48 protein-coding genes and 1 tRNA gene (1 of these 49 cut by a window edge) are annotated in these 57,671 nt (G+C 59.6%); 32 read left to right on the top strand and 17 right to left on the bottom strand.

From position 1 onward, the window contains the following. The 4 genes in view from trpB to pyk are tightly spaced (at most 33 nt apart) and all read left to right on the top strand, a layout consistent with a single transcriptional unit that may run on beyond the window. Positions 1 to 300 carry the end of a tryptophan synthase subunit beta gene (trpB, locus tag QP982_RS06420; RefSeq protein ID WP_016422941.1) on the top strand. Its footprint begins 990 nt before the window's first position, so 300 of the gene's 1,290 nt are visible here — the last part of the coding sequence; the start codon falls outside the window, past its left edge; its stop codon occupies positions 298 to 300. Further along, on the top strand, positions 301 to 1,080 hold the full coding sequence (trpA, locus tag QP982_RS06415) for a tryptophan synthase subunit alpha (protein ID WP_016422940.1): 780 nt from the start codon (positions 301 to 303) through the stop codon (positions 1,078 to 1,080). It begins immediately after the preceding gene. A 7-nt stretch (positions 1,081 to 1,087) separates the two neighbouring features. After that, a complete protein-coding gene (lgt, locus tag QP982_RS06410; RefSeq protein ID WP_284870323.1) occupies positions 1,088 to 2,011 on the top strand; it encodes a prolipoprotein diacylglyceryl transferase in 924 nt (307 codons plus the stop codon). Positions 2,012 to 2,044: 33 nt separating this feature from the next. Next, the gene (gene pyk / locus QP982_RS06405; protein WP_016422938.1) at positions 2,045 to 3,460 is read left to right on the top strand and encodes a pyruvate kinase; all 1,416 of its coding nucleotides are present in this window, start codon (positions 2,045 to 2,047) and stop codon (positions 3,458 to 3,460) included. Between the two features lie 140 nt (positions 3,461 to 3,600). On the opposite strand, the gene QP982_RS06400 is transcribed toward pyk, so the two are convergent. Continuing rightward, the gene (locus QP982_RS06400) at positions 3,601 to 4,878 is read right to left on the bottom strand and encodes an amidohydrolase (protein WP_284870322.1); all 1,278 of its coding nucleotides are present in this window, start codon (positions 4,876 to 4,878) and stop codon (positions 3,601 to 3,603) included. 43 nt (positions 4,879 to 4,921) lie between these two features. Further along, positions 4,922 to 6,271, bottom strand: a complete 1,350-nt coding sequence (locus QP982_RS06395) for a DUF4921 family protein (protein ID WP_284870321.1) — start codon at positions 6,269 to 6,271, stop codon at positions 4,922 to 4,924. Positions 6,272 to 6,381: 110 nt separating this feature from the next. On the opposite strand from QP982_RS06395, the gene QP982_RS06390 reads away from it, so the two are divergent. The 3 genes from QP982_RS06390 (at position 6,382) to QP982_RS06380 (ending at position 9,211) form a co-directional block, all read left to right on the top strand. Next, positions 6,382 to 6,765, top strand: coding sequence for a hypothetical protein (locus QP982_RS06390; protein WP_042388759.1), 384 nt, complete (start codon positions 6,382 to 6,384; stop codon positions 6,763 to 6,765). A gap of 255 nt (positions 6,766 to 7,020) precedes the next feature. Beyond that, complete coding sequence (gene gdhA / locus QP982_RS06385) at positions 7,021 to 8,364, top strand: NADP-specific glutamate dehydrogenase (protein ID WP_016422934.1); 1,344 nt, start codon at positions 7,021 to 7,023, stop codon at positions 8,362 to 8,364. Positions 8,365 to 8,449: 85 nt separating this feature from the next. Next, the gene (locus tag QP982_RS06380; RefSeq protein ID WP_049170334.1) at positions 8,450 to 9,211 is read left to right on the top strand and encodes a sulfite exporter TauE/SafE family protein; all 762 of its coding nucleotides are present in this window, start codon (positions 8,450 to 8,452) and stop codon (positions 9,209 to 9,211) included. A gap of 8 nt (positions 9,212 to 9,219) precedes the next feature. Here QP982_RS06380 and ehuA read toward each other — a convergent pair whose 3' ends face one another. From ehuA to QP982_RS06360, 4 genes are all read right to left on the bottom strand, one after another. After that, positions 9,220 to 9,993, bottom strand: a complete 774-nt coding sequence (ehuA, locus tag QP982_RS06375) for an ectoine/hydroxyectoine ABC transporter ATP-binding protein EhuA (protein WP_016422932.1) — start codon at positions 9,991 to 9,993, stop codon at positions 9,220 to 9,222. Further along, positions 9,994 to 10,911 (bottom strand): amino acid ABC transporter permease, encoded by a 918-nt coding sequence (locus QP982_RS06370; protein WP_369707174.1) that lies wholly within the window; start codon positions 10,909 to 10,911, stop codon positions 9,994 to 9,996. Between the two features lie 63 nt (positions 10,912 to 10,974). Continuing rightward, positions 10,975 to 11,868 carry an ABC transporter substrate-binding protein gene (locus tag QP982_RS06365; protein ID WP_016422930.1) on the bottom strand — a complete coding sequence of 298 codons (894 nt, stop codon included), beginning with the start codon at positions 11,866 to 11,868 and terminating at the stop codon, positions 10,975 to 10,977. Between the two features lie 126 nt (positions 11,869 to 11,994). After that, positions 11,995 to 13,314, bottom strand: a complete 1,320-nt coding sequence (locus tag QP982_RS06360; protein ID WP_187401585.1) for an NAD(P)-dependent malic enzyme — start codon at positions 13,312 to 13,314, stop codon at positions 11,995 to 11,997. A gap of 757 nt (positions 13,315 to 14,071) precedes the next feature. Here QP982_RS06360 and QP982_RS06355 point away from each other — a divergent pair. Both QP982_RS06355 and QP982_RS06350 read left to right on the top strand, forming a co-directional pair. Continuing rightward, on the top strand, positions 14,072 to 14,830 hold the full coding sequence (locus QP982_RS06355; protein WP_080969583.1) for an Ltp family lipoprotein: 759 nt from the start codon (positions 14,072 to 14,074) through the stop codon (positions 14,828 to 14,830). 149 nt (positions 14,831 to 14,979) lie between these two features. After that, complete coding sequence (locus QP982_RS06350) at positions 14,980 to 15,282, top strand: hypothetical protein (protein ID WP_053087298.1); 303 nt, start codon at positions 14,980 to 14,982, stop codon at positions 15,280 to 15,282. Between the two features lie 275 nt (positions 15,283 to 15,557). Here QP982_RS06350 and QP982_RS06345 read toward each other — a convergent pair. The 3 genes from QP982_RS06345 to QP982_RS06335 form a co-directional block, all read right to left on the bottom strand. Further along, a tRNA-Leu gene (locus QP982_RS06345) sits at positions 15,558 to 15,631 on the bottom strand. 50 nt (positions 15,632 to 15,681) lie between these two features. Beyond that, positions 15,682 to 16,659 carry a DUF368 domain-containing protein gene (locus QP982_RS06340; RefSeq protein ID WP_069359773.1) on the bottom strand — a complete coding sequence of 326 codons (978 nt, stop codon included), beginning with the start codon at positions 16,657 to 16,659 and terminating at the stop codon, positions 15,682 to 15,684. A 207-nt stretch (positions 16,660 to 16,866) separates the two neighbouring features. Continuing rightward, on the bottom strand, positions 16,867 to 17,457 hold the full coding sequence (locus QP982_RS06335) for a TetR/AcrR family transcriptional regulator (protein WP_049190009.1): 591 nt from the start codon (positions 17,455 to 17,457) through the stop codon (positions 16,867 to 16,869). 459 nt (positions 17,458 to 17,916) lie between these two features. On the opposite strand from QP982_RS06335, the gene polA reads away from it, so the two are divergent. From polA to coaE, 5 genes are all read left to right on the top strand, one after another. Further along, positions 17,917 to 20,547 carry a DNA polymerase I gene (gene polA, locus QP982_RS06330; RefSeq protein ID WP_069359791.1) on the top strand — a complete coding sequence of 877 codons (2,631 nt, stop codon included), beginning with the start codon at positions 17,917 to 17,919 and terminating at the stop codon, positions 20,545 to 20,547. A 282-nt stretch (positions 20,548 to 20,829) separates the two neighbouring features. Then, positions 20,830 to 22,293, top strand: a complete 1,464-nt coding sequence (gene rpsA / locus QP982_RS06325; RefSeq protein ID WP_005510285.1) for a 30S ribosomal protein S1 — start codon at positions 20,830 to 20,832, stop codon at positions 22,291 to 22,293. Between the two features lie 73 nt (positions 22,294 to 22,366). Next, positions 22,367 to 22,576 (top strand): hypothetical protein, encoded by a 210-nt coding sequence (locus QP982_RS06320; RefSeq protein WP_070429619.1) that lies wholly within the window; start codon positions 22,367 to 22,369, stop codon positions 22,574 to 22,576. Positions 22,577 to 22,671: 95 nt separating this feature from the next. Continuing rightward, the gene (locus QP982_RS06315; RefSeq protein ID WP_502870635.1) at positions 22,672 to 23,781 is read left to right on the top strand and encodes a glutathione S-transferase family protein; all 1,110 of its coding nucleotides are present in this window, start codon (positions 22,672 to 22,674) and stop codon (positions 23,779 to 23,781) included. A 33-nt stretch (positions 23,782 to 23,814) separates the two neighbouring features. Continuing rightward, positions 23,815 to 24,456: a dephospho-CoA kinase gene (gene coaE / locus QP982_RS06310; RefSeq protein WP_049190004.1), complete on the top strand. Its 642-nt coding sequence runs from the start codon at positions 23,815 to 23,817 to the stop codon at positions 24,454 to 24,456. Here coaE and QP982_RS06305 read toward each other — a convergent pair. From QP982_RS06305 to QP982_RS06295, 3 genes are all read right to left on the bottom strand, one after another. Further along, positions 24,389 to 25,603: an aminotransferase class I/II-fold pyridoxal phosphate-dependent enzyme gene (locus QP982_RS06305; protein WP_284870319.1), complete on the bottom strand. Its 1,215-nt coding sequence runs from the start codon at positions 25,601 to 25,603 to the stop codon at positions 24,389 to 24,391. The two genes, coaE and QP982_RS06305, sit on opposite strands and share 68 nt — an antisense overlap. A 104-nt stretch (positions 25,604 to 25,707) precedes the next feature. Continuing rightward, positions 25,708 to 26,397: a hypothetical protein gene (locus tag QP982_RS06300; RefSeq protein WP_240593373.1), complete on the bottom strand. Its 690-nt coding sequence runs from the start codon at positions 26,395 to 26,397 to the stop codon at positions 25,708 to 25,710. A gap of 94 nt (positions 26,398 to 26,491) precedes the next feature. Further along, positions 26,492 to 27,376 (bottom strand): DUF559 domain-containing protein, encoded by an 885-nt coding sequence (locus QP982_RS06295; RefSeq protein WP_284870318.1) that lies wholly within the window; start codon positions 27,374 to 27,376, stop codon positions 26,492 to 26,494. Between the two features lie 398 nt (positions 27,377 to 27,774). Between QP982_RS06295 and uvrB the strand changes: the two genes are divergently transcribed. Continuing rightward, a complete protein-coding gene (gene uvrB, locus QP982_RS06290; protein WP_016422912.1) occupies positions 27,775 to 29,907 on the top strand; it encodes an excinuclease ABC subunit UvrB in 2,133 nt (710 codons plus the stop codon). Positions 29,908 to 30,039: 132 nt separating this feature from the next. Then, a complete protein-coding gene (locus tag QP982_RS06285; protein ID WP_005511992.1) occupies positions 30,040 to 30,480 on the top strand; it encodes a universal stress protein in 441 nt (146 codons plus the stop codon). 84 nt (positions 30,481 to 30,564) lie between these two features. Here the strand turns inward: QP982_RS06285 and QP982_RS06280 are convergent, their stop codons facing one another. The 4 genes from QP982_RS06280 to QP982_RS06265 form a co-directional block, all read right to left on the bottom strand. Continuing rightward, positions 30,565 to 31,659 (bottom strand): DNA glycosylase AlkZ-like family protein, encoded by a 1,095-nt coding sequence (locus QP982_RS06280; RefSeq protein WP_147721753.1) that lies wholly within the window; start codon positions 31,657 to 31,659, stop codon positions 30,565 to 30,567. Positions 31,660 to 31,693: 34 nt separating this feature from the next. Beyond that, a complete protein-coding gene (locus QP982_RS06275) occupies positions 31,694 to 34,195 on the bottom strand; it encodes a HelD family protein (protein WP_284870317.1) in 2,502 nt (833 codons plus the stop codon). Between the two features lie 133 nt (positions 34,196 to 34,328). Then, positions 34,329 to 35,198, bottom strand: a complete 870-nt coding sequence (locus tag QP982_RS06270; RefSeq protein WP_016422909.1) for a DoxX family protein — start codon at positions 35,196 to 35,198, stop codon at positions 34,329 to 34,331. A 166-nt stretch (positions 35,199 to 35,364) separates the two neighbouring features. Next, a complete protein-coding gene (locus QP982_RS06265; RefSeq protein WP_070437629.1) occupies positions 35,365 to 36,072 on the bottom strand; it encodes an MBL fold metallo-hydrolase in 708 nt (235 codons plus the stop codon). A 139-nt stretch (positions 36,073 to 36,211) separates the two neighbouring features. Between QP982_RS06265 and uvrA the strand changes: the two genes are divergently transcribed. Beyond that, positions 36,212 to 39,064, top strand: a complete 2,853-nt coding sequence (uvrA, locus tag QP982_RS06260) for an excinuclease ABC subunit UvrA (RefSeq protein ID WP_284870316.1) — start codon at positions 36,212 to 36,214, stop codon at positions 39,062 to 39,064. 1 nt (position 39,065) lies between these two features. On the opposite strand, the gene QP982_RS06255 is transcribed toward uvrA, so the two are convergent. Beyond that, positions 39,066 to 41,537: a DUF2339 domain-containing protein gene (locus QP982_RS06255; protein WP_284870315.1), complete on the bottom strand. Its 2,472-nt coding sequence runs from the start codon at positions 41,535 to 41,537 to the stop codon at positions 39,066 to 39,068. Between the two features lie 411 nt (positions 41,538 to 41,948). On the opposite strand from QP982_RS06255, the gene infC reads away from it, so the two are divergent. The 15 genes from infC (at position 41,949) to argH (ending at position 57,558) form a co-directional block, all read left to right on the top strand. Further along, complete coding sequence (gene infC / locus QP982_RS06250; protein ID WP_172954614.1) at positions 41,949 to 42,500, top strand: translation initiation factor IF-3; 552 nt, start codon at positions 41,949 to 41,951, stop codon at positions 42,498 to 42,500. 76 nt (positions 42,501 to 42,576) lie between these two features. After that, complete coding sequence (rpmI, locus tag QP982_RS06245; RefSeq protein ID WP_005511726.1) at positions 42,577 to 42,771, top strand: 50S ribosomal protein L35; 195 nt, start codon at positions 42,577 to 42,579, stop codon at positions 42,769 to 42,771. A 77-nt stretch (positions 42,772 to 42,848) separates the two neighbouring features. Further along, on the top strand, positions 42,849 to 43,232 hold the full coding sequence (gene rplT, locus QP982_RS06240; RefSeq protein WP_016422904.1) for a 50S ribosomal protein L20: 384 nt from the start codon (positions 42,849 to 42,851) through the stop codon (positions 43,230 to 43,232). A gap of 184 nt (positions 43,233 to 43,416) precedes the next feature. Further along, positions 43,417 to 44,247: a TrmH family RNA methyltransferase gene (locus QP982_RS06235; RefSeq protein WP_070546574.1), complete on the top strand. Its 831-nt coding sequence runs from the start codon at positions 43,417 to 43,419 to the stop codon at positions 44,245 to 44,247. Positions 44,248 to 44,345: 98 nt separating this feature from the next. Beyond that, the gene (pheS, locus tag QP982_RS06230) at positions 44,346 to 45,395 is read left to right on the top strand and encodes a phenylalanine--tRNA ligase subunit alpha (RefSeq protein WP_070429629.1); all 1,050 of its coding nucleotides are present in this window, start codon (positions 44,346 to 44,348) and stop codon (positions 45,393 to 45,395) included. Positions 45,396 to 45,427: 32 nt separating this feature from the next. Beyond that, complete coding sequence (gene pheT, locus QP982_RS06225; protein ID WP_284837467.1) at positions 45,428 to 47,920, top strand: phenylalanine--tRNA ligase subunit beta; 2,493 nt, start codon at positions 45,428 to 45,430, stop codon at positions 47,918 to 47,920. Between the two features lie 27 nt (positions 47,921 to 47,947). Beyond that, positions 47,948 to 48,784: a trypsin-like serine protease gene (locus QP982_RS06220; protein WP_016422900.1), complete on the top strand. Its 837-nt coding sequence runs from the start codon at positions 47,948 to 47,950 to the stop codon at positions 48,782 to 48,784. Positions 48,785 to 48,964: 180 nt separating this feature from the next. Beyond that, positions 48,965 to 50,005, top strand: coding sequence for an N-acetyl-gamma-glutamyl-phosphate reductase (argC, locus tag QP982_RS06215; protein WP_284870314.1), 1,041 nt, complete (start codon positions 48,965 to 48,967; stop codon positions 50,003 to 50,005). Continuing rightward, on the top strand, positions 50,002 to 51,210 hold the full coding sequence (gene argJ, locus QP982_RS06210; RefSeq protein ID WP_016422898.1) for a bifunctional glutamate N-acetyltransferase/amino-acid acetyltransferase ArgJ: 1,209 nt from the start codon (positions 50,002 to 50,004) through the stop codon (positions 51,208 to 51,210). Before argC ends, argJ begins: the two co-directional genes overlap by 4 nt. A 21-nt stretch (positions 51,211 to 51,231) precedes the next feature. Further along, positions 51,232 to 52,125, top strand: coding sequence for an acetylglutamate kinase (argB, locus tag QP982_RS06205; RefSeq protein ID WP_016422897.1), 894 nt, complete (start codon positions 51,232 to 51,234; stop codon positions 52,123 to 52,125). Between the two features lie 58 nt (positions 52,126 to 52,183). Beyond that, a complete protein-coding gene (locus tag QP982_RS06200) occupies positions 52,184 to 53,389 on the top strand; it encodes an acetylornithine transaminase (RefSeq protein ID WP_049170375.1) in 1,206 nt (401 codons plus the stop codon). A gap of 6 nt (positions 53,390 to 53,395) precedes the next feature. Continuing rightward, the gene (gene argF / locus QP982_RS06195) at positions 53,396 to 54,337 is read left to right on the top strand and encodes an ornithine carbamoyltransferase (protein ID WP_239271840.1); all 942 of its coding nucleotides are present in this window, start codon (positions 53,396 to 53,398) and stop codon (positions 54,335 to 54,337) included. Positions 54,338 to 54,341: 4 nt separating this feature from the next. Further along, positions 54,342 to 54,824, top strand: coding sequence for an arginine repressor (locus tag QP982_RS06190; RefSeq protein WP_005511719.1), 483 nt, complete (start codon positions 54,342 to 54,344; stop codon positions 54,822 to 54,824). 49 nt (positions 54,825 to 54,873) lie between these two features. Then, on the top strand, positions 54,874 to 56,073 hold the full coding sequence (locus QP982_RS06185) for an argininosuccinate synthase (protein ID WP_016422894.1): 1,200 nt from the start codon (positions 54,874 to 54,876) through the stop codon (positions 56,071 to 56,073). A gap of 45 nt (positions 56,074 to 56,118) precedes the next feature. Continuing rightward, positions 56,119 to 57,558, top strand: a complete 1,440-nt coding sequence (gene argH / locus QP982_RS06180) for an argininosuccinate lyase (protein WP_049170381.1) — start codon at positions 56,119 to 56,121, stop codon at positions 57,556 to 57,558. Positions 57,559 to 57,671: the final 113 nt, after the last annotated feature.

Below are 57,671 nucleotides of genomic sequence, written 5' to 3'. Positions count from 1 at the left end.
GCGGGTCTGGATTACCCGGGCGTGGGCCCGGAGCACTCTTACCTGGCTGATATTGATCGCGCGTCCTACCTGCCGGTGACCGATACCCAGGCGATGCAGGCATTCCAGGATCTGACTCGGATGGAGGGCATCCTGCCCGCTATCGAGTCCGCACACGCGGTAGCTGCCGCCCGACTCATCAGCGATGATCTGAATGAAGAGCTGGGCCGTAAGCCGCTGATTATCGTCAATGTTTCCGGTCGCGGTGACAAGGATGTCGACACCGCTGCTAAGTGGTTTGATCTGATGGAGGAGTCCTAAATGAGTCTGAGTGACGTCTTTGACAAGGTCCGTGAGGAAAACCGCGCAGCATTTATCGGCTACTACCCAGCGGGTTTCCCGACCACCGATAAGTCGATTGAGAACATCAAGGCGATTGTCGACGCTGGCGCCGACATCATCGAGGTTGGTCTGCCTTTCTCCGACCCGATGATGGATGGCCCAACTATTCAGGATGCCGCCAACGTGGCTCTGGATGCGGGCTTCCGTACCCGTGAGATTATGCGGGTGGTTCGCGAAGTCACCGAGCACGGCGGTACCTGTGTGGTCATGAGCTACTGGAATCCGATTCTCCAGTATGGTCCGGAGCGTTTCGCCGAGGACTTGGCCGCCGCTGGTGGTCGGGGCACCATTATCCCGGATCTCATCCCCGAGGAGGCCGGCCAATGGCAGCGTGCAGCTGAGGCCAATGGTCTGTCCAACATCATGTTGGTGGCCCCGTCATCGACCAACGAGCGTCTGCAGCTAACTGCCACCGCGTCGACCGGCTTCGTCTACGCCACCAGCCACATGGGTGTCACAGGTGCCCAGGCTAGCGTCGACTCGGCCGCCGGCAAGTTGGTTGCCCGCACGCGCGAGGTCACCGATACACCGGTGTGCGTCGGTTTGGGTGTCTCCAATGGGGCACAGGCCGCGGAGATTGCCGAGTTTGCAGATGGCGTAATCGTTGGCTCGGCACTGATCAAGGCCGCGATGAAGAGCACCGATGACCTGGTAACGCTCGCCCGCGAACTCGCCGCGGGCGTACGAGGAGAGAGCTAGCGCATTTATGAGTTCCACCCTTGTTCTCGCTGAAACTGCAACGACGTATCTGGCCAACATTCCCTCTCCGCCGCAGGGGGTGTGGCAGTTAGGACCGCTACCACTGCGCGGTTACGCGATTTCCATCTTGGTTGGCGTACTCGTCGGCATTTACTGGATGCAGCGCCGCTACGCGGCCAGGGGTGGAGACCCGGAGTTAGTCCTCGACATTGCCATTGCGGTTATTCCTGCGGGCATTATCGGCGGCCGTCTCTACCACGTCGCCACCGACTGGGAGAAGTACTTCGGCCCCGGCGCCAATCCCGCCGATGCACTGAAAATCACCAATGGTGGTCTCGGCATCTGGGGCGCGGTGGCGCTGGGAGTGCTAGCCGCGTGGGCGGTTGCTAAGTGGCGGAAGGTGCCGTTTGCGCCAGTTCTTGACGCGGTCGCACCCGCAATCATCCTTGGACAGGCCATTGGGCGTCTGGGCAATTGGTTCAACCAGGAACTCTACGGTGGCCCAACGTCACTTCCGTGGGGTCTGGAAATTTACCAACGAGTTGATGAGTTTGGTCGGGTTACCCCTGTCACCGGAACGTCGACAGGCGAAGTGCTGGCCGTGGTGCATCCAACGTTTCTCTACGAGATGGTGTGGAACGTCCTCGCCTGTCTGGTCATTGTGTGGGCGGACCGAAAGTTCAAGATGGGCGGCGGGCGCGTCTTTGCGCTCTATGTCGCGGCCTACACTTTGGGGCGTTTCTTCATTGAACTCATGCGCGTCGATGACGCAACGCTGATATTCGGTGTGCGTATTAATAACATCACGTCGCTCGTGGTCTTTTTCTGCGCTGTCATTGCTTTGTGGATTCTGCGGGCCAAGAGCCGCGAAACCGCAGCTGAAGTCAGGGGAGAGCGCGAGGCTGCTGAAGCTCACAGTGCTTCCAACTGACGCATAGCCCGTTAAGGGACTAGGCTGGAGGCCGTGCTTAGACGAACGAAGATTGTATGTACCCTCGGTCCAGCAGTTGCTTCGCTGGAGGGGATTACCGGGCTGGTCAACGCCGGCATGGATGTTGCCCGCCTGAATTTCTCTCACGGTGAGCATGAGGACCACGCTCAGAACTACCACTGGGTGCGTGAAGCATCCGACGCTACGGGACATGCCGTCGGTATTCTCGCCGACTTGCAGGGACCAAAGATTCGCCTCGGTCGTTTTAAGGAAGGCTCGACGTATTGGGCTGACGGCGAGATTGTCCGCATCACCGTCGACGATGTCGAAGGCACGCACGACCGCGTCTCCACCACGTACAAGAATCTCGCTGACGATGCCCGTCCGGGCGATCGCCTGCTTGTCGACGATGGCAAGGTGGGCCTGGAGTGCATCGAGGTAGATGGCAACGATGTGGTGTGCCGTGTCATCGAGGGCGGTCCGGTCTCGAACAACAAGGGTGTTTCCCTGCCGGGGATGAACATCTCGGTGCCGGCTCTGTCGGAGAAGGATATCGCCGACCTGCGCTTCGCTCTGAAGCTGGGAGTCGACTTCATCGCGCTGTCCTTCGTCCGTTCGCCTTCCGACGTCGAACTGGTCCATGCGGTCATGGATGAGGTTGGCCGTCGTGTCCCGATTATCGCCAAGCTGGAGAAGCCAGAGGCAGTCGAGTCTCTCGAGGCCATCATCCTGGCTTTCGATGCCGTGATGGTCGCCCGTGGTGACCTTGGTGTTGAGGTGCCGTTGGAAGATGTTCCGCTGGTTCAGAAGCGCGCTATTCAGATTGCCCGCGAGAACGCCAAGCCGGTCATCGTCGCCACCCAGATGCTCGACTCCATGATTTCGAACTCGCGCCCGACTCGTGCGGAGGCCTCCGACGTGGCCAACGCTGTGCTCGATGGCGCAGATGCCGTGATGCTCTCGGGTGAGACCTCGGTTGGTAAGTACCCGCAGTCCACGGTTAAGACCATGGCTCGCATCGTCACCGCCGCTGAGCGCGAGGGGGAAGTTCCTGCGCTGACCCACATGCCTCGCACGAAGCGTGGTGTGATTTCCTACGCAGCTCGCGATATCGGTGAGCGCTTGAATGCCCGCGCTATGGTTGCTTTCACCACCTCGGGTGATACCGCTCGCCGTGTGGCACGCTTGCACTCTCGCCTGCCGCTGCTGGTATTCACTCCGAATCAGCAGGTTCGTTCGCAGCTTGCGCTGACGTGGGGTGCGGAGACCTTCTTGGTGCGCGAGGTTAACAGCACGGATGAGATTATGCAGGTCATCGATGAGCAGCTCTTGACCATGGAAAACTACAACGCTGGCGACACGCTGGTCGTTGTTGCTGGTACCCCTCCAGGAAATGAGGGCAATACCAACATGATTCACGTCCACGTTATTGGCGAGGACGCTCGCTAGCTCTCTGGCGCGTTGGGAAAAGCCGGTAAGCCCTTTTGGGGCTTACCGGCTTTTTGCTTGGAGCCTTTCGACCTGGGCTGTCGGGCTGTTTGGTGGGATCTTTGCGCTGTGCGCGGTGGCAAGCGGCCGGCACGCAGCTCTTACTTTGCCAAGTAGGACAGTACGGCGGCAGCGGCGGCAGAAGTCGCGGAGGTAGCCGTCGGCTCGAAGTCCGGCAGGAATGTCGGCATGTGATTCGACGGTACGTCTTCGACCACGCGGTCGGCAGCAACGGCGGCTTCCCACGTATCCCGAGGTGTGGCGCCAACGGTCCAGTAGACATATGGGCAGTTCAGTCCACGCGGCAGGTCTGAGAAGTCCTCCGATGCGGTCCACGGCACAGCATCGGTGGAATCGTCGCCGAGCACAGCGTCCATGACCGGGCGAATCGTGGCAAACGCCTCCGGATCATTGTCAGTGACTTCGCCGTGATCGGAGTACTCAATCACAGGTTCAACCTCAGTGCCGGAAGCCAGGCACCCGCCACGAACAACGCGCTCAATGCCCGCAATGAGCTTCGCGCGCACATCGTTGGAGTAGTAGCGAATGTTCAGCACAATCTTGGCTTGGCCAGGGATTGTGTTATTCGAATTGCCGGACTGCAGCGTGCCGACGGACAAAACACCAAACTCGTGGGGAGGAATCTCGCGCCCCACAATTCCTTGCAAGCGCAGAACGACTGCGGCAGCCAAGTATGTCGGGTCAATGGCGTTGTGTGGCATAGATCCATGTGCGGAGCGACCTGTCAGCGTGATGCTAATGGTGTCACAGCCAGCAAGTGCCGGGCCGGGCATGGTCATTACCTGACCTGCGGGGCCGGGAACAATGTGCTGGCCGAAGCACACATCTGGGGTCGGGATGAGGTCTGCCAGGCCGTCGTCAATCATGGCCTGTGCACCGCAGGCCAGTTCCTCGGCGGGCTGGAACAGGGCAATGAAAGTACCCGACCACTCAGACTTAGTTGCTGCCATCAGGCTAGCCAGCCCAAGACCGGCCGTCATGTGCATGTCATGGCCACAGGCGTGCATGACGGCGGTGGCAGAACCATCGCGGGCGGTACCGGTGGCAGAGGAAGCGAAGTCCACACCTGTTTCCTCGAAAACGGGAAGCGCATCGATATCAGCGCGGAACAGCACGGTAGGGCCGGGGCCATTTTCCATGACACCAACGAGGCCGTGACCGCCGATTCCCTCATGCACTGTGTAAGTGCCCATGTCGCGAAGAGCACCGGCCAGATACGCGGCAGTTTTCTCCTCCGCCTGAGATAGCTCCGGGTGCTGGTGCAGGTAGCGGTAGATTTCCCACTGCCGGTCCAATGGCACTCGATGGGTGGCGATGAGGTCGCGAATGCGGCTCAGTCGTGCTTCATTGTTGCTCACCTGGTTTAAGACTCCTAACTTCTCTCTACTCTGTGCCAGAGACCTACAGTCGCGACCCGTCTTCGACGAGCGGGTTGTATTTCAGTGAGTTTGGCTGGCACTGGCACTCGGTCGCAATGTGAATGCTGTCCGAGATTTTTCCGGTCTCCCGTAAACGGTACATCTCCGGGACAACGCGGTCGCGCAGATCCCATGGGGAGATGGTGTTCAGATAAATCTTGGTGCCACCTTCAAAGCCGGCCAAGTTCGAGGTGCGCCACTTAATCATTACGCGCCACGGCATGCGGGCATCCAAATCGACAGGGCGGTGGTGCCATTCCTCGTTACACGGAATGGTGGGGCCGGCAGCGGCATGACATGCGTGAATCAGGTCCGACATTGCGTCGATCTCAGCCCGGGTTTGCAGCCACGGTTCGCAGACATCTGACTTCGAGAAAATCTCCAGCGTCGGGTAGCGGTGTCCGAATCCTGCGAAAGCCACCGCGTGCTCGTTTTCCGCGATAACCAGGTTGTGGCGGGCCGCATAGTCCACTGCGTATTCGTTGTAGATATTCGGGTTCTTGCGCACCGCCTGCACTTCGCGCTTGAGCTGCTCGCCGTGCTCATCGATGGCCACAAGCTGCTTGTGCAAGTGATCGAAGCTGGCGCCTGCCGGCTTCAGCCAGTTTTGGAACGCGGCCACATAACGCACGTAGTGGTTACGTCGATACAGGTCAGCAATCGACTCGACGGTAAACGCGATAAGTGCACGGTGCTCGGCAACACTCAATGTGCCAGAAGAAGCCAGCTGGTTATCGTGGGTAGCGCCGTCGACAAAGTGACGACGGGCAACAATCACATCGTGGCCGCCGGCGAAATAGCTTGGGGCGCGGCGCAGCAATTCCTCGTCGGAAAGCGCGCTGATTTCCTCTTCGCTGCGTCCAGCGGCGCGGTAGCGCGTGCGAATGATGTTGAGCACGTGCTCGCGGCCCTTCGGGTCATCGAGGTAGGCCTCCATGCGTTGCTGAGTTTCGCGGTCGGGCTCGAAGCCGTAGTTTTCCGACCAATAGTCATAGGAGACGATCTCGAACAGGTTGGGCACGCGGCGGAACTCCGCAGTGGTGTCGAAGAGCTGGTCGGGCAGTACTCCGGTCACCGTGCTGTAGCCGCCGAATACCGATTCGTCGAGGACAACGCGGGCCTTCTCCGGCGGGGTTTGCAGCAGGTTGTTCCAGCCAAAGGAGTCGCGGGATCCAAAATCCTCCTCGCTCAATGGCTGCGGATCCGTGTGCTTAATTCCCAACGGCCGATTGCCACGACCTGGGACTGTCCACACCTGGGTACCGGAAAAAGGATTGACTTGCTTCACCGTGCCGTCGGCAAGCGTGATGAGGGGATTGCTGAAAGCCTGCATAAGTCCAACACTACGTCTTTGCTGGCGGTCGGCGCGCCAATGTAGGGGGACAGGGCTTGACGACGGTTAGCTATTGTCTGGCCGTCTCGCGTGGCTTAGCCTGTGAAGTTATGTCGAAGATTGTTTTTCACTGCCTGGTGAAGCCGACCGAATCGGAGGCGCTGGCCGAGGCATTTCGTACCAAGTTGAGTGAGTTTGACCGCGCCGGGCGAATTAGTGACGTGGATGTTTCGGTGGCGTCGGCGGACACTGACGCGCAGTTGGTGGAGCAGTGGGAGCGTGAGAACCCGAAGGAGCCGTTGGGGGATAGGAAGGTATTCCGTTATCTCTTGAGCTTCGATCAGCACGGCGGTTCTCTCAATGAACTCGCTATGGACCTCTCTGAGCTACTGACTCCGCGTGCAGAATTGCCCCCGGACCCAGTGCTGCGTGAGTTCGACGAAATGCTCGAATCTGTTGCGACGTATCCCTGGAATGTTGCCGTATTTAGGTAATTTCCTACCTAATTCGTGAAAAGTGTAAGCCTCCACAGAGTCAGTGATTGGCTTGGCCAACGGGTGTAGCGCAAATCGCTACGAGTTTTCCCAGCAATATGCCGTTGTATAATTATGTCCGCTTCAATATCTACAGTTGCCCAGTCCTTGTGCACACAACCTGTGCCACCGAGTTACGGCAACCGGGAAGTGGTTTACAACCGCTGACGGTTTGTTCTTCGTGGGCGCCATAATGGTTTCGCAGAGAGGTTTATTTTGAATATCGAGCAGAAGGTTTCGGGACTCTATGACCAGATTCTCACCCGAAACGCCGGTGAGCCGGAGTTCCACCAGGCAGTGGCAGAAGTTCTGGAGTCGCTGAAGGTCGTCCTGGAAAAGGACCCACACTACGGTGACTACGGCTTGGTTCAGCGTCTGTGTGAGCCGGAGCGTCAGATCATTTTCCGCGTGCCGTGGGTCGATGACCAGGGGAAGGTCCAGGTCAACCGTGGCTTCCGTGTTCAATTCAACTCTGTGCTGGGCCCGTACAAGGGTGGTCTGCGCTTCCACCCGAGCGTGAACCTCGGCATCATTAAGTTCCTGGGCTTCGAGCAGATCTTCAAGAACTCCCTGACCGGCCTGCCGATCGGTGGCGGCAAGGGTGGCTCCGACTTTGATCCGAAGGGCAAGTCCGAGCTAGAAATCATGCGCTTCTGCCAGTCGTTCATGACTGAGCTGCACCGCCACATCGGTGAGTACCGTGACGTCCCGGCCGGTGACATCGGCGTCGGCGGCCGCGAGATTGGCTACCTGTTCGGTCAGTACCGCCGTATGGCCAACCAGCACGAGTCCGGCGTTCTCACCGGTAAGGGCCTGACCTGGGGCGGTTCCCTGGTTCGTACCGAGGCCACCGGTTACGGCTGTGTCTACTTCACTGAAGAGATGATGAAGGCCAACGGTGCTGACATCAACGGTGCCAAGGTCATCGTTTCCGGTTCCGGTAACGTCGCCATCTACGCCATTAAGAAGGCTCAGGAGCTCGGCGCTACCGTCGTCGGTTTCTCTGACTCTTCCGGTTACGTCTCCACCCCGAACGGTGTCGACGTCGAGCTGCTGAAGGAAATCAAGGAAGTTCGTCGTGCTCGCGTCTCCGAGTACGTCGCTGAGGCTGAGGGCGCTGAGTTCCACGAGGGTGGCAACATCTGGGAGCTCAAGGCTGATGTCGCACTGCCGTGTGCAACTCAGAATGAGCTCAATGGCGAGTCCGCCAAGCTGCTGGTCGACAACGGCTGCCGCTTCGTTGCTGAGGGCGCAAACATGCCGTCCACCCCGGAGGCTATCGAGGTCTTCAAGGCCAACGGTGTCCACTTTGCGCCGGGCAAGGCTGCCAACGCTGGCGGTGTTGCAACCTCCGCTCTGGAGATGCAGCAGAACGCTACCCGCGATTCCTGGTCCTTCTCCTACACCGATGAGCGCCTGAAGCGCATCATGACCAACATCTTCAAGAACTGCGAAACCACCGCCGCTGAGTACGATCACGAGGGTAACTACGTGCTCGGTGCCAACATCGCAGGCTTCAAGAAGGTCGCTAACGCAATGCTGGCTCAGGGCGTCATCTAGTCTGCTAACGTTTCCGCTTTACGACGGATCCTCGGCGACCCCGCCCGTCGAATAGCCGAAAAGCCCACGCTGTAAACTCCCTCCCATGGAGTTATCAGTGTGGGCTTTTGTCTTTATCGTGGCAACGATTTTTGTCGGGGCCCTGATGCAGCGAATAGCCGGTATGGGGCTCGGACTGTTGGGAGGTCCGGTCCTCTCACTGGTTGCAGGTCCCGTAGCAGGAATTTTGATTATTAACGTGCTCGCATCGGTCAATGCGATCATGCAGACCATCTCGGTGCGAGAAAACGTCGATTGGAAGAAGTTCTGGCTGATTGGCCCGGTGATGGCTCTCGGCGCGCTCCCCGGCGCTTGGGTGGTTCACAACACGCCCAGCGGTCCACTCCAGGTGCTGGTCGGCGGGCTCGTGCTACTCGCGCTGCTAGTGACATCCGTTATGCCTCAGCGCATGCGTGTCGACGGCCCACAATACGCCGTTGCCTCAGGCGTGGCCGGCGGTTTTATGAATACCCTGGCCGGCATTGCGGGCCCAGCCATTACCGTTTACGCACAGGCTTCCCGTTGGCCAGCGCAGACATTTGCAGCCACCCTGCAACCGCTCTTCTTTGTTTCCGGCGCGTTGTCCTTGCTGTTCAAGGAAATCAGCGGTGACGTATCTGTCTTCGCCACCACACCGGTTATCCTCTGGCCGCTGTGTTTGGTTGCCATGATTGTGGGTATATTTTTGGGCACTCGCGTTTCCCGACGAGTGCCCATTGTGCAAGCCCGAAAGCTCGCGGTCATTCTGGCGACTACCGGCGCGGCAGTCACTATGTTTCGCGGAATCTCCGCAACTTTTGGCGCTTAGGCTTGCTGTTACTTCAACAGCGAAGACAGGAAGTTGCGGGTGCGCTCGTGCTGCGGATTACCCAGCACCTCATCCGGGGTGCCTTTCTCCACGACCACGCCGTCAGCCATAAACACGACCTGGTCGGCGACTTCGCGGGCAAAGCCCATCTCGTGCGTCACGACGACCATGGTCATGCCCTTATCGGCCAGACCACGCATGACGTTGAGAACCTCACCGACGAGCTCGGGGTCAAGAGCGGAAGTCGGCTCATCGAAGAGCATTAGCTTCGGCTCCATGGCCAGGGCTCGAGCAATGGCAACACGCTGCTGCTGACCGCCCGAGAGCTGAACAGGGTAGGCATCGGCCTTGTGAGCCAGACCAACAGTCTCCAGCAGCTCCATGGCACGCTTTTCAGCCTGCTCCTGAGAGACGCCCTTTACCAGCACTGGTGCCTCGGTGATATTTCCCAGCACCGTGCGGTGCGGGAACAGGTTGAAGTTCTGGAACACCATGCCGATATCGCGACGCTGACGGGCAGCTTCTGCGGCGGAAATTTCGTAGAGGCTGCCGTTCTTTTCGCGGTAGCCAATCAGGGAACCGTCGACGTAGAGACGGCCGGCATTGACCTTCTCCAGGTGGTTGATGCAGCGCAGCAGTGTGGACTTACCGGAGCCCGAAGGCCCAATGAGGCAGGTAACCGTACCGCGTGGAACTTCCAGGTCGATGCCCTTGAGGACCTCGAGACGGCCGAAGTTCTTCCGAACCTTTTGCGCCTCAACCATCAAATCTTTGGTAGTCATTTACTGCGGATCCTCTCGGTAGAAGTGCTCTTCGTCCTTATCGACAACGCGAGCATTTGCAAGCGGCACACCTTCGGCGTCGGCAAGCGCGGCCAGCTGGCGGGCGGTGAGCTGACGGGTAGCGCCGCGGGCGAAGTAGCGCTCAAGGTAGAACTGTCCGACCATCAGAATTGATGTGATGACCAAGTACCAGGTGGCGGCGACAAGCAGCATCGGCACCGGCAGGAACAGCGCATTGGCGATGTCCGTGGAGCGGCCGTAGAGTTCCAGCGAGAACGGCACTGCGATGACCAGCGAAGTGGTCTTCAGCAGGGAGATGAACTCGTTGCCCGTCGGCGGGATGATGATGCGCATAGCCTGTGGCAAGATGGTGCGGCGGACAGTCTGCCACCAGCTCATACCCAGTGCCTTCGATGCTTCGGTCTGGCCCTCCGGGACAGCCTGGATGCCGGCACGGACAATTTCAGCCATGTATGCGGACTCATTCAAGCCGAGACCGACGAACGCTAACACAAAGGTATTGGACAGGACAGTGCTGAGATCAACCTCGGCAACGCCCAGGTCAATCGTCGAGTAGATAGTGCCGAGGAGGCCCCAAAAGACCAGCTGCACGTAGACCGGAGTTCCTCGGAAAACCCACAGGTAGAACCAAGCAACAGTGGACAGCACGGGGTTGTCCGACATTCGGAGTACGGCGACGATGGCACCGCCGACGATACCGATGAGCATGGCCAGGACCGTTAGTGCAATGGTCCAGCCAGCGGCAGCGGCGATTCGTGTGTCGAACAGGTACTGGAAGTAAACATCCCAGTGGTAGGCCTCGTTGCGGGCGGCACCGATGATGAACCACAGGAAGAGCACAAGCAGCACTGCTGCGGTGATCCAGCGACCCGGGTGCGGCAGCGGTTTGGCCTTAATTTCTTCGTTGAGTTCCGCCTGTGTGGCCTCGTAGCGGGCGCCAGACGCAGATGAGTCGCTCACTTAAAGTTCCTCTCCGTTAATAGTGGCGCGTTCCAAAGCACCGTCTTCCAAACCCCATGTGGTCAGGATTTGCTTGTACTGGCCGTTGTCGATGAGGTACTGCAGCGCCTGCTGGAGTACTGGGCCGAGTTCTGAATCCTTCGGAATAGCGAAGCCGAACGGGGCACCATCGTAGATATCTCCGGCAAGTTCGAGTTTGCCCTCAGAACGATTGACCGCGTAGGCACTGACTGGTGAGTCAGCTGCCAGCGCGTCAGCACGCCCCAGCACCACGGTGGTAGCTGCGGTACCAGCATCCTGGTAGGCCAATTTGTTAATTGGTGGCAAACCGCGATCCAGACAATCCTGATTCTTTACCGGCAGGTCCTCCATGTCAGCGACGGTATTGCGCTGAACAGCGACAGTTTTGCCACAGTAGTTGTCGGAGCTGGCGTCGCTGCCCGGGCGACGTGCCCACTGCAGGCCGGTATCCAGGTAGTCGACGAAGTCGTAGGTCTTGCGGCGCTCCTCGTTTGAGGTGAAGCCGGAGGCACCAACATCAACTGCGCCGGCCGACAGGGCCGGCAGAATCAGTGCGAAATCCTGTTCTTGGATTTCCAGCCGCAGATCCAGGACGCTGGCCATGGCCCGCATGAGGTCAATGTCGAATCCGATGATGGAACCGGCGGAATCCTTAAACTCTGCCGGGGCGAATGTTGGGTTGGTGCCGATGCGCAATACTTCGCGCTTACGAAGATCTGCTGGGACCTGTTTCGCCAGTTCGGGGACCGCTGCCGGTTTGATCTCTGACCAGCCCTCGGGGTTACCGCTTTCGTCATTGGTGACGCAGCCTGTAAGCCCTAAGAACAAGGTCGCAGTCAGCGTGGCAGCCGCCAATGCGATGGGTCTTTTCATATCTGAATATGTTACCTAGGCACAGGAATACCTTAAATTCGGTACCCCTATTCAGCTGCGTCTTAGGCTGGTGCAGGAAAACCGCACACTTTTCAGACTTCCCGGGGAATAGTCAGCGCCGGTTTTCTAGTTCGCTTCAGCTGCAGCAAAGCCATTGCCAGTGACGTCGAGCGGGCCGACCGCGCCGGAGGCCGGGTCGCTCAGCGCAGCATCGCGGACAGCCTTCGCCACGGCCGGCATGACGCGCGAATCCAGCGCCGACGGGATAATGCGGTCGGCACTCAGGTCTTCTACGCCAACATTTGCAATGGCCTGAGTAGCAGCCAGCTTCATGGCCTCGGTGATCCGTTTGGCACCCGCCTCCAGTGCGCCACGGAACAGACCCGGGAAGGCCAGCACATTATTAATCTGGTTCGGATGATCCGAGCGGCCAGTGGCCACGACGGCTCCGTACTTGCGGGCGACTTCCATCGGAATCTCCGGAATCGGGTTGGCCAGCGAGAACAGAATCGGGTCAGCGGCCATTTGGCTAATCGCATCCTCGCCGATACGGCCGGCAGAGACGCCGATGAACACGTTAGCGTCGACAAGCGCATCGTTGATCGCGCCGGTGATACCGCGCGGGTTAGTCATGCCGGCGACCCACTGCTTGATGTCGCTCAGTGGCTCGCGGTCTGGGTGGATGATGCCGCGCGAATCGACGACGACGATGTCGGACATGCCAGCGGACAGCAGCATCTTCGTCGCAGCGACACCAGCGGCACCAGCGCCGGAGATGACCACGCGGAGATCCTGGAAGCTGCGACCTGTCAGCTTGCAGGCGTTGATCAGGCCGGCGGCGATGACGATGGCGGTGCCGTGCTGGTCGTCGTGGAAGATGGGGATGTCGAGCTCTTGGTCGAGACGCTGCTCGATCTCGAAGCAGCGAGGCGCGGAGATGTCTTCGAGGTTCACTCCGCCAAACGACGGCGCCAGCGCCTTGACCGTCTGGATGATTTCCTCTGTATTGAGGGTATCCAGGACGATTGGCACAGCGGAGATGCCGGCGAACTGCTCGAAGAGCTGGGCTTTTCCTTCCATCACCGGTAGCGCGGCCTTGGGCCCGATGTCGCCAAGGCCAAGCACGGCGGTGCCGTCGGAAACCACTGCGACGTTCTGGCCGGTCCAGGTGTAGGTGCGGGCCAGAGCCGGATCTTCGTGGATGGCCTCACAGACGCGAGCGACACCTGGGGTGTAGCCGATGGAGAGGTCGCGAATTGTCTCGAGCTTCATGGTGGAGTGGGAGCGGAGCTTGCCGCCTCGGTGTGCCTCAAAGATTTCCGCATCGGTGATGGTCGACGGATCTGTGGGGGCGGTGTCCTCCGGTACTGCGTGAAGTGGCGTCTTAGCGGAGTTCGCGTTCGCAGTGTGGGCGGAGGAGCTAGAGGGGGAATTCGCAGCAGGCATGATGACAGTCCAAAACGTGTTGAGTACTGAGTACTTTGTACTTTGAGAAAACTCGACCGCGGCGTGAGCTGCTGGTGGGCAGTGCGTAAAGCCGGGAGCAAAGCTTGGCAGGTGATACGTAGTGGTGTGCGTAAAAACTAAACCAGTCTTGCTATACGGGATTGGTATCTCATTATATGGACAGTGGGGTGGAAAATAAAATCTTTGCGGTTGGGGGAGCGGGGATTTGGGAAGTGTCGTGGGGCTGGCGGCCGCGGGCGTGATGCCGGAACCCCGGCTTTTGCCGAGTTCGACGAGTCCTGCCATGGCATCGTTTGTGTTAAGGGCTACTCAGCTGCGTCGTTTGTGATGAAGGTGTGCATCGAGCTTGCTCGGAAGCATCTTTGTTAGGAAGTGCCTTCGGTGGGGTGTCTATGTGCTGTCGGGTTCCATATGGGCGGCTGTCGTTGGAGGGGCTCCATGCCTTGGCCGCTTTTGGCCTTCTATTGGTTTGGAAAATGTTGGCGATATTATTTGCCGATATTGAGTAAGCGCTGGCCGGGGTTGAAGGTTAGTTTTTAAAGAGATTAACCAGTTCCAAGCCCTGTTCTATGGGGTAGAGGCCTGGTTTTTTCTTACCTTCAGTGGTGCCTTATGGTTCGCGAATCGAAAATATTTGTGTAGTGCGGAAAGTTGAATCCGGAGTTCCTGGGATAGTTCCAACTGACGACAGAGAGCTGTTCGTTTATTGCAACTTCTACGCAGGAGGCTTCTTACGATGTCCGATTCCACTTTCCCCCAGAACCCGCAGAGTCCACAGAACCCGTATGGCTCCCAGAATCCGTACGGCTCCCAGAATCCGCAGGATTCGCTGGGGCAGCAGTCCTACCAGCACAGCCCGCAGGATCCGCTCGGCCAGCAGCCCTACCCGCAGGGTCCGTCGGCAGCGGGGCAGATGCCTCCGGCTCCGAAAGAAAAGAAGAAGGGTGGCTGCTTCAAATGGGGTGGTATTGCCGCGGGCGCTGTCGTGGTCCTCGCTGTGGCGGCCAGCTTGACTGGTGGCGGTGACACTGAGTCGGGTTCCGATTCTGAAGCTGCATCTCTCTTTGGTTCGGAGACTGCCGTTGCGGCTGATTCTGGGACTGTTGAGAATGCCGATTTCGCTGAGTCTTCCGAGGCAGGTGTAGATGAGCAGCAAGGTCAGACGGGGGAGCAGCAAAAGCAGGATGAGAAGGTCCCGACCGAATACAAGAATGCTCTCCGCAAGGCAGAGATTTACGCGAATCGCATGCACATGTCGAAGGCCGGTATTTATGATCAGCTGACCTCGGAGTACGGCGAGAAGTTCTCACCGGAGGCAGCCCAGTATGCAATGGACAATCTCGATGCGGACTGGAATAAGAACGCACTGGAAAAGGCGAGAATCTACCAGGATTCGATGGCGATGTCCCCGGATGCGGTTTACGAGCAGCTGACGTCGGAATACGGCGAGCAGTTTACTCCGGAGGAAGCTCAGTACGCGGTGGATAACCTGTAGCAGCGGGCTTCGTTTGTTGATGACGCCAATTGGCCAGAGTCCAGTTGGATGCCTGCTGCAAAAGAACGGCTTCCGCTTCACCAGAATGCATTTGCTGCACACTGAACGGCTGTTGGTGAAGCGGAAACCGTCTCGGCAGTTTTTAATGCGTGACCGGGCAGTTGAGCGAGTGTCTGCAGCACAACTTCGGCGCGGTACAATTCGTGCCGTTTATCAACCGCGCCCGCATCGGCGACCGCGGCGGCAAATCAGAAGTAACCGCGGCACTGCGCCGCTACGCAGTCGCAGCCACCTATCTTGCAGAAGACATCGCTGAGTTTCGAGTCTCCATCATAGAAGAGCAGCGGCAAGCTTTGTTGAGTGGGATGTCCGAGTACGTCGATGGCGATGAAGAAGTTTTCAGAGCGTATGCTCGCCTGTTGAAATCAACGGACTCAAAAGCCATGGAGTAGCCACATTCGCGGGGTGCGAGTCCCCGCCATGGCACTGCCCCGTTCACTCAATCGGTAGTGGCGGGGTTTTCTTATGCCCAAAAACAGATTCACCCAGGAGTTAACGCAGGATTCAGCAGGCAATACGTGGCTCTTTTTTGGCTCATTTTTGGTGCAAAATACCCGTGAAAGTACGTGAAAGTGCGTGAAAAAGAGTGAAAGATAGTGAATACTAACCCAACCAAAAACCCGCCCCCACCAGGCTAAAAGTCAGGTGAAGGCGGGTTTTAAAATCGTGCCCCCGGTGAGACTCGAACTCACACTGGACGGGTTTTGAATCCGTTGCCTCTGCCAATTGGGCTACAGGGGCGCAAAGCCGTCGATAAGCGAAAATGCTCTATCGAAGCGACTTTGACTAGTTTAGTCCATCGACCCCGAATTAGAAAAACGGCGCTGCGCATAAGCGACGACGCTGACGATTGCGGCGCCGAGAATGAACAGTCCGAGGGCGAGTCCCCAGTCGGAGCCGATGCCCTGGAGCTCGTTGTTTTCGGTCTGCCACGGCCAGAGAGCGCGCAGTGAACCGAGCATGAGGCCGGACATGGCGACCAACGTGAGCGCCTGGTGCGTACTCAGCAGCCATTCGAGGAGGCGGATGAACAGGACGATGCCGATCAGCGCGCCGACGAAGAACGTGCCGATGTAGGCGAAGTCACGGTCGTGAATTGCGCCCATGGTCGGTGCGTAGAGTCCGATGACCAGTAGGAAGAAAGAGCCCGAAACGCCCGGCAGAACCAGTGCGCACACGGCAATCGAGGCGGCGATGAGTACGAGCCAGAGAGGCGGCTGCGTCGGTGCGGCCTGGGGGAGGGAGGTCAGCGCGAACAGGGCGATGCTGAAGAACAGGAAGACGGCGATGGCCTTGCCGCGCATGCCCGGCTGACGCAGAGCGCCTGGCGGTAGCTCGTTCAGCGGCATGGTGATCGAGGCGGCGATCATGCCCATGAACAGTGCTCGGGAAGCGACTGGTTGGTTGGTGACGAAGTTCTCCATGACGCCTGCCATGGAGAAGACCATGGCAACCATGCCGATAGCCACCGGGATGAGCAGCCACCAGTCGATTCTGCGAAGGTCCTCCTTGAAGGTGCCCTTCGAAGTTGCCCGCGGCAGGTCGGTGATGCGCTTTGCCGATTCAATCAGGCGTCCGTAGATGCCCGTGATCAGCGCAAGGGTGCCGCCGGAGACCCCCGGAATCGTCTCGGCGAGACCAATGAGGCCACCGCGAACTGCGTTGGCGATGACACCCAGCGGGGTCGGCTTCGGGATTTCAGAGTAGGGGCTCGTGGTCGGCAGCGTGGTCGACTCTGCGCCAGGAGCGCTCGTATTTTCAGTAGACATCGCAGGCCATTGTATGTCTTCCACCTGAGAAGAAGCGTATTTCCGTGTGTGTATTAGTAGCTTCGGGGTGCGATTAAAGACACAAAACAAAAAAGCAGCGCCTGGGGTGGCGCTGCTGATTCAGTGAGTTACGAAGGAGTAGTCGGTGGCAGTGGGGGGGCAGTAGGCGGTGGGCAGTGGAGCTGCTTTCTTAGCCGTGCTCGGTTCTTAGCCGTGTTCGATGATTTGCTGCAGGCAGCTGCCCAGGGCCTCAACCGAAATCCTCGGCGCGTTGGCCTCATCGATTAGGCCGGTGTCGGAAAGAACTAGGTATCCGACGCAGAGGGAAATAGCCATCTGGCTGCGGTGCACAGCAGTGTCGTAGCTAACGTCTTCCGGTCCGTCCGCTTCGACGCGGCGAATTAGGTCATCTGCAACAGCTTCATTGAACCGCTCGGCAATGACTTTTGCGGTTTCCTCGGAGTCGAGGGATCCGACAATCAGTGGAATCATGGACTGTCCGGCCATTCCTTGACCAGTCAAAATAGCGCTGGCCATCCGCTGGCCAAGTTCATTGAAGGGAGCTCGGCTGAGTGTGCCTTTGAACTGGCTGAAGTCAATCAGTTCGGCCATGAGACCTTCTTTGGAGCCGAAGTACTTGATGATGAGCGGCGCGCTAACGCCCGCATCGCTGGCAATTTCCTTCAGCGGCACGCTTCGCAAAGGCTTGCGCGCGAAGTGCCGAGCTGCAGCCGCGATGATGCGCTCGCGGGTGGACTGGGCGCTCCGTTGGAAATCGGTCGAATCGAACTCACTCATGCTGAAGAGTCTAAAGCCATGAAAGCGTAACTACGCCAATTGATTTCAGAGGCATGCGCAGGACGTGGTGATATGTTTTCGCGGCCACCTCAAAGAGGGGGTAATTTCTAGGTGCCTCATTTGGGGCAGGTTCCGTGCATGCTGTTGAACAATCGCTGGAAAATATGGAAAAACTCCAGGAAAATAAGGCGAATATTAAAGTTGGATTACAGCATTTCGGAAACTGAAACCAGGTGCCAAGCGACGCTCGAGAGGCTCACTCTTGCGAATCACTGTTCAGGTGGACTAAGGGGCTGCTGAATCCGTTTCAAAATGCAGCCTGATTACCGTAATTATTGTTCACTGAAGCTGACTGGCCAACAGCTCATCCTCCGCAGCTCGCGATTCCTCAGCGCGTATCTCAGTTTTCCTACGCTGTTCAATATTTTCCTACACTGGGATGTCATGAAGAAGACCCTCATGCTTATCGACGGTCATTCCATGGCCTTCCGCGCGTTCTTTGCCCTTCCGGTGGATAATTTCTCAACCACCGGTGGTCAGACAACGAACGCGGTGTACGGCTTCCTTTCTATGCTGTCCAATATCCTCAGCGAGGAAAAGCCCACGCACGTGGCGGTCGCCTTCGACGTCGCCCGCGAGACGTTCCGCAACGAGATTTTCCCGGAGTATAAGGCCCAGCGTGAGAAGACTCCTGAGGAATTCCGTGGTCAGGTGCCGCTTATTCAGCAGGTGCTGAAAGAGATGGGCATCGTCACGCTGGAGAAGGACAACTACGAGGCCGACGACATTATCGCGACGTTGGCTACCCAGGCCAAGCCCGAGGGTTTCGAAACGCTCATCGTCACCGGTGACCGTGACTCGTTCCAGTTGGTCAACGACACCACCACGGTGCTTTATCCAATGCGCGGCGTCACCACGCTGCATCGCTTCACGCCTGCTGCTATCGAGAAGAAGTACGGTCTGACGCCGACTCAGTACCCGGATTTCGCGGCTCTCCGCGGCGACCCCTCCGACAATCTCCCGGGCATTCCGGGGGTCGGCGAGAAGACCGCGACGAAGTGGATCGTTCAGTACGGCACGCTGGCAAACCTCATCGACCACGCTGACGAAATCCGCGGCAAAGTCGGCGATAACTTCCGCGAGCGCGTCGCAAACGTCCAGCTGAACCGCGACATCACCGAAATGGTCAAGGACCTGCCCTTGCCGTATGGTCCGAACGAGCTCGAGCTCCGTCCCGCCGACGCCCAGGGCATCATCGACTTCTTCGACCGCCTTGAATTCGGCGACAACCTTCGCGAACGCGTCTTCCGCACCCTTTCCATCGAAGGCGCGGGCGTCACCGCCTCCACCAGCGACAGCGCGACAAAGCTCGAGGCTGTTTCGCTTGACGACGGCGCCCTGGCTGCCTGGCTCGATAATCTGCACGAGCCGGCCGCGTTGCAGGTCGGGGAGCACACCCTGATGATTGGCTCCGCAGATGAGAAGGGCAAGACCTCCGGCCAGGCTGTTTCTCTCGACTTGGGTGATCTTTCCGCCGAAGATGCCGACGCACTGCGCGAGTGGCTCGCTGGCGACCATCCGAAGCTGGTGCATGACTCTAAAACGGCCATGCATGCACTCTGGAACTACGACTTCGAGCTGGCCGGGGTCATCCACGACACCTTCCTGGCTGCGTATCTGCTGCGCCCAAGCCAGCGCAGCTACAGCTTGGACAACGTCGTCCAGCGTCACCTGGGCCAGACTCTTTCGCAGGCCGATGGCCAAATGACCCTGCTCGATGGCCCGGCCGAAGACGCTTCCTATGTCGCCGCCGTCATCGACCTGGCTGAGCGATTGGCTGTCGAACTCGACGAGGCCGGGCTCTACAGCGTGTACGCCGACCTGGAAGTCCCGCTCGCCCCAGTGCTGGGTCGGATGGAGCGTGCCGGTATCGCTGTCGATGTTGATGCGCTCGAGGAGCTCCGAAAGCAGGCGCAGGCGGCTACCGATGAAGCGGAGAGTGAGGCTCGCAACCTCGTCGATAAGCCTGAGTTGAATCTCGGATCGCCGAAGCAGTTGCAAGAGGTCCTGTTTGACCAGCTGGGGATGCCCAGGACAAAGAAGACGAAGACTGGCTATTCCACGGCGGCGAAGGAGATTGAGGGGCTGGCGAAGGTCAACCCGCATCCGTTCCTGGATTACCTGCTGAAGTTTCGCGAGTCGCAGAAGATGAAGTCGACCGTGGAGGGGCTGATTAAGGCTGTCGCTGATGATGGCCGTATTCATACGACTTTTAATCAGACGGTCGCGGCGACGGGGCGTCTGTCGTCGACGGAGCCGAATCTGCAGAACATCCCGGTGCGCACGGAGTTCGGGCGACGGATTCGTGAGGCGTTCGTGGTCGGCGATGGCTATGAGCAGCTGATCACCGCGGACTACTCGCAGATTGAGATGCGCGTGATGGCGCACCTGTCGCAGGATCCGGGGCTGATTGAGGCCTACCGACAGGGCGAGGACCTGCACAACTACGTTGGTTCGAAGGTTTTCGGTGTCGGCATCGATGAGGTTACGCCCGAGCTGCGTCGTCGTGTGAAGGCGATGAGTTACGGTCTGGCTTATGGTCTGAGTGCTTTTGGTCTGGCGCAGCAGCTCGACATTCCGCAGCGCGAGGCGAAGAAGCTCATGGAGGACTACTTCGAGCGCTTCGGCGGCGTGCGCGATTACCTGCACAAGGTTGTTGAGCGGGCGCGCAAGGACGGCTTTACGGCCACGATGTTCGATCGTCGTCGCTACCTGCCGGAACTCAACGCCGACAACCGCATCGCTCGCGATAACGCGGAACGTGCGGCATTGAACTCGCCGATTCAGGGGTCGGCGGCAGACATTATTAAGATTGCGATGCTCCGGGTCGACGATGCTTTACGACGGGGCGGGTTGCGCTCACGTGTCCTCCTGCAGGTTCATGACGAACTGGTTGTTGAAGTTGCAGATGGGGAAGAGGGAGCCATCAAGGAGCTGTTGCATCGCGAGATGGACTCGGCGGCTGAATTGCTGGTGCCGTTGGATGTTTCCATCGGTGCTGGTGTGAACTGGGATACTGCTGCGCATTAGTGGTGCGAAGGTCGGGCCGTAGTGCTGGTCGGCGGACTTGATGCGGGCTTGCCGCGGATGTGTTGCGGACTTGAATGTCGCAGCTCAAATCGGTATTGTTCGCTAGGTATGCATTAGCGTGCCGACTTTGCAGCCTCGAGCTTCATGGACATCGGGTTAACTAATTGCCAATGGTGAGATTCGCCGAAAGCGGATTTGGCCCGGTTGTCCAGGGGTTTCTTTGAGGGGCAAGGCCGAAATTGTCCGTTTTTCGATTTCTATCCGCTTCGGAGCACATCTTATATGTCCACTTCTAACGTCCCTCAGGTTGCCATCAACGACATTGGCACCGCTGAGGATTTCCTGGCCGCTGTCGACTCGACGATGAAGTACTTCAACGATGGTGACATCGTTGAAGGCACCGTCGTTAAGGTTGACCGCGACGAGGTTCTTCTCGACATCGGCTACAAGACTGAAGGTGTCATTCCTTCCCGCGAACTGTCCATCAAGCACGATGTCGACCCTGACGAAGTGGTCGAAGTTGGCGATGAGATCGACGCGCTGGTCCTGACCAAGGAAGACAAGGAAGGCCGCCTCATCCTGTCCAAGAAGCGCGCTCAGTACGAGCGTGCTTGGGGCACCATCGAGCAGCTCAAGGAGAACGACGAACCGGTTACCGGTACCGTCATCGAGGTCGTCAAGGGCGGCCTGATCCTCGACATCGGCCTGCGCGGCTTCCTGCCGGCTTCCCTCGTCGAGATGCGTCGTGTCCGCGACCTCCAGCCGTACATCGGCCAGGAGATCGAGGCCAAGATCATCGAGCTCGACAAGAACCGCAACAACGTCGTTCTGTCCCGCCGTGCATGGCTCGAGCAGACCCAGTCTGAGGTCCGCTCTGAGTTCCTGCACCAGCTGCAGAAGGGCCAGGTCCGCAAGGGTGTCGTTTCCTCCATCGTCAACTTCGGCGCATTCGTCGATCTCGGCGGTGTTGACGGCCTGGTTCACGTTTCCGAGCTGTCCTGGAAGCACATCGACCACCCGTCCGAGGTTGTCCAGGTTGGCGACGAGGTCACCGTCGAGGTTCTCGAGGTCGACCTGAACCGCGAGCGCGTTTCCCTGTCCCTGAAGGCTACTCAGGAAGATCCGTGGCGCGTCTTCGCCCGCACTCACGCAATCGGCCAGATTGTTCCGGGCAAGGTCACCAAGCTGGTTCCGTTCGGTGCGTTCGTCCGCGTCGAGGAGGGCATCGAGGGCCTGGTTCACATCTCCGAGCTGGCTTCCCGCCACATCGACGTTCCGGACCAGATTGTCTCCGTCGACGAGCAGGTCATGGTCAAGGTCATCGACATCGACCTCGAGCGTCGTCGTATCTCCCTGTCCCTCAAGCAGGCTGACGAGGACTTCACCGAAGAGTTCGACCCGACCAAGTACGGCATGGGCGACTCCTACGACGAGCAGGGCAACTACATCTTCCCGGAGGGCTTCGACCCGGAGACCAACGAGTGGATGGAGGGCTTCGAGACCCAGCGCGCAGAGTGGGAGGCTCGCTACGCAGAGGCAGAGCGTCACCACCAGCTGCACGCTGCCCAGATCGAGCGTCACCGCGCTGCAGCTGCCGAGGCTGCAGAGACCGCTTCGAACTACTCCTCCGAGTCCGGCGAGGCAGCTCCGGCTGCTCCGGCCGCACCGGCTGCAGACAATGCAGGCGGCACCCTGGCTTCCGACGAGCAGCTCGCTGCTCTGCGCGAGAAGCTGGCTGGCAACTAAGCTAGACCGCTAAGGGCTTACACGTCCCTTTGAGAAATTGCCCCGGCGAGGTTTTCCTCGCTGGGGCTTTTTCGTGCCTTCTTTGCTTTACGACGGGCACCTGCTCGGCCTTGTTCTTATAGCGGCGGCTTGGGGGCTTGCTGCATTTTTGGTCCTGGTGTTGGGGCTTTGGGCCATAAAGGTGGCGCCGCTGTTGCCTAAAGCGGGCTTGCGCTTCACCAGAAGTGGCTTGCTGCACAGTAACGGGCTGCTGGCGAAGCGCAAGCCGTCCTATTGGCCCTAAGGGCCCTAATGTCCTGGTGGCCTTGTCGATTTTGGTGGCTCTGGCTGCCCTTACTGCCGTTGACAGCCTATCTTTCTGCCCATATGATTGATGACATGACAACAAAGGACGAAGCCAAACAGGTAGATAACGCTAATCACGTAGAGGATTCCTCCCATTCTACCGGTGGTGTGTACTCGCAGGAGGGTAAGGACTTTAACCGCGACACCCGCTATATCAACGACCGCATTGTTAAGAACGGTCGCGAGGTAGGCGACGGAATTAAGACGTGGCCCGTTGAAGCCGGTCACTACCGCCTCATCGCGGCTCGCGCGTGCCCATGGGCACACCGCACGCTTATTGTTCGCAGGTTGCTCGGCTTGGAAGATGCAATTTCAGTCGGAATTCCAGGGCCAGTGCACGATGCCCGCTCCTGGACATTCGACAAAGGCCCAGGTGGCCGCGATGAAGTACTCGGCTACGAGCGCCTGCAGGAGGCATTCCTCAAGCGTTTCCCGGACTACCAGCGTGGCATTACTGTTCCGGCCATCGTCGAGATCGAGTCGGGCGAGGTCGTGACCAATGACTTTCCCTGGATCACCTTGGACTTCATTACCGAGTGGACCGAGTTCCACCGCGAAGGCGCCCCGGATCTTTACCCGGTGGAGATGCGCGAGGAAATGGATGAGCTTATGCAGTTCATCTACACCGAGATCAACAACGGCGTCTACCGCTGTGGTTTCGCAGGCTCGCAGGACTCCTACGACAAGGCTTACGACCGGCTGTTCGATGCCCTAGACAAGGTTTCTGAGCGCTTAGAGACCCGCCGTTACCTCATGGGCGACCACATCACTGAGGCCGACATTCGCCTTTACACAACCCTCATCCGCTTCGATGCCGTCTACCACGGCCACTTCAAGTGCAACCGGAGCAAGATCTCCGAGATGCCGGTTCTATACAACTACCTGCGTGATCTCTTTCAGACTCCGGGCTTCGGCGACACCACTGACTTCGTCGATATCAAGCGCCACTACTACGAAGTCCATCGCGACCTCAATCCTTTAGGGATTGTCCCGAAGGGGCCGGAGCTCTCTGACCTGCTCCAGCCGCACGGCCGTGAGGCCCTTGGTAGCAGCCCATTCGGTAACGGCACCGCCCCGGTCCCAGTCAACCCAGATCCCGTTGAAGAGGGTCACCGCATCGAGGATCTCGTCGTAAAGCACTAACGTGCGGGGGCGTGTCCACGTACCCTTAGAGACATGCTCAAAGTAGGATTAACCGGCGGCATGGGCAGTGGGAAATCTACGGTCGCCCGTAGGTTTGCCGAGCTCGGTGCCGTCATCATCGACGCTGATCAGATCGCTCGCGACGTCGTCGAACCCGGGGAACCGACGCTTGCCGAACTCGCCGAAGCTTTCGGCGAGGGCATTTTGCTTGACGACGGCTCCCTCAACCGCGGCGAGCTTGCGAAGCGCGCCTTCGTATCCGCGGAGAAGACGGAGCTGCTGAACTCCATCACCCATCCGCGTATTGAGCAGCGCACCGAAGAGCAGTTCAACGCGGCAGGTGACGCCATCATTGTTTTTGACTCTCCGCTGTTGATTGAAATGGGGCAGTCGGAAGCACAGGACCTCGTCGTAGTTGTGCATACCCCGGTGGAGGTCCGTCTCGACCGTCTGGTGGAAAGCCGTGGTGTAGACCGAGAGGATGCGAAGCAGCGCATCGCTAAGCAAATCAGCGATGATAAGCGCCTGCAGTTCGCCGACGTAGTTCTGGAAAACTCAGGCACCGAGGAGGACCTCGTGCGCCAGGTCGACCGGATTTGGGAGCGGATTATTCAGCCGCTGAATCAGATTCGCCAGCTGCAGGCCGGGCAGCAAGATAATCCCGCAGCCGGGTGATAGCCTTCTCAATCACCTCGGCGCGCTTGCAGAAAGCGAACCGCACCAGGTAGCGGTACTTTTCTGACTCTGGGTCATCCACAAAAGCGGTGACGGGGATGGCTGCGACGCGGCATTCCTTGACCAGGCGGGTGCAGGTCTCCAGGGCGTCGCCAAGCCCCCAGCTCGAGACATCGGCGACGACAAAATACCCTGCCTGCGGCGTGAAGACGTCGGCGCCAAGGCCCTCCAACCCATCGGCGAGGAGCCGCATGTTGCCCTCGAGCTGACCCGCCAGCTCGTCCACCCATGGGGCACATTCCTGCAGGCCACGGGCGACTGCGGGCTGAAGGGGAGTGGCGCCGACATAGCTCAAGAACTGCTTGGCCTTGACGACGCCATCGAGTAGTTCGGTCGGGGCCAGCGCCCAGCCGATCTTCCATCCGGTGACGTTGAAGGTTTTTGCGGCGCTGGACACGACAATGGTGCGCTCACGCATGCACGGCAGAGTGCTGATGGAAGAGTGTGACAATCCGTTGAAGTACAGGCGTTCGTAGACTTCGTCGGCAAGCACGAGTAGATTGTTTGCGATGGCGACATCGGCGATGGCCTGCAAGTCCTCCTCCGTGAGGACGGTGCCGGTGGGGTTGTGCGGCGAATTGATGATAATCATGGCCGTTTTAGCGGTGACGGCATCGGCAAGCGCGCTGCGGTCGAGCGACCAGGAGCGTGCCGTGCCGGAAGCTGCGGGGATGAGCGGCACCGCGGTATATGTGCAGTTAGCCAGTGCGATGACGGCTTTGTACGAGTCGTAGTACGGCTCGATGACGATGACGTGGCTGCCGGGTTCGAGATGCCCCAAGGCGGTGGCGGCAATCGCCTCCGTGGCGCCGACCGTGACGAGGCATTCGGTGTCGGCGTCGTAGACCTGCCCCGTGCGGCGGGCGCGATCGGCGACGATGGCATCACGGAGCACCTTCATACCGCGGCCGGGGCCGTACTGGTTGTTTCCTCCAGCTATCTGATGTCGCGCCTCCGCGAGCACCTCGTCCGGCCCATCCCAATCCGGGAAGCCCTGCCCAAGATTGATTGCCTCGTGCTCGGTAGCGAGGCGGGACATGGTGGCGAAGATGGTCTCGCCGAAGGGGCGCAAGCGGGAAACAGTCATGGTTTCACTGTAGGCGGGAGTTTGCGGGCTTGTTGCGATTCCCCATCGGCGAATCGCGGCTGGCGGCCAGCAGTTGCACCGACTGCCGACCGCCACCTGGTGCGCTAGTACATGTAAATCTTCGCGTTGTTGCCGCCGGTGCACACGACAACGTCGTCTTGTGTGCTGCAGCTGAGGTCGTAGGTCTTCCCGGTCGCGGGACTCTTGGCCTTGATGTTTGGCTGCAGGTGGTCGCGGATATTGTCCTCCGAGGCGTTAAGCCCCTCGGTCTGCTGGTTGAAAACGGCCTTCGCAAAGTCGCAGCTGGTATTCGGGCCCGCCGCGATGAGGTTGAGGCCGTACCCATCGCCGTAGATGCAGGTGGTTGCCTGTTCGCCGGCCGCCATGAAGGTAGATCCCGGCGAGGGGTTGTTGTAGATTTCAGCGGTCATGTCCTGACGAAGCCGGCTCCCGTCGCCGTTGTCGCCTCTTTCGCTTGACGACGTCGACGCGCCACCAGTCTCCGCCGTCGATGTATCGCCTCCCTGGTCCGGTGCAGAACCGGTTGGGTTTGGCGTGTTGCCCGAACTCTTGTCAGACACGCCATCCTCGGTCTGAGTAACGGTAGTGGTTTCAACCGGAGCAGCAGATTCGGGCGCTGCTTCAGTTTCCTGTGTTGAGCAGGCGGTGAAAGCCAATGCGGTGGTAGCGAGGATGCCGGCCACAAGGGCTCGGTGTGAGGTTGCTTTTCGAGTGGTGGAACCTGGGCGAGTCGTAGCGGGCGTGTGGACTGGTGTGCGGCGCGAAGTGTTCATAGGCGCCAGGCTAGTTGCTGTTCGGTCAGTTTTCATTACAAAATAAATAACAATTTGGCAAGTGGATGGCTGTTTATCTCGCGATATCGGCTGTTTATCGCTGCTTATTGGCGTAGCCAACCGTTGGATTCCACTCCCAAACTTTCTGGCAGGCAGGCCATCCTGGTTTATAGTCCACGCGGGGACGGCGCTTTTGTACCCATCGGATTGCCTGCTCGATCTCGTCGAGGACGCTGTCGAGATTCCAATTGATGCATGAGTCTGTGAACCTTAGGATTATCCAGCCGTGCAGCGTGCCGGAGTTGGCCTTCCAGCGATCTGTGATGAACGAGTCTTCGTTAGCGTGGTACGTCTCTGAGTCGACTTCGATAGCTATTTTCCACTGGTCAAGCAGGATGTCGAAGCAGTAGGGGCCGATGTACTGGTTCATTCGGATGCGGTACCCGCGCTTGATTAGTGGACGGGCCAGCTTGCGCTCGAGTTCGCTGCATGAGCCAATCGGCGTGGTAGCGATGGTTTCACGCAGCCATGCGGGGACTTTCCGCATCCGGCGGAGGTCGTGGTTGAGTCGCTTCTCGCCGTCCCGGCCGGCGTAGTGTGTTTCCAGGATTCTGTGTGCATAGTCTTTTGAAGCGCGTGCTGCCCAGAGGGCTTCGACAACTGGTATGCCATCGATTCTGGTGCAGGCCGGCAGGCGGCTGTGCCTAATGGAGAAGGTCTCGGCCTGAACTGATCCCGCGCCCTCTGCCTGGATAGGAAGTGTCAGGGGAAGTCTCAAGTGGATTTGAGCTGCGCTTTTACCGGTTAGCGCAATGCTTTTGTAATGCCCCGTGATTGCTCGGGCGACTGAGGCGGGAGAGTGGTCGTCAATGTAGAGGCCACGTACCAATTTAATTAGCCTGCCTTGTTGTAGGAGGGCTCTGGTCTTTTTCTCTCCGATGCCGAGTGCACGCAACTCGGCCGTGGTGAAACTTCCCATGGTCGGGACTCTAAGCTTTTTCGGCCCAGGGGATTTTCTGTGAGAGAGGCTCCACGTCCAATCTGTGGACAACTTTCAGGGTGTGGATAACCCAGGCCTCCCGCAGCCTTGCAGCCTTGCAGCCTCGCAGCCGCAGCCGCGGACCATCGATAAGACGGCTTGCGCTTCACCAGGAGTCAGTCCATGCGCACTAAGGGCCAGCTGGTGAAGCGGAACCCGCCTTTGCTGGCCTGGCAGCGACTTTATGCCAGCCTTGTCCAAATCTGTGCCGATTTTAATGTTGGTCCGGAACTCGACAGCCGCTCCTAAGCCCCTGGGCCCCAGCCCTGGACAGCCCAAAGCCCCAGGAAGTAACGTAACCAGCCGCTTTCAAGACAGCCTTCGCTACGCTGGGAACTATGGCATTTGCAGCAGAGCAACCCGTCCTCGCGCACTCGGAGTTCCGTCCCGTCGGTGAAGTCGAGCGCGCTGAGGGAAACTTCGAGGTCATCAGCGAGTTCGAGCCCTCGGGCGACCAGCCGCAGGCAATCGCGGAACTGTCGGAGCGCCTAGATAGAGGCGAGCGCGAGGTAGTCCTGATGGGTGCCACGGGCACCGGTAAGTCAGCCACCGCAGCGTGGTTGATCGAAAAGGTGCAGCGGCCAACCCTCGTCATGGCACCGAACAAGACGCTTGCGGCCCAGCTGGCCAATGAGCTCCGCAGCCTGCTGCCAAACAACGCGGTCGAGTACTTCGTTTCGTACTACGACTACTACCAACCCGAGGCCTACATCGCGCAGACCGATACCTATATTGAAAAGGATTCCTCCATCAACGAGGACGTGGAGCGCCTGCGCCACTCGGCTACTTCAGCGCTGCTGTCGCGTCGCGACGTAGTCGTCGTCAGCTCTGTTTCTTGCATCTATGGCCTGGGTACCCCGCAGTCATACCTCGACCGTTCGGTGTGGCTGAAGGAGGGCGAGGAAGTCGACCGCGACCAGTTCCTGCGCCTTTTGGTGGACATTCAGTACGCCCGCAATGACATTGCCTTTACCCGCGGCACCTTCCGAGTAAAAGGTGACGTGGTCGATATCATCCCGGCCTACGAAGAAAAGGCCGTGCGGGTGGAGTTCTTCGGCGACGAGATTGATTCGCTGTACTACCTCAATCCAGTCACAGGCGACGTCATCGACCAAGTCCCTGAGCTGCGCATCTTCCCAGCTACGCACTACGTCGCAGGCCCGGAGCGGATGGAACGGGCCGTCGCGGACATCAAGGCCGAACTCGCCGAACGCCTGGCGGATCTGGAAAACCGGGGCAAGTTGCTGGAAGCACAGCGTCTGCGCATGCGCACGGAGTACGACCTCGAAATGATTGAACAGGTCGGCTTCTGCTCCGGCATTGAGAACTACTCGCGCCACATCGATGGTCGCGCGCCGGGCTCGGCCCCCGCGACGCTCATTGACTATTTCCCGGAGGACTTCCTCACCATCATCGATGAGTCGCACGTCACCGTGCCGCAGATTGGCGGCATGTTCGAGGGCGATGCCTCCCGTAAGCGCAACCTCGTCGACTTCGGTTTCCGCCTCCCATCGGCGTTGGATAACCGCCCGCTGACGTTCGACGAATTCGATGCCCGCGTGGGCCAGGTCGTGTTCATGTCCGCAACGCCGGGTGACTATGAGCTCGAAAAGACCGGTGGCGAGTATGTGGAGCAGGTTATTCGTCCGACTGGGCTGGTGGACCCCAAGATCGTCGTTAAGCCTACTGAGGGGCAGATTGATGATTTGATCGGCGAGATCCGAAAGCGCACCGAGCGTGACGAACGCGTTCTCGTCACCACCCTGACGAAGAAGATGGCGGAGGATCTGACCGACTACCTGCTCGAAAATGGTGTGCAGGTGCGGTACATGCACTCGGATGTTGATACGCTCAAGCGCGTTGAGTTGCTGCGGCAGTTGCGTCTCGGCGAGTACGACGTGCTGGTCGGTATTAACCTGCTGCGCGAGGGGCTGGACTTGCCCGAGGTTTCGCTGGTGGCAATCCTCGACGCCGACAAGGAGGGGTTCCTGCGTTCGGAGCGCTCGTTGATTCAGACGATTGGTCGTGCCGCGCGAAACGTCTCCGGCGAGGTGCACATGTACGCCGACAAGATCACCGATTCCATGCGGTTCGCCATCGACGAGACGGAGCGCCGCCGCGAAAAGCAGATTGCTTACAACACTGAGCATGGCATCGATCCGCAGCCGCTGCGCAAGAAGATCGCGGACATTCTGGATCAGGTCTACGACAACGCTGACACCGATTACGAAGGCAAGACCGGTGCGGCCGCTGATGCGCTGCTCTCGCGTGCCGACGGCTCGGGCGCGGCCGATGGTGCTAGCGGTAAGCAGATGCCGAGGGCGGAGCTCGAGGCGCTTATCGCGGACCTGTCGGAGCAGATGGCCGCGGCTGCGCGAGAGTTGAAGTTCGAGCTCGCGGGGCGCTTGCGCGATGAGATTTTCGACCTCAAGAAGGAACTTAAGGGGATGATTGAGGCCGGTGTCGAGTAGTTTTTTGCTACTGTTGTGGGAAGTAAAACAGTGTATTCGCGAAAGTGGCTCTGGCCAGTGGGTTCGGGGCAACGACGGCGTTACGCACGATGAACTGTTTTAATGCAACTTCCACAGTGAGGGATAGTTTTCATGAGTGATTACAAGACCATTGTTGTCGGCACGGATGGTTCTAAGTCGTCGCTGCTCGCAGTAGAGCGCGCTGCCTCGATTGCCGCGGCTTTCGATGCCACCCTGGTTATCGGCTGCGCTTACTACGAGACTGCAGAGGATGCGTCCAAGACCCTGCGCCAGGATTCGGTTCAGGTCCTCGGTGATGACCCGGCTCAGAAGAACCTGGCTGCTGCTAAGGAGGCCGCAGAGGCCGTCGGCGCTACCAAGGTTGAGACCGAGGTTCGTTCCGGCTCCCCGGTTGAGGCTCTGATGTCTCTGGTCACTGACCGTCGCGCTGACCTGCTGGTGGTTGGCAACCGCGGTATTAACTCGCTGACTGGTCGTCTGCTGGGCTCCGTGCCGGCTGATGTTGCTCGTCAGTCGGACTGTGACGTCATGATTGTTCACACTGTGAGCTAACAAAACGGTGAGCTAGTAAGACCGTCAGCTAACAATTTAGCTTTCGTTTTAAACCGGCATCTCTTAGTTGAGGTGCCGGTTTTTCTATTGTCGGCCGGTGATAACCCCTTCTTCAACTACAAAAGGCCAGCTAATTCCGTTTCTGGTTAAGACCTGGTTGCGAAGGGATTCAGGAAGAACTTCGGTACGGCTGCCATAGCCCATGAGGTACTCGTCAAAAGCGGGCAGTCGAAGCGTCAGTGAAAGCGCGGCTTCAAGCTCGGCCTCAGCTACGTTCTGCTGCCATGCCGGCATGAAGTACTCATTTTGTGCGAGTCCTTCGCCGGTGAATTCTGTGTCAGTTGGCGTGTGCGGAGAGGCAGAGGAATCGAGGGAGAAAGGAGCTATTAAGTGGTCGATAAGCTTAAAGGCCTTTTTCGCTTGAGTTTTCGTCAGCCCCAGCCACCACGCGAAGTCAGCTACACAGATAGGTCCGCGGGAATTAACATAGCGCCAGGCAATGTCGGCCAGCGTGGATTCAGCTGAGTGTTCTGTGCTGGAGCCCTCTGTGGTATTTGCTGAGAGGCCGTCTTTGGACGTTACGTCGGCAAGCAGGACGAAGGTATCTTCGGATCCTCTTCGTGGCCCTTGGACGACAGCGCCTTCGCCGCCGAATGTGCGCAGTAGGTGAGGACCTCTTTGTTCCGTGGGGTCTATTCCATGATCTGCGAAAACCTCATAGGCTTCAGTCCGAGTCAGCGGGTCGGACAGGCCACGTGAGCGCAATTCGGAATGAAATGCTGCCCTTGCGGTCTGCACATCATCTTGAGAAAGCCCGAGTGTCGTACGACGTCTTGCTGCTGCCTTTTCGATGCGCGGATTCGTCAACCTCATAATTGCTCCCGCGTCTTGCGCTGAAACAAAGTGCAGGGTGCCTCGTTGCGACCAACAGCGAACGATGTCGTAAGAAGAAATGGCTGCTAAAACATCGTCGGTGGTGCTGCCACTGCGCAAGGCGATGGCATCAACACCGTTCGAATAATTCTGTCCTTGCAGAGCAACCATGCCATGCGTTGCTGATAATGCAGGCGACTTGAGGTTTGTATTCCAATCGCTGCGTGCTTGACTTGCAGCTAACCCCTGGGCAATGAGACGGCGTGCGCGAAGTTCAGCTAGCTGAGGTAGATAGTTTTGGGACATTATGTCTCACTCATTCTGTACGGCACTATCCTCGTCATTCTAACCATTGCAGCTCCGGCAAAACGCCCGACTGCTGAGGCGCCACAACAATTAGCCCCTGGGTCGCACGAGTCAGTGCAACGTACAGGTCCTGTAGCCCCTGTGGGGATTGCGCCACAATCTGGTCGGGCGCAACGACGATGACCTCGTCGAATTCCAGGCCTTTTGAGGTCGTGATGTCGTAGACCGCGCAGTTGGTGAGTTTGCTGGGGCGAGTAGCAGGTGCGTCATCGGCGGCACTAGCCCCGCCAGCACCATCAGGGTCACCAGCTCCACCAGCTCCACCACCGAGGAACTCCCGCACCTCCGCGCGCGTGGCTTCGAGCAATTCGGCGGGCGCGATTACAGCGGCCAGGCGGTCCGGCTGCGCAACCTGCTCCACATGCGCCAGAGCCTCCGTCACGGTGCGAGCCTGGACAGGCTTGCGGCCGGTCGCGCGGATCGACTGCGGTGCCTCCAGCTCCGGATCAATCTCGGCCAGGACGCTGGCGGCGACCTCCATCACCTCAGCTGGGGTGCGGTAGTTGACGGTCAGCTCGTGGAGATGCCACCTCGAGCCGATGATGGGTTCCAGCACATCATCCCAGGTCGCGGCACCTGCGGGGGAGCCCGTCTGGGCCACGTCGCCGACGAGGGTCATCCAGCCGTTGGGGCTGCGGCGGCGCAGCATTCGCCAGGCCATCGCGGAGAGTTCCTGAGCCTCGTCGACGATGACATGGCCGTAGGCCCACAGGCGATCCGCCGCCGCCCGCTCGGCGGTGGATCGCAGGTCGCGCTCACGGTGGCGTTCGGCCAGTGCCTCGGCATCGATGACGTCATACGCTGACAAGATCTCGGCCTCGAAGCCGTCGTCAAGATCCTGGGACGCAGAACTGGACAGGGTATCCAACGCGCCCTGCGCTTCCTCGACGCGGGCCTGCCAATCCTCTTCATCGGCCTCCGCGTCACCAACTGGGCCGAGGAGTTCCGCCAGCTCGTCGAGAAGCGGGGCGTCGGAAGGCATCCAGTCGGTGCCTTCCGGCCGGTAGAGAGCCTCGCGCGTCAGCTCGTCGTAATCGGTGGCGGCGTAGTCGATGGCCTCGCGAGAGCTCAGCAGCTCCGACAGCACCCGCTCGGGCGTAAGCGCAGGCCACAGCTCATCGAGGATGTCGGCAACTGCTCCGGATTCGTCGATTTCGTCGCGTAGATCGGCAATGTCGGTCACGGACAGGAGGTTTTCGCCGCCCAGCGGATCGGCACCGATGACCTCGGCCATCTGTGCGGCCAGCAGTTCCACCACGTGATCGCGGAAAATCGGGCGAGCCAGATTGTGGGGTTTACGAGTCCTCCGCGCACGCGTCCGCGCGGCTTTCACCATCTCCGGCGTGATGGTCAGAGTGATGTTGTCGTTCCGGACCTCAAGAGGTTCCGCGGGCAGCTCCTGGTAGGCCCGCACGGCCTCACGCAGGATCGTGAGCATCTCAATCGAGCCCTTAACTTCCTGCGCAACCAAGGGTTCGGGGTTGTGTCCGTCGATAAGCGCGTCGGAACCGCGCACGCCGGGGTAGAGATCGGCGATGGTGGTCAGCACCACGCCCGTTTCGCCGAGGCTCGGCAGCACGCGGGAGATGTAGTCGAGGAAGGTTGTGTTCGGGCCGATGATGAGGACACCGGTTTTCGCCAGCTGATCGCGGTAGGTGTAGAGAAGCCATGCGACGCGATGCAGCGCCACCGCCGTCTTGCCCGTGCCGGGGCCGCCCTGGACGACCAGAGTGCCGCGGGTGGAGTCGCGGATGATGAGGTCCTGCTCGCGCTGAATGGTCTCCACAATGCCGCGCATATGGCCGGTGCGCGCTTGATTCATGACCTCCCGCAGCACCGATTCGCCACCGACGCCCGCTTCAACTTCGGTCTCGTGTGCGCTGTCGGCTTCCTCGCCGGAGAGCCATTCGTCGTCAATGCTGCGGACCTTCCGGCCGTGCGTGCGCAGGTGTCGGCGCAGGCTGACTCCCTCGGGATGCGCGGTCGTGGCCAGGTAAAACGGGCGCGCGCCGTCGGCACGCCAATCCATGATGACCGTGCGGTAGTCGTCGTTTTCATCGGACAGGCCGATTCGCCCGATGTATCGCTTATCGACGGTCGCCCCCGGCCCTTCCTCTGCCAAAGGATTGTCGGGATCTGTGTCATCGATATCGATTCGACCAAAGACCAGGCCGATCTCGGCTGAGCGGTAGCGGTCCAGATTAGCCTGTAGTCGGTGGTATTCCACCTCGCGTTCAACGCGGGCTTGCGGGTCTGGGTCGTCGATGAGCATGACCTGGCGCAGGTACTCTTGGTCGCGCTCGCGTGCCCGGTCGAGGAAGCTGAACGCACGGTCGACGTAGGCCTGTTCGGCAGCAAGGATGCTTTCTTCTTCTCGCTGTGGTGCTGAACTTGCCTGGTCCGGCAGACCTGCCTGGCCAGTGTGGCCAATGCGGCCTGTCTGGTCCTGCCCGGGCTCGGATGCGCGCGACGCCAACCTGGTCTCCTCAACGAATCGCAAAATTAGTGCTAACTGATGTGCTGAATGAATATAAAAATATGAAAACGCTCCCGCACGCGTAGTGGCGTGGGGAGCGTTTAAGTATACCGCTTTAACTGCGGCAGCAAACTTACTGCAGGCGCTTCTGCGCCTTCTTTGCGGACTTCTTGGCCTCCTTGGAAGCCTTGGCTGCGCGCTTGCGCAGTTCCTTGCGCTGCTTGCGAGTGTCCTTCTTGAGATCCTTGCCCAGGTCCTCGGCATAGTCGCGCGCGTCCTCAGCGAGCTCGGTGGCCTTGGCAATCCAGTCGTCCTTGTTGTCCTCGACGTAGCTCTTAGCGGTGTCGAAGGCGTCGGTGAGCTGCTCGCGCCAGCCGTCCTTGTTGTCCTCGACGTATTCACGAGCGCCATCGGTGGCCTCAGAAGCGCGGTCGCGGAGCAGGCCGGCCTTTTCGCGGACGTTCTCGCCGGCGGAAGCGAAGGCTGCGCTGATTTCCTCAGTGCGCTGCTCGGTTTCAGACTTGGTCGGCAGGGCAGCCTGAACCTTCTTGTTCAGCTGCTTGCCTGCCTTCTCAGCGCGCCAAGCGACACCCGGCTTGCCGTCGGTGTCAGCAGTAGCCAGGAAGAGGCCGCCCAGCAAACCGATGTCGGTCAGGAAACCAGTGCGGCGAGCCGCCTTCTCCTTCGAATCCTGGGTTTCCCAGAATGCGTGGCGAGCGAGCATCGTCGGAACTTGTGCAGCGACCAGAGCGGTGGCGGACAGGCGTGGGGCCTTACCCAGAGCGTAGAGGGAACCCGCAGCAACCTTGGTGCCAGCGACGACCTGGACAACCAGCTTCTCGCTATTTGGCACGTACTTGTTGTACTGGTTCGGGGTTACGGAGCGGACGCGGGCAATCAGGTCGCGTGCGCCCTCTTCATGATCCTTCTGGTTCATCAGCGTGTCGACACCGTCGGCAACGAAAACCGAGGCCAGCATTGGTCGGGCAAACTTGCGAATCATCTAAATTCCATCTCCTTTGTCGTCCAGGTGAAACCGTGTTTTTGGCCATCTGGTCGCTGTAATTCACTATTAATCCTACGCAGCCCGGCCTATTTATGTCGCGGGAATGACAAGTTTTTCAGAAGCTGCGGCACCATCCAGCACTACCGACCACGCTCATCCAGCGCTACCAACCACGCTGGCGCCAGTTCTCGACCTCGGGGCTCTCGACACCAACTGTGGTGTCTTTGCCGTGGCCGGGGTGAATCACCGAGTCGGCGGGGTAGACGCGGAAGACACGGCTCTCGACATCGTCGATAAGCTGCGTGAAATCCTCGGGCGAGTACGTTTTGCCGACACCGCCTGGGAAGATGCTGTCACCGACGAAGAGGTGGTGTGACGGGGTGTCGTCGGAAAGCGCGCCGGCTTCCTTGGCGGACAGGTCGAGGCAGAGGCCGCCCTTGGTGTGTCCGCGAAGGATGAACGTGGGCAGCGTGATGTCCTCGCCGAACGTGATGGTCTCGCCGCCGTCGAGCTGCTGGTCGGCGGGCTCGGGAATGTCGGCAGCGTCGAGGCTGGACGTGATGTGGCGGGCCGGGAATGACTGCAGGAGCTCGCCGAGCGCCTGAACGTGATCGCCGTGGGAGTGCGTGGTGACAATCGTGCGGACCTGCGCGCCGACGTGCTCAACCAGGCGGATTAGATGGTCGGCGTCGGTGGCGGCGTCGATAAGTAGGGAATTGTCGGGCTCGCGGGAGTCGACCAAAAGGTAGACGTTGTTGTCCATCGATCCGACGGAGGTCTTATAAATAGTGACATTGCCGTAGTCAATGCGCTCAACGCCGCGCGTTCTCGGCGAGTTGGAGTAAGGGCTGATTGTAATGTCGTCGTTCATGCGCCCCAGGGTAATGAGGTGTCTGTCGGCGCGCTAGGAGCGCAACGTAACCACGAGTCTCTGAACACATGTGCGAAAAATTGGTTATGGACTGTAGACTAGTCGGCAGTGAATCGTCGACGAATTGAGGTTTCCCACTGTGGCTGAACGTCTAGTGGTCAGAGGCGCCCGCGAGCATAACCTGCAGGGTGTTGACATCGATTTGCCCAGAGACAAGATGGTGGTTTTCACAGGTCTGTCGGGGTCGGGTAAATCGTCACTGGCATTTGACACAATTTTCGCCGAGGGCCAGCGCCGTTACGTGGAGTCGCTGAGCTCCTATGCGCGCATGTTCCTGGGGCAGATGGAAAAGCCCGATGTAGAGATGATTGAGGGGCTCTCGCCGGCGGTGTCGATCGACCAGAAGTCGACGAACCGCAACCCGCGCTCGACCGTCGGAACCATCACTGAAGTGTATGACTACCTGCGTCTTCTCTACGCGCGCACCGGTACTCCGCACTGTCCGACCTGTGGGGAAGTAATCTCCTCACAGACTCCACAGCAGATCGTCGATCAGGTCATGGAAATGCCGGAGGGCACCAAATTCCAGGTCCTCGCACCCGTCGTGCGCACGCGCAAGGGTGAATTCGTCGACCTGTTTGAACGCCTCGCATCCGAGGGCTACGCGCGTGTCATCGTCGATGGTGAAATGCACCGTCTAACGGATCCGCCGAAGCTGAAGAAGCAGGTCAAGCATGACATTGACGTGGTCATTGACCGTCTCCAGGTGAAGGAGTCGCAGCAGCGCAGGCTCACCGATTCCGTCGAAACGGCGCTTCTGCTTGCCGACGGCGTCGTGGTCATCGACGCCGTCGGGCTAGAGGCGGACGACCCGCGTCGAACCCAGCGGTTCTCGGAGAAGATGGCCTGCCCGAATGGGCACCGTATTGCTATCGATGAGTTGGAGCCACGGTCGTTTTCCTTTAACTCGCCGTATGGTGCGTGCCCGGAGTGTGACGGTATCGGTACCAAGCTGGAGGTGGACACGGACCTGGTGATTCCAGATCCGTCGCTGCCGACGATTGAGGCGATTGCGCCGTGGCGGCAGACGCTGAACAAGAAGTACTTTGAAAAGCTGGTTGAAGGCCTCGCCACCGAGATGAGCTTCGACCCGACCACGCCTTTCGAAGACCTCACAGCGCCGCAGCGCAAGGCCCTGCTGCATGGTTCCAGCCACAAGGTCACGGTGCGTTACCGCAATCGCTACGGCCGTACTCGCCAGTACACCGCACCTTTCGAAGGCGTGATGCCGTACCTGCACCGCAAGCTGTCACAGGCGGAGAGCGACTCTCAGAAGGAGCGTTTCCAGGGGTACATGCGTGAGGTGCCGTGCCCGGCATGTAGCGGTACTCGTTTGCGTCCGGAGATTCTTTCGGTGACGTTGGATTCGGCGGAGTTCGGGCAGAAGAGTATTGCCGAGCTGACAGAGCTATCGGTTCACGATGGCTCGGCATTCCTGAATTCGCTGACTCTGGGCAAGCGCGAGGAAATGATTGCCGGGCGTGTTCTGCGTGAGGTGCAGGCTCGTCTGAAATTCCTGCTTGACGTTGGCCTGGATTATCTGTCCCTGTCTCGTTCGGCAGGCACGCTGTCCGGTGGTGAAGCGCAGCGAATTCGTCTGGCCACACAGATTGGTTCGGGGCTCGCTGGCGTGCTCTACGTCTTGGATGAGCCCTCGATTGGTCTTCACCAGCGTGATAACAACCGTCTAATCAAGACTCTGAAAAACCTGCGCGACCTGGGCAATACCCTGATTGTGGTCGAGCATGATGAGGACACGATTCGCGAGGCCGATTGGCTGGTCGACATTGGGCCAAAGGCCGGTGAATACGGTGGACAAATCGTCTACCAGGGTGAACCGTCTGGCATCGTTGACTGCGAGGAATCACTGACAGGTGCGTATCTCTCGGGTCGTCGGGTATTGGCGGTGCCGGAGAACCGTCGTGCGATTGATAAATCGCGCATGGTGACGGTCAAGGGCGCTCGCGAAAACAACCTGAAGAAGATTGACGTGAAGTTCCCCCTCGGCGTGTTGACCTGCGTTACGGGTGTTTCCGGGTCCGGCAAGTCCACCTTGGTCAACGAAATCCTGGCCAAGGTGATGAGCAACGAGCTCAACGGTGCTCGTCAGGTGCCGGGTCGACACAGCCGCGTGGAGGGGTTGGATCAGCTGGACAAGCTGGTGCAAGTTGATCAGTCGCCGATTGGTCGCACCCCGCGTTCCAACCCAGCGACGTACACCGGTGTGTTCGACAAGATCCGCAACCTCTTCGCCGAGACGCAAGAGGCCAAGGTTCGTGGCTATAAGCCCGGTCGATTCAGCTTCAACGTCAAGGGCGGCCGCTGTGAGGCGTGTAAGGGCGACGGCACCATCAAGATTGAGATGAACTTCCTGCCGGACGTCTATGTGCCTTGCGAGGTTTGCCACGGCGCGCGCTACAACCGCGAAACGCTGGAGGTTCGTTACAAGGGCAAGACCATCGCTGAGGTTCTGGACATGCCCATCTCCGAGGCAGCGGAGTTCTTCGAGCCGATTCAGTCGATTGCGCGTTATCTCAATACGCTTGTCGACGTCGGCCTGGGCTATGTCCGTCTCGGGCAGGCGGCAACCACGCTCTCGGGTGGTGAGGCTCAGCGCGTGAAGTTGGCCAGTGAGCTGCAGAAGCGCTCCAATGGCCGGACGGTCTACATCTTGGATGAGCCGACCACGGGGCTGCATTTTGAAGACATCCGCAAGCTCATGTTGGTGTTGCAGGGCCTGGTGGACAAGGGCAACACCGTCATTGTCATTGAGCACAATTTGGATGTCATCAAGTCTGCGGATTGGATCATCGACATGGGGCCGGAAGGCGGCTCCGGCGGTGGCACCGTGGTTGTAGAGGGCACGCCGGAGGATGTCGCGAACTGTTCCGGCTCCCACACCGGGCAGTACCTGAAGCCGCTGCTTAAGTAGCTTAGGTAGTCGGCTCGTTTCCGTCGGAAATTCCAGGACCGTCGGTGCGGGTGATGCCTTCCATTCTGTCAGCAGCGGGGTCGGCATCTGCTGCGCCGCTCGCACCGGCAGCGTCGGCAGCAGCGCCGGCAGCGTCAGTATCGCTGGCGGTGCCGTCACGCTCCGGTGCCGCCGGCTCCTCGGCACTCTTCTGCTTCGCCCCGGAGACCGCCATGGCCAGCAGAATCAGACCACAGCCGAGGAACGCCAAGGCGCGGATAACGCCATCGAGCGTTGCCATGTCGTAGAAGATCAGCTTGACGATAGACAGCGCCGCAATCGTCAAACCCGCTGCCAGTCGCGCCGGAATGTGGTGGAACCTCTTCGATAGCACCAGCATGCCGGCAATCGTGGCCCAGAAAATACTCAGCAACATGTGTGCGGCGTTGAAGCTCACGCCAATAGTCGTGAGCAGCACGATAAATGGCATACCCAGTGTAGCCAGGCCAATCAGTGCAAAAGCTGGCGGTAGCTGCGACCTCGCTGCCGTCACGGCCAGGCCGACATCGGCGCACAGCAGGAACAACAGCGAAAGCGTTTCTGCCCACGTTGCCGAGTAATCAGCTGCGGCACCGGCATTCAACGCTGCGGGCAGGATGTAGAGGTGTACTACCGTTGCGCCGAGCAGCCAGGTCAGTGCCGCAATCTTTGTATATGGTGCCACGGCATCCTGGGTTGGTTCAGGAGCCTGTAGTCGTGCGCCAATCGCGCCGTGCTTCGGTGCTGTGGCCAGCGCCCAGACAAAGAGCGCGGCACCGATGGAGATTGGGATGAGACCCCAAGTGTGGGTTCCAGTATCGGCTCCTGAGCTCCTTTCCGGGCCTGCCACCGCGAGCGCTAGCCAGGGCAGAATTGCCGTGGCCAAGGCCATTGGGGCGAGATAGCGGAAGATGGCACGGTTCCAAAGGAATACTGCAGCAATTGCGATGAACAGCACGAATCCGCCGTAGAACAGCAGCCAGAGGCTGGAGGCGGACTGTGTGGCGTTGACCATTGGGACTGCAGCTACAACCGGAGTCGAGAAGGCAACTACTGACGTGATGGTGACCAGATCGTCTTCCCAGGTGCTGGTTTCCGAAGGCTCGTCGTCAAGCTCGGGAGTGAGTTGGCGAGCCATCGCCAGCGGGCCGAACTGGGCAAACACGAAAAGGGCAATGGTGAGTGCGGCGATTGCGGGCATCACCAGTGCATTGTTGGTCGTGATTACGCCGATGAGAACGTTTGCGCCGAGCAGGAATGCGACTACGTACTTCCGGAAGGGGACGTTCAGGAGGCAGACGATAGCGGCGATGACCATCAGTTGAAGGGTGATTTGCGCGAGCGAGGAGCTCAGCGGGCGGGCGTGGAAGTCGAGGCCGATCGTCGCCCACAGCATTAATCCGGTGTTGATTGTGATTGTCCACGCCGCGGTTGCACTCGACTTCGTCCACCGCGCGCCGTATAGACCGACTGCAGCGAAAGGCAACATGATGACCAGCGTCGCCGCCACCGGAATCCAGTCGAGGAGGTAGGACATCGACATCGTTGTCAGGTGCGCAGCGGCTAGTGATGTCGCAATCAACGCCGTCACGCCAGCAGGCGGTGCTTGACGACGGTGCGCTCGCACAGCCGCGACCGCGAGCACGGCGGCCAACAAGTAAGCCAGGATCACACGACCGGCCGGTCCAATCAGGCCGGATTGGATTGCGACCGCGACGAAAAACGCGATACCGGCAGCGGTGATGAGACCACCGAAGATGGCGATGATTCTGATGATTGCCTTCTCGTTGCGCCACCAGGGCTCGCGAGGTTCGCGCGATGCCTCTGGCAGCTTCGGTGGCGGGGTGGAGTCTGTGGGAGAAGACTGTGACGAGGGAGAAGACTGTGGTGACTTTGAATCCCGCCGCCATTGGTGGGCAGAGGGGAAGCCAAACATCGGCTGCGCAGTTGCGTCGCTCTGTGGCAGGGGTGCTGGTTGGTTCCGCCAGTCAGCTTGCGTTGGCGGTGGTGGCACCTGCATCTGCTGAGGCTGCTGGGGATACTGCGGTGTGGTCAGTGTCTGCTCAGCCTGCGGTGCCCAACGGGGAGGAGGCGCCTGCTCTAGTGGTGGACTGGGCGCTGGCGGCGGTTGCGGATTGTGTTGAGGTGTCCGTTGAGGTGCAGCATGGGGCGGCGCTTGAGGTGCTGGCGCAGATTCCGCTCCCGTAGTGTGAGGCGCGTGCGGTCCAGTCGGCGCTTGCCCGCTTGCCTGAGAAAGGCGCACCTGCCAAGTACGGGTGAGCTGAGCCAGCCGAAGCGAGCTGGCCTCCAAATCTGCCAGAGCATGGGAAAGCTCTGAGACGGAGTCGCCGGTCAGGACAAAATCGCCGGTCGGTGGCTTGTCGTATCGGGCGGAATGCTGATTAGGATCGGTGTTCTCGGCTTTAGGGCCAAAGCCGTTGGAGCCAGTATTCATGGTGACGACTTTAATCGTGTTTGGCCTAAAAACTATGGAGAGAATCTACCAATCTGATTACAATTCGGATTGCACTTTTTTGACGCTTGGTATCGCGTCGGGTGCCGATGGTGAATAACCCGGAGTGAGAGCCGGTTTTGGTATGCGAGAACAGCTGTGTTAACATCTCGTCTACGACCGCCAGAATGCGATGCTTGCTGCCTTCGGGGAGCATTTAGTTGCATTCGGCAGCGAAGAGGATTTAAGTCCCACCCTAGGTGCGCCAAAGAATTACGGTAGCGCCGGGGTCCACCCTAATCGGTGATGTCACATCGCACGATTGGAAGGCGTCCTTATACAGTGTGTAGTAATCCGCTGTAGACGCGTGGCTTTTCTTCCTTTCCCGCTTGCTATCGCGGTTTGAAACGAAGATTGTTCAGGTTCAACCTAGGAGGCCACATCAGCGCTGAAGCTCGTATTAACGAGGATATTCGAGTACCGGAAGTCCGCCTTGTAGGACCGAATGGTGAGCAGGTGGGCGTTGTCCGCACCGGTGACGCACTCAAGCTCGCTTACGAAGCAGACCTTGACCTGGTTGAGGTTGCTCCGCGAGCAAAGCCGCCGGTCGCCAAGATTATGGACTACGGCAAGTTCAAGTACGAACAAGCCCAGAAGGCACGCGAGGCTCGAAAGAACCAGCAGCAGACTGTGGTCAAGGAGCAGAAGTTCCGTCCGAAGATTGATGACCACGACTACGAAACCAAGAAGAACAACGTTGTTCGTTTCTTGGAGAAGGGTTCGAAGGTCAAGGTCACGATTATGTTCCGTGGCCGTGAACAGTCTCGTCCAGAACTGGGATTCCGCCTGTTGGAGCGTCTGGCCGCCGATGTCGAAGAGTACGGCATTGTCGAGTCTCGCCCGAAGCAGGACGGTCGCAACATGACTATGGTCCTGGGGCCGGTTCGGAATAAGGGTAAGAAGTAACCGACCTGACCAGAAATGGTTGTAAACGAGATTTTTGCGCCACGAGCGTCAAAGATCGGTAGGGGAGAGTTTTAACATGAAGCAGAAGACCCACAAGGGCACCGCAAAGCGCATCAAGGTTACCGGTTCCGGCAAGCTGCGCCGCGAGCAGGCTAACCGCCGCCACCTCCTGGAGGGCAAGCCGTCCACTCGTACCCGTCGCCTGAAGGGCACCACGGACGTTGCTAAGTCGGACGTCAAGCGCGTCAAGCGTCTGCTGGGCAAGGCTTAATTTTTCAAGTCTCGTCCCAGGGCAATCGCCCTCTTAATTTCACTAGTTCTTAAAGACAACGAAAAGGAAGTATCACCGTGGCACGTGTGAAGCGGTCTGTTAACGCTAAGAAGAAGCGTCGCGAAGTTCTCGATTCCGCAAAGGGCTACCGTGGTCAGCGCTCCCGCCTGTACCGCAAGGCCAAGGAGCAGATGCTCCACTCCAAGACCTACGAGTTCCGCGATCGCCGCCACCGTAAGGGGCAGTTCCGTCGTCTGTGGATTCAGCGCATCAACGCTGCTGCCCGCGCTAACGACATCACCTACAACCGCTTCGTCCAGGGCCTAAACCTGGCTGGCGTTGAGGTTGACCGTAAGAACCTGGCTGAGATGGCTGTCAACGACCCGCAGGCATTCGCTGCTCTGGTCAAGGTCGCTAAGGACGCTCTGCCGGAGGACGTCAACGCTCCTGCTGCTAAGTAAAGCAGCTACGAGGTAACTCGTACGTAGCGTCGGCAAGCGTCTGCTTACTGGCAGTGCGCCTGCCAACATCTTTGAAAAACCACCGTCGATTGGGTTAACGAATAACCTCGGCGGTGGTTTTTCGTATCCGCACTGGCTTGCTGGCGGTTATGAATCCCGAGCCGCATCACTAGGATTAATCACTATGAACTCTGCGCTGTACTTCAACGACGAGCCGTTTACTCCTCGCACTCCGCGAGTCTCGGCGGCTATTCAGCTCCACCGTGCGGCCAAGCGGAAGAAGACCGGTCGCTTCCTCATCGAAGGCTTCAATTCCGTCGATGCAGCTATCCGCGCAGAGGCTGTCGTGGAAATCTTCGTCACCGCTGCCGCCGCCGAGCAGTTCCGCGAGCTGCTCACGGGGTATCTCGAATCGGGGACGCAGCGCAAGTCTGTTTCGCTTATCGACGACTCCGCCGCCCGCTCTTTGAGCGAAACTGTCACCACCACCGGACTCTTCGCCGTCTGCGACACCAATGCGGTGTCCACTTCGTTGGAAGAGGCGATTGAGGTTGGAAAGCAGTCCGGCTGTTTGGTGATTCCGGTGGAGTGCAATGACCCGGGTAATGTCGGCACGATTGTGCGTATGACTGATGCTCTCGGCGCTGGCGCGGTTATCCTTGCTGGCGATTCGGTTGACCCGTTGAATTCTAAGGCCGTGCGTTCCTCGGCAGGTTCTGTTTTTCATACCCCTGTCGCACGCGAGCGCGATATTGACGTCGTTATGGAGAAAGTTAGGGAAGCGGGCTTTACCACCCTCGCCACGGCGATGGATGGCGCTCTCACGCTCGGCGTTGATGCGCTTCCCGACGGTCCCGTCGCCTGGCTTTTCGGCAACGAAGCCCATGGCCTGTCGGAGGAGATTACGGCCTCGGCGGGGGCAAGTGTGTCCATCCCGATTAAGGGCGAGGCAGAGTCGTTGAACCTCGCCACCGCAGCGGCCATGTGCCTGTGGGAGACGGTCCGGGGTAAGTAGGAAACCTCGATGGTGAGGTGCGTGCACGTGTGCAGTTATCCTCGACTATGATTGTTCCATCACAAGAACTGATAGTCCTATATAGAAGTGGTTGACACGTGAGCGATTCGCCAAATCCTATCGATCTTTCCGAGGACGCCCTCCAGGCGGCTGCGCAGAAGGCCACGGATGCCTTTGATGCTGCCGGCAACCTGGATGAGCTTTCTGCCGCCCGCCGTGAGCACTTGGGGGATGAAGGCTACATTCCGCAGGCGCGCCGCGCGCTGGGCTCCATTCCGAAGGCTGAGCGCAAGGATGCTGGTCGTCGCGTAAATGTTGTTCGCGGAGCCGTCGAGAAGCACTATGCAGAGCGACTTGCGGTGCTGGAGGAAGAGGAAAACGCGCGTCGTCTGGTCGCGGAGCGTATCGACGTGTCGGTGGACACCACGCGGGGCCAGCGTGGCGGTATGCACCCAATTACCATCCTGTCCGAGCAGATCGGTGACATCTTCGTGGGCATGGGCTGGGAAGTCGCCGAGGGCCCAGAGGTCGAAGCCGAGTACTTCAACTTTGACGCGCTGAACTTCCTGCCGGATCACCCGGCTCGTACTCTGCAGGATACTTTCCACATTGCGCCGGAAGGATCTAAGCAGGTGCTGCGTACGCACACCTCGCCGGTCCAGGTTCGCACTCTGCAGTCACGTGACCTGCCGATTTACGTTATCTGCCCGGGCCGTACCTTCCGCACCGATGAGCTCGACGCCACCCACACCCCGGTCTTCCACCAGGTGGAGGGACTCGCTGTGGACAAGGGGCTGACCATGGGGCACCTGCGCGGCACGCTGGATCACATGGCAAAGGCGCTGTTCGGTCCGGAGACCAAGACCCGCATGCGCACCAACTACTTCCCGTTCACTGAGCCGTCCGCTGAGGTTGACGTCTGGTTCCCGAACAAGAAGGGCGGTGCCGGCTGGATCGAGTGGGGCGGCTGCGGCATGGTCAACCCGAACGTGCTGCGTGCCTCCGGTATTGACCCGGAGGTGTACTCGGGCTTCGCGTTCGGCATGGGCCTGGAGCGCACCCTGCAGTTCCGCAATGGCCTGACCGACATGCGCGACATGGTCGAAGGCGACGTCCGCTTCACGCAGCCGTTCGGTATCCGCGGCTAATTCACTGACCTACAGATAGGAGTTTTACTTACATGTTCATTCCACAGTCGTGGGTCACTGAAATCGTTCGCGGCCCAGAGAACACCATCAACCCGGACTGGTCCGTCACCCCGGACGAGTTGGATGAGGGCTTTGTCCGCGTTGGTTTTGAAACCGAGGGGCACGAGCCGCTGGAGAAGGTCGAGGGGCCGCTGGTTTTCGGTCGCGTCGACCACATTGAGGAGCTCGAGGGCTTTAAGAAGCCAATTCGCTTCTGTCAGGTCAATGTCGGTGATGCCAATGGCACCGGCGAGCTGCAGGAGATTATCTGTGGTGCCCGCAACTTCGAAGAGGGCTCCATTGTTATCGTCGCGCTGCCGGGCTGCGTGCTGCCGGGTGGGTTCGAGATTTCCGCACGGAAGACTTACGGCAAGGTTTCCAACGGCATGCTCTGCTCCGAAGCTGAGCTGGGTATGACCGATTCCTCCGCCGGTATTCTGACGCTGCCGTCGGCCCCAGCTGAGCTGGGTTCGTGCGCCAAGGAGTTCATCGGTCTCGATGACGAGAAGTTCGAGGTCAACATCACCCCGGACCGCGGTTACGCGCTGTCGGCCCGCGGTCTGGGCCGCGAGATCTGCTCCGCCTTCAACCTCGACTTCGCCGATCCAGCCAAGGTCAACGAGCTGCCAGTCGAAGGTGAGGTCCTGAACGTCACTATCGACGAGGACACCGACACCCGCCGCTTTGGTCTGCGCCGTGTCACCGGCATCGACCCGAACGCCGAGACCCCGTGGTGGATGCGTCGCCGCCTGCTGCTGGCTGGTCAGCGTCCGGTCAACGTGGCCACGGACGTCACCAACTATGTGATGCTACTGCTCGGTCAGCCGATGCACGCTTTCGACGGTTCCAAGATCGCTGGTGGCCTGCACATCCGCAACGCTAAGGCCGGCGAGACTCTGACCACCCTCGACCACGTGGACCGCAAGCTCGACCCGGCAGACGTTGTCATCTGCGACGACAATGGTATTCAGTCGCTGGCCGGCATCATGGGTGGTCTCACCTCCGAAATCGCCGACGACACCATCGATGTGGTCTTCGAGGCCGCCAACTGGTCGCCGCTGCATGTCTTCCGCAGTGGTCGCCGCCACAAGCTGAGCTCCGAGGCTTCACGACGTTTCGAGCGCGGCGTGGACACCGCTCTGGTCGAGCCGGCTCTGGATCTGGCCTGCCAGCTGCTCGCTGACATCGCCGGCGGCACTATCGACACTGGTCGCACCCTGCTCGGTGAGGTTGCCACCATGCCGACTATTGACTTTGCTGTCAACCGCGCCAGCGAAGTTGCGGGCGTTGATTACCCGCGTGAGACCGTCATTGGACGCCTGCGCGAGGTCGGTTGCGAGGTCGTCGACAACGGTGACCGCCTGGCTGTCACTCCGCCAACCTGGCGCTCGGACCTGACCATGTCCGCTGACCTGGTTGAGGAGATCCTACGTCTGGAGGGCCTGGAAGACATTCCGGTTATCCTCCCAATCGCCCCGGCCGGTCGCGGTCTGACCGAGCGTCAGCTGCGTCGCCGCTTCGTCGGCCACGCGCTGGCTCACAATGGCTACCTGGAGATTCTGCCGACACCGTTCATTGCCAACGATGTCTTCGACGTCTGGGGCCTGGACGCTGATGACCCGCGTCGTAACACCGTCAAGGTCATCAACCCGTTGGAGTCCGACCACGCTCAGCTGGGCACGACTCTGCTGCCGTCCATGCTTGAATCGCTGAAGCGCAATGTTGCTCGCGGCCAGGTCGACCTGTCGCTCTACGGTGTGGAGCAGGTATCCATCGAGCGCGGTAACGGTGTCTCGCCGATGCCGTCTACCGCGGGTCTGCCGAGCGAGGCCGAGCGCGCCGAGCTGCTGGAGTCGCTGCCGGAGCAGCCGCTGCACGTCGCCACTGTCGCCTGCGGTCGTATCCGCCTGGATAGCCCGTGGGGTGACGAGGCCGCGTACACCGTCGCCGACGCCATCGAAGCCGCGCGCATTGTTGCCCGCGCTGCCAACGTCGAGCTGGAGATCCGTAACGCTGAGGTGCTGCCGTGGCACCCGGGCCGCTGCGCTGAGCTGCTTGTCGACGGCGAGGTCGTCGGCCACGCCGGTGAGCTGCACCCGAAGGTGTGCAAGGACGCTGGTCTGCCGGAGCGCACCTGCGCGATGGAGATTAATCTCGATGCACTGCCAGTGACGGAGCACCTGCCGGCGCCGGTACTCAGCCCGTTCCCGGCTGTCCACCAGGACGTCGCGCTTGTTGTCAGCGATGAGGTCTCCGCCGCAGAGGTGGAGAAGACTCTGGTGGAGGGTGCTGGTGAGCTCCTCGAATCCATTCGTATCTTCGATGTTTACCGTTCCGAGCAGATGGGCGAAGGCGTTCGTTCACTGGCGTACTCCCTGCGTTTCCGCGCACCGGACCGTACGCTGAAGGAAGAGGAAGCTTCCGCGGCTCGCGAGGCGGCCATTGAGCTGGCCACTACCCGTCACGGCGCTCAGCTGCGTGGCTAAAAGGGGAGACCACAGGGAGAGATACCCATGATTGGCATCTTGCGGCACCGCGGCAACAGGCTGAATAGCGCAGAGGCACGAGAGCAGCGCGTTGGAGTGCGCGCGGTGAGCAGCGCGAAGCCTGCGGCGACTGTGGCTGCAGCTGCTGTCACGGCAGGTCTGTTGCTCACCGGCGCGCCGAGTGCGGCTGCGCTGGTTGGCGGGGAGGCTGCTGCGCCTAGTGTGGCGGCGGACTCCGTGGTGTCAATCATGGTCCAGACCAGTCCCCATACCGGAAACTTTTGCACGGGAACTGCAATCGCCCCGCAGTGGGTAATGACCGCCGCCCACTGCGTGCGTGATGTCCCGCAGCAGGCTGGGGAAGTAGAGGTCGGTTTCGGTCAGGATTCCCACCGTGTTCCTATCGATAGCTGGGAAATTGCGCCCACCGGTGACGTAGCGCTTGTTCACCTTGCGGGCGACGCAGCTCTTCCGGGGTATCCCGCAATGGAACGTCGTCAAGCGTTTTCGGAGCAAGAAACGGCAGGCACGGTCTATGGGCGATCGCTGCTCGGCGATGTTGCGGATGGCTCGCTGCCGTCGGCGACCGTCACCGCTTCGATGTGTCCGGTGAAGTATCAACAATGCGTGCGGGAAGACTCCGTGTTGGCGCGCATGGAGCGCCCCGCGGCGTTGCAGGTAGGCGATTCGGGCGGACCGCTTTTTATCGACGGCCAGCTAGCGGCGGTGTTCTCGGGCGCGGTGGCTTTTGATGGCAGCGTGGCACCGGAGGAATCGGGTTACTATCTCTACACCACGACGTCATCGGTGGCGCAGTGGGCAGATGGCGTGATGAGCCAGGAGCCAAGCGTCGTAGTTGAATAGTCCGGCGTTGAGTAATCCGGCGCGCTGATTGAATGGCCGGCTCGGCGAACCAGATGTATGTACCGACGACGGCGTTATATTCATAATTCACTCACGTCACATCGATAGAATTCCAGCACTTTGGCAACGAATTCTATGAATATCTTGCAACGCAGTGAATAAAAGTGTTGAATGTTTGGCATGAGTATTTCCGTTGCCATTGCTGGTGCGACCGGTTACGCAGGAGGAGAGATCCTCCGCCTCCTGTTGTCGCACCCGGCGTATCTTTCCGGCGAACTGACCATCGGCGCACTAACGGGAGCATCCAACGCGGGTGCTCGTGTGGGCGATATTATGCCTCATGTGGCACCTTTGGCTGACCGCCGTATTGAGCCGACTAATGGTGACACACTCGCTGGGCATGACGTGGTGTTCCTCGGTCTGCCCCACGGTCATTCGGCTGCGATTGCAGAGCAGTTGGGGGATGACACAGTGATTATTGACTGCGGCGCGGATTTCCGCCTGCAGGACGCCGCTGAGTGGGAGCACTACTACGGCTCGGAGCACGCCGGTACCTGGACTTACGGTATTCCGGAGCTGCCGGGCAACAGGGAAGTAGTGGCTGCTTCCAAGCGTATTGCTGTGCCGGGTTGTTTCCCCACTGGCGGGACTATTACGGCACTGCCGGCAGTTGCAAAGGGTCTGGTCAAGCCGGATCTGTCCGTTGTTTCCGTCACCGGTACCTCCGGTGCGGGCAAGAAGGCAGCTGTGCCCCTGCTCGGGTCCGAGGTTATGGGCAATCTCCGCGCCTACAACACTGCGGGCAAGCACCGCCACACCGCAGAGTTCCTACAAAACCTCAAGCCGTACGCAGAGGATCTCACCGTCAGCTTCACGCCGGTGCTCGCCCCGACGTCGCGCGGCATTCTCACCACCATCACCGCTCCGCTTGTCGACGGGGTGACGGAGGCAACCGCACGGGAGGCCTACCTCGAGTTCTACAAGGGTGAGCCGTTTGTGCAGATGTTGGCCGAAGGGCTGCAGCCGCAGACGCAGTCGGTAATTGGCTCTAACTTGGTTCAGATTCAGGTTGAGGTAGATGAACGCGCCAAGCGTCTGGTGCTGACCTCGGCGATTGACAATCTGACAAAGGGCACCGGTGGTGCCGCAGTTCAGTGCATGAATTTGGTTACTGGACAGAATGAAACTGCAGGACTTCCATTGGTAGGAGTTGCCCCATGATGAAGGAAGAAAAAGAAGGTCTCGTCAACGTCGCTGGTGACGAAGGCGGCGTATGTGCACCTCAGGGGTTCGTGGCCAGTGGTGTCATTGCAGGCATCAAGGTCAGCGGAAACCCGGACATGGCGCTCATCGTAAACCAGGGGCCGGAGAAGACTGCTGCGGCTGTCTTTACTACCAACCGTGTCCAGGCTGCGCCGGTGACGGTATCCAAGAAGCACATCGCTGACGGCAAGCTGTCCGCTGTGGTGCTGAACTCGGGCAATGCCAACGCCTGCAATGGTCAGCCGGGTATTTCCGACGCCCTCGAAGTCTGTCAGAAGGTCGCAGATGAGCTCGGCGTCGATGTTACCGAGATTGGTACCTGCTCCACCGGCTTGATTGGTGACCGGCTGCCGATGGACATTGTTCTGGCAGGTGTGCCGAAGCTTTGTGAGAATCTGGGCAGCGATGCCGCCGCAGGTACGGCTGCAGCAGAAGCCATCTTGACCACTGACTTGGTGGCAAAGCAGGCCGTTGCGCATGGTGACGGATTCACTGTCGGCGCTATGGGCAAGGGTGTTGGCATGATTAGCCCGTCGATGGCCACGATGCTCGGTGTGATTACGACGGATGCGTCGGTAAGCGCAGAAATGGCGCACGAGGCTATTGCCAAGGCGAGCGAGGTTACGTTTAACCGCCTAGATATTGATGGCTCCACATCCACCAATGACACCGTCATCATTTTGGCCAACGGTGCCTCTGGTGTGAAGCCCTCGCAGGAGGAGCTCGACCAGGCAGTGCTCAGTGTGTGTGATTCCATCGCGCGCCAGATGCAGTCGGACGCCGAAGGCGTGACCAAGCGTGTGTCCGTGACCGTGCGTGGCACCGGTGGTGCTGAAGATGCTCTGGTAGCTGCTCGAATCATCGGCCGCGACAACCTCTTCAAGTGTGCGATGTTCGGTTCGGACCCGAACTGGGGTCGTGTGCTGGCGGCTGTCGGCACTGCACCGGTGGATATGGATCCGGAGCACATCACTGTTTCCTTCAACGGTCATGTAGTCTGTCGCGATACCGGTGGCACGCCTGATGCTCGTGAAGTGGATCTCTCCGGCAAGGACATTGCCGTGGAGGTTGACCTCGGTACTGGTAATCCGGAAGAGGCCACGATTCGTACGACTGACCTTTCCCACGACTACGTTCACATCAACTCGGCATATTCGTCGTAAAGGTTTTGAGGAGACTCTGCAATGGTTCACCAGTTGACCGAAGGGCTGTCCTTCGAACAGCGGGCACATGTGCTGGCGGAAGCACTGCCGTGGCTGCAGCACCACCGCGACAAGATTGTGGTGGTCAAGTACGGCGGTAACGCGATGACCGACCTGAAACTGAAGAAGGCCTTCGCGCAGGACATGGTTTTTCTGCGCACCGTGGGGGTGAAGCCGGTGGTTGTCCACGGTGGCGGCCCTCAGATTTCGTCGATGCTCAAGCGCCTGGGGCTGGAGGGAGAGTTCCGAGGCGGTTTCCGTGTCACGACTCCGGAGGTCATGGAAATTGTCCGCATGGTGCTCTTCGGGCAGGTCGGCCGCGAACTGGTGAACCTCATCAACGCCTACGGCCCCTATGCAGTGGGTACCTCTGGTGAGGACGGTGGCCTGTTCACTGGTACTCGACGAACGGTAAACGTCGGCGGCAAGGAAACAGATATCGGGCTGGTCGGCAATATCACCGAGGTGCACTCGGAAACGCTATTGGACCTGATTGATGCCGGACGTATTCCGGTGGTCTCTACGATTGCGCCGTCCGCTGATGGCAAAGAGGTCTACAACATCAACGCCGACACGGCAGCAGGTGCACTGGCATCGGCAATTAACGCGAACCGTTTGGTGATTCTGACTAATGTCGAGGGTCTCTACACGGATTGGCCGAACCGCGATTCGCTGGTGTCAAGGATTTCCACTTCGCATCTGCGAGAAATCCTCCCGACGCTGGATTCCGGAATGATTCCGAAGATGGAGTCCTGCCTGAACGCAGTGGATCAGGGAGTGCCTGCGGCCCACGTTATCGACGGCCGCCAGCCACACTCGGTGCTGCTGGAGCTGATGACTTCCGGCGGTATCGGCACAATGGTAGAGCCCGGATAAGGCAGAAAAGACGGACAAGAATTTACCGACATACATGTTAGGCAGGTCGAAAGACGACATGAGCGACTTCAAGCAGCAGTGGCAACACACGATGATGAACAATTACGGCACGCCGCGCATTGAGCTTGTGCAGGGTAAGGGCGCTATTGTCACGGATTCCGAGGGCAAGGAATACCTGGACCTGCTCGCCGGTATTGCAGTCAACGCGTTGGGTCACGCACATCCGGCCATCGTGGAAGCTGTGTCCAAGCAGATTTCCACGATGGGGCACGTGTCCAACATCTTCGCCTCTGAGCCACCACTGGCACTGGGCGAGAAGCTCATTGAGCTCACTGGCTGGGACACTGATGACACCCGAGTTATGTTCTGCAACTCCGGCACTGAGGCCAATGAAGCCGCGTTCAAGCTGGCGCGGTTGACGGGGCGCAATCGCATTATCGCTACCCACCACGGGTTCCACGGCCGTACCATGGGCGCACTTGCCATGACCGGTCAGCCCGACAAGCGCACCCCGTTCGAACCGATGCCGGGTGGAGTCGAGTTCGTGCCGTACGGTGACATTGACTTCCTCACCAAGACCATCGAATCCGATCCGTTGGGTGTCGCTGCGGTGATTCTGGAACCAATTCAGGGTGAGACCGGTGTGGTCGCACCGCCAGAGGGATACCTCGCTGCCGTCCGCGAACTGACCAAGCGCTTCGACGTTCTCATGATTGTCGACGAAGTACAGACCGGTATCGGCCGTACCGGCCAGTGGTTTGCCCACCAGCACGATGGCATCGTGCCGGATGTTATGACCCTGGCGAAGGGGCTCGGCGGCGGCCTGCCGCTGGGTGCTGTCATCGCCAACGGCCGCGCAGCGGAACTGTTTACTCCTGGTGCGCACGGCACCACCTTTGGTGGCAATCCGGTCTGTGCCGCTGCCGGCCTGGCCGTCATCGAGACGCTGGAAGAAGAAAAGCTGCTCAATCGAGTCACCGAGAAGGGCAAGGTCCTGGCTCGCAAGCTCGCGTCGTTAAGCCATGTCGATCACGTGCGTGGTCGCGGCTTCATGCTTGGACTGGTGCTGCGCGAGAACCTGGCGAAGGAAGCGGTTAACGCCGGTTATGAACGTGGTGTCATTCTGAACGCTCCGCAGGCGAATGTGCTGCGTATTGTGCCGCCGTTGAACCTCAGCGATGAGGAAGTCAACCGCGCCGTCGAGTTGATTGATGCCTGCCTGAACGACGCCGTTGAGGCTGTCGCCAACAAAGGAAGGAATTAGAAACTGATGCTCCGTCATTTTCTCGGCGATGATGACCTGACTCCACAGGAGCAGGCTGAGGTGCTGCAGTTGGCTGCAGAGCTGAAGGTAGCGCCGTACTCCCGACGTCCGTTTGAGGGGCCACAGTCGGTTGCGGTGCTGTTCGACAAGACGTCGACTCGTACCCGTTTCTCCTTCGACGCTGGTATCGCAGCTCTGGGCGGCAACGCGATTGTGGTCGAAACCGGTAACTCGCAGATGGGCAAGGGCGAAACCTACCAGGACACCGCTGCTGTGCTCAGCCGCTTTGTCTCGGCAATTGTCTGGCGCACCTACGCGCAGTCCGGTTTGGAGGCCATGTCTGAAACCGCGACGGTGCCGATTGTCAACGCGCTTTCCGACGAGTTCCACCCGTGCCAGATTCTCGCTGACCTGCAGACCATCATCGAGCACAAGTGCCCGGAGGAAGGCCAGACGGGACTGCGTGGCAAGAAGGCTGTGTACTTCGGCGATGGTGCCAACAACATGGCCAACTCCTACCTCGTGGGCTTCGCCACCGCAGGTCTGGACGTCACCATCTGTGCACCGGAGGACTTCCAGCCGGAGCAGGTCTACGTCGACCGCGCCAAGAAGGTTGCGGAGCAGACCGGTGCGGCCGTGTCCGTGACCGCGGACGTCGATGAGGCCATTGCCGGTGCCGACGTTGTCATCACCGACACCTGGGTCAGCATGGGGCAGGAGAACGACGGCCTGGATCGGCGTACTCCGTTCCTGCCGTACCAGGTCAACGCTGAGCTGATGGCCAAGGCAAATGAGGATGCCATCTTCCTGCACTGCCTGCCGGCATACCGTGGCAACGAAGTTACTGCCGAGGTCATCGATGGCCCGCAGTCGGTAGTCTTCGACGAGGCGGAAAACCGCATGCACGCTCAGAAGGCGTTGCTGACCTGGCTGGTGGAGAGGCAGTAAGGTCATGACCGCAGCACAACCAGGATCTCGCACAGCTCGGCAGACGCGCATCGCTGACCTGCTGGCGCAGCATCACGTGTCCAGTCAGGTTCAGCTCGTCGAGCTGCTTGCCGACGAAGGCATTGAGATTGCGCAGGCGACGTTGTCCAGAGACCTCGATGAGCTGGGAGCCCGAAAGATTCGCGATGGAGCCAACGGTTCGCGGTATTCCATCGTCGAAGATGCACTCGCTGTCTCCAGCGGGGCAGTGGCCAGGATGCGGCGCGTTTTAGACGAGCTGCTGGTCTCCATTGATCATTCGGGCACCATCGCGGTTGTGCGTACACCACCGGGAGCCGCACAGTATCTAGCCAGTGTGATTGACCGTGCGGGACTCAAAGAAATCGTTGGCACAATTGCGGGAGATGACACCGTAATGTGCCTGGCTAGAGAACCACTTTCCGGCGCTGACCTAGCCCAGCGTCTAGCCGCCGGAACGAACCAGTAAACTATTCCACGAAATGCTTTAAAGCACCGATTAAAGGAGCGCTTACCCTATGACCAACCGGGTTATTCTTGCTTACTCTGGTGGCCTCGACACCACCGTTGCTATTCCGTACCTCAAGGAAATGACCGACGGCGAGGTCGTCGCAGTTTCCATCGATGTCGGACAGGGCGGCGAGGACATGGAGTCCGTGCGTCAGCGCGCTCTGGACGCCGGCGCTGTCGAAGCTGTCGTTGTCGACGCTAAGGACGAGTTCGCCGAGGAGTACTGCCTGCCGACCATCAAGGCCAATGGTCTCTACATGAAGCAGTACCCGCTGGTTTCTGCACTGTCTCGCCCGCTGATTGTTAAGCACATGGCGAAGGCCGCAGAGGAGTTTGGTGGCACTCACGTCGCACACGGCTGCACCGGTAAGGGCAATGACCAGGTCCGTTTCGAGGTTGGTTTCGCTAACACCGCCCCGGATCTGAAGATTATTGCACCGGCTCGTGACTTCGCTTGGACCCGCGACAAGGCTATTGCCTTCGCTGAGGAGAAGGGTCTGCCAATTGAGCAGTCCAAGTCCTCTCCGTTCTCCATTGACCAGAACCTCTTCGGTCGCGCCATTGAGACCGGCTACCTGGAGGACCTGTGGAACGCACCGACCAAGGATGTCTACGCGTACACCGAGGATCCGACCCTGAACTTCAGCTCCCCGGACGAGGTCATCATCTCCTTCGAGGACGGTAAGCCGACTGCCATCGACGGCAAGAAGGTTTCCGTGCTTGAGGCCATCGAAGAGATGAACCGCCGCGCTGGTGCTCAGGGCATCGGTCGTCTGGACATGGTTGAAGACCGCCTGGTCGGCATTAAGTCCCGCGAGATCTACGAGGCTCCGGGCGCAATTGCCATCATGACCGCACACGCAGCGCTCGAGGACGTCACCGTTGAGCGTGAGCTGGCTCGTTACAAGCGCCAGGTCGAGGGCGAGTGGGCCAACCTGGTCTACGACGGCCTGTGGTTCTCGCCGCTGAAGCGCGCGCTGGATGCCTTCATCGAGGAGTCCCAGAAGGGCGTTTCCGGTGACATCCGCATGGTCATGCACGCAGGTCACTGCAACGTCAACGGTCGTCGTTCGAACACCTCGCTGTACGACTTCAACCTGGCTACCTACGACGAGGGCGACACCTTCGACCAGACCCTGGCTCGCGGTTTTGTCGAGCTGCACGGCCTGTCCTCGAAGATGGCCGCAAAGCGCGACTTCAAACTGTAAAGATTCTCCAGAGCGACTAGAGCGAAAGGCCTATTGGAAAAGACAATGGTCGAAAAGCACGGTACCAACGAAGGCTCCCTGTGGGGCGGCCGCTTTGCCGGTGGCCCGTCCGAGGCGATGGCCGCATTGAGCAAGTCCACCCATTTTGACTGGGTGCTCGCGCCTTACGACGTTCTTGCGTCCAAGGCCCACGCCCGAGTGCTGCATGCCCGTGGGCTGCTCAGCGATGCCGACTTTGACACCATGATCGAAGGCCTTGATCAGCTCGGTCGCGACGTTGCCTCCGGCGAATTTGGTCCAGAGCCGACAGATGAGGACGTCCACGGTGCTATGGAGCGCGGTCTGATTGATCGCGTCGGCCCGGAGGTCGGCGGTCGCCTGCGCGCTGGTCGTTCCCGTAATGACCAGGTGGCAACTCTGTTCCGCATGTGGCTGCGCGATGCCGTGCGCGGCGTTGCACTGGATGTCACTGACCTGGTTGCCGCCCTGGTGGCTCAGTCCAAGGCACATCCGGATGCCATCATGCCGGGCAAGACCCACTCCCAGGCAGCGCAGCCGGTATTGCTGGCCCACCAGTTGCTGGCTCACGCGCATCCGCTGCTGCGCGATCTGGACCGCATCCGCGATCTCGACCGTCGACTGGCTGTGTCCCCGTACGGTTCTGGTGCGCTCGCAGGGTCCTCGCTGCACTTGGATCCGGAAGCCATTGCTGAAGAGCTCGGCTTCGACTCTGCCACGGACAACTCCATTGACGGCACTTCTTCGCGTGACTTCGCCTCTGAGGCGGCTTTTGTCTTCGCCCAGATTGCTGTGGACATGTCTCGCCTGGCAGAGGAAATCATCTACTGGGCCACCCCGGAGTACGGTTACGTCACTCTGGCTGATGCCTGGTCGACTGGATCCTCCATCATGCCGCAGAAGAAGAACCCGGACGTGGCAGAGCTGACCCGCGGTAAGACCGGTCGCCTGATCGGTAATCTTGCAGGGCTCATGGCCACGCTGAAGGCTCAGCCGCTGGCCTACAACCGTGACCTCCAGGAGGACAAGGAGCCTTTGGTGGACTCGGTTGAGCAGCTAACCTTGCTGCTGCCGGCCCTGACCGGCCTGGTGGCAACGCTGACCTTCCACGAAGACCGTCTGCGCGAGCTCGCTCCGGCGGGCTACACCCTGGCCACGGACTTGGCTGAGTGGCTGGTCCGCGAGGGCGTACCGTTCCGCGACGCTCACGAGGCATCCGGCCAGTGTGTCCGCATCGCAGAGTCCAAGGGCGGTATCGGTCTGGACGAGCTTTCCGACGAGGACCTCGCCGGTATCCACCCGGCACTGACTCCGAAGGTCCGTGAAGTGCTGACTATTGACGGTGCTGTCGCTTCCCGCGATACTCGCGGCGGCACCGCGGGTGTCCGTGTTGCAGAGCAGCTCGCTCGCGTTGACGAGAAGAATACCGAGCTGAAGCAGTGGGCTGAAAAGCCGGTTCGCGGCTAAAGCTGCTAGAGCTAGCAAACCTGCTAGCCCAGCTAACGCAGCTAATTAATCGGTGTGCGGTCAATCGACCGCACGCCGATTTTTTACAGCCCGGGGGGGGGGGGGGGGGGGGG

It is taken from the genome of Corynebacterium sp. MSK019, assembly GCF_030232425.1.
Taxonomy (GTDB): Bacteria; Actinomycetota; Actinomycetes; order Mycobacteriales; family Mycobacteriaceae; genus Corynebacterium; species Corynebacterium jeikeium_D.
The sequence above is the reverse complement of the archived record's forward strand: the minus strand, read 5'-3'. Positions and strand labels throughout refer to the sequence as shown.

What these genes read in the sequence shown, in the direction of transcription:
- trpA (WP_016422940.1), top strand. Translation starts at nt 301, where the DNA reads ATGAGTCTGAGTGACGTCTTTGACAAGGTCCGTGAGGAAAACCGCGCA.
- lgt (WP_284870323.1), top strand. Translation starts at nt 1,088, where the DNA reads ATGAGTTCCACCCTTGTTCTCGCTGAAACTGCAACGACGTATCTGGCC.
- QP982_RS06395 (WP_284870321.1), bottom strand. Translation starts at nt 6,271, where the DNA reads ATGCAGGCTTTCAGCAATCCCCTCATCACGCTTGCCGACGGCACGGTG.
- QP982_RS06390 (WP_042388759.1), top strand. Translation starts at nt 6,382, where the DNA reads ATGTCGAAGATTGTTTTTCACTGCCTGGTGAAGCCGACCGAATCGGAG.
- QP982_RS06380 (WP_049170334.1), top strand. Translation starts at nt 8,450, where the DNA reads ATGGAGTTATCAGTGTGGGCTTTTGTCTTTATCGTGGCAACGATTTTT.
- ehuA (WP_016422932.1), bottom strand. Translation starts at nt 9,993, where the DNA reads ATGACTACCAAAGATTTGATGGTTGAGGCGCAAAAGGTTCGGAAGAAC.
- QP982_RS06365 (WP_016422930.1), bottom strand. Translation starts at nt 11,868, where the DNA reads ATGAAAAGACCCATCGCATTGGCGGCTGCCACGCTGACTGCGACCTTG.
- QP982_RS06360 (WP_187401585.1), bottom strand. Translation starts at nt 13,314, where the DNA reads ATGCCTGCTGCGAATTCCCCCTCTAGCTCCTCCGCCCACACTGCGAAC.
- QP982_RS06355 (WP_080969583.1), top strand. Translation starts at nt 14,072, where the DNA reads ATGTCCGATTCCACTTTCCCCCAGAACCCGCAGAGTCCACAGAACCCG.
- QP982_RS06340 (WP_069359773.1), bottom strand. Translation starts at nt 16,659, where the DNA reads ATGTCTACTGAAAATACGAGCGCTCCTGGCGCAGAGTCGACCACGCTG.
- QP982_RS06335 (WP_049190009.1), bottom strand. Translation starts at nt 17,457, where the DNA reads ATGAGTGAGTTCGATTCGACCGATTTCCAACGGAGCGCCCAGTCCACC.
- polA (WP_069359791.1), top strand. Translation starts at nt 17,917, where the DNA reads ATGCTTATCGACGGTCATTCCATGGCCTTCCGCGCGTTCTTTGCCCTT.
- rpsA (WP_005510285.1), top strand. Translation starts at nt 20,830, where the DNA reads ATGTCCACTTCTAACGTCCCTCAGGTTGCCATCAACGACATTGGCACC.
- QP982_RS06315 (WP_502870635.1), top strand. Translation starts at nt 22,672, where the DNA reads ATGACAACAAAGGACGAAGCCAAACAGGTAGATAACGCTAATCACGTA.
- coaE (WP_049190004.1), top strand. Translation starts at nt 23,815, where the DNA reads ATGCTCAAAGTAGGATTAACCGGCGGCATGGGCAGTGGGAAATCTACG.
- QP982_RS06305 (WP_284870319.1), bottom strand. Translation starts at nt 25,603, where the DNA reads ATGACTGTTTCCCGCTTGCGCCCCTTCGGCGAGACCATCTTCGCCACC.
- QP982_RS06300 (WP_240593373.1), bottom strand. Translation starts at nt 26,397, where the DNA reads ATGAACACTTCGCGCCGCACACCAGTCCACACGCCCGCTACGACTCGC.
- QP982_RS06295 (WP_284870318.1), bottom strand. Translation starts at nt 27,376, where the DNA reads ATGGGAAGTTTCACCACGGCCGAGTTGCGTGCACTCGGCATCGGAGAG.
- uvrB (WP_016422912.1), top strand. Translation starts at nt 27,775, where the DNA reads ATGGCATTTGCAGCAGAGCAACCCGTCCTCGCGCACTCGGAGTTCCGT.
- QP982_RS06285 (WP_005511992.1), top strand. Translation starts at nt 30,040, where the DNA reads ATGAGTGATTACAAGACCATTGTTGTCGGCACGGATGGTTCTAAGTCG.
- QP982_RS06280 (WP_147721753.1), bottom strand. Translation starts at nt 31,659, where the DNA reads ATGTCCCAAAACTATCTACCTCAGCTAGCTGAACTTCGCGCACGCCGT.
- QP982_RS06270 (WP_016422909.1), bottom strand. Translation starts at nt 35,198, where the DNA reads ATGATTCGCAAGTTTGCCCGACCAATGCTGGCCTCGGTTTTCGTTGCC.
- QP982_RS06265 (WP_070437629.1), bottom strand. Translation starts at nt 36,072, where the DNA reads ATGAACGACGACATTACAATCAGCCCTTACTCCAACTCGCCGAGAACG.
- QP982_RS06255 (WP_284870315.1), bottom strand. Translation starts at nt 41,537, where the DNA reads ATGAATACTGGCTCCAACGGCTTTGGCCCTAAAGCCGAGAACACCGAT.
- rpmI (WP_005511726.1), top strand. Translation starts at nt 42,577, where the DNA reads ATGAAGCAGAAGACCCACAAGGGCACCGCAAAGCGCATCAAGGTTACC.
- QP982_RS06235 (WP_070546574.1), top strand. Translation starts at nt 43,417, where the DNA reads ATGAACTCTGCGCTGTACTTCAACGACGAGCCGTTTACTCCTCGCACT.
- pheT (WP_284837467.1), top strand. Translation starts at nt 45,428, where the DNA reads ATGTTCATTCCACAGTCGTGGGTCACTGAAATCGTTCGCGGCCCAGAG.
- QP982_RS06220 (WP_016422900.1), top strand. Translation starts at nt 47,948, where the DNA reads ATGATTGGCATCTTGCGGCACCGCGGCAACAGGCTGAATAGCGCAGAG.
- argC (WP_284870314.1), top strand. Translation starts at nt 48,965, where the DNA reads ATGAGTATTTCCGTTGCCATTGCTGGTGCGACCGGTTACGCAGGAGGA.
- argJ (WP_016422898.1), top strand. Translation starts at nt 50,002, where the DNA reads ATGATGAAGGAAGAAAAAGAAGGTCTCGTCAACGTCGCTGGTGACGAA.
- argB (WP_016422897.1), top strand. Translation starts at nt 51,232, where the DNA reads ATGGTTCACCAGTTGACCGAAGGGCTGTCCTTCGAACAGCGGGCACAT.
- QP982_RS06200 (WP_049170375.1), top strand. Translation starts at nt 52,184, where the DNA reads ATGAGCGACTTCAAGCAGCAGTGGCAACACACGATGATGAACAATTAC.
- argF (WP_239271840.1), top strand. Translation starts at nt 53,396, where the DNA reads ATGCTCCGTCATTTTCTCGGCGATGATGACCTGACTCCACAGGAGCAG.
- QP982_RS06190 (WP_005511719.1), top strand. Translation starts at nt 54,342, where the DNA reads ATGACCGCAGCACAACCAGGATCTCGCACAGCTCGGCAGACGCGCATC.
- QP982_RS06185 (WP_016422894.1), top strand. Translation starts at nt 54,874, where the DNA reads ATGACCAACCGGGTTATTCTTGCTTACTCTGGTGGCCTCGACACCACC.
- argH (WP_049170381.1), top strand. Translation starts at nt 56,119, where the DNA reads ATGGTCGAAAAGCACGGTACCAACGAAGGCTCCCTGTGGGGCGGCCGC.